Annotated in this window: 52 protein-coding genes (2 of these 52 running past the window's edge); 30 read left to right on the forward strand and 22 right to left on the reverse strand. The window is 65.5% G+C overall.

Annotated elements, in window-relative coordinates:
• From rseP to fabZ, 4 genes are all read left to right on the forward strand, one after another.
• Window positions 1–259: the 3' end of an RIP metalloprotease RseP gene (gene rseP, locus FJQ54_RS16335; protein ID WP_140929473.1), read on the forward strand. The gene continues 884 nt to the left of window position 1, outside the view; the window shows 259 of its 1,143 coding nt (coding positions 885–1,143); the start codon falls outside the window, past its left edge; the stop codon is at window positions 257–259.
• Window positions 260–384: 125 nt separating this feature from the next.
• Entirely contained in the window at window positions 385–2,874 is a 2,490-nt protein-coding gene (bamA, locus tag FJQ54_RS16340; RefSeq protein WP_235890522.1) for an outer membrane protein assembly factor BamA, read from the forward strand.
• A complete protein-coding gene (locus tag FJQ54_RS16345) occupies window positions 2,874–3,455 on the forward strand; it encodes an OmpH family outer membrane protein (RefSeq protein ID WP_140929475.1) in 582 nt (193 codons plus the stop codon). Before bamA ends, FJQ54_RS16345 begins: the two co-directional genes overlap by 1 nt.
• A gap of 16 nt (window positions 3,456–3,471) precedes the next feature.
• The gene (gene fabZ, locus FJQ54_RS16350) at window positions 3,472–3,912 is read left to right on the forward strand and encodes a 3-hydroxyacyl-ACP dehydratase FabZ (RefSeq protein ID WP_140929476.1); all 441 of its coding nucleotides are present in this window, start codon (window positions 3,472–3,474) and stop codon (window positions 3,910–3,912) included.
• A gap of 633 nt (window positions 3,913–4,545) precedes the next feature.
• Here fabZ and FJQ54_RS16355 read toward each other — a convergent pair.
• Genes FJQ54_RS16355 through FJQ54_RS16365 form a run of 3 tightly spaced genes read right to left on the reverse strand, consistent with a single transcriptional unit; the run spans window position 4,546 to window position 9,258 of the window.
• Window positions 4,546–5,871 (reverse strand): serine hydrolase domain-containing protein, encoded by a 1,326-nt coding sequence (locus FJQ54_RS16355; protein ID WP_140929477.1) that lies wholly within the window; start codon window positions 5,869–5,871, stop codon window positions 4,546–4,548.
• A complete protein-coding gene (locus tag FJQ54_RS16360; protein ID WP_235890505.1) occupies window positions 5,832–8,243 on the reverse strand; it encodes a patatin-like protein in 2,412 nt (803 codons plus the stop codon). The genes FJQ54_RS16355 and FJQ54_RS16360 overlap by 40 nt, the downstream gene beginning before the upstream one ends.
• A 13-nt stretch (window positions 8,244–8,256) precedes the next feature.
• Window positions 8,257–9,258 carry a 2-hydroxyacid dehydrogenase gene (locus FJQ54_RS16365; RefSeq protein ID WP_140929478.1) on the reverse strand — a complete coding sequence of 334 codons (1,002 nt, stop codon included), beginning with the start codon at window positions 9,256–9,258 and terminating at the stop codon, window positions 8,257–8,259.
• A 66-nt stretch (window positions 9,259–9,324) separates the two neighbouring features.
• Here FJQ54_RS16365 and FJQ54_RS16370 point away from each other — a divergent pair, with 66 nt between their 5' ends.
• Window positions 9,325–9,855: an SH3 domain-containing protein gene (locus tag FJQ54_RS16370; protein ID WP_140929479.1), complete on the forward strand. Its 531-nt coding sequence runs from the start codon at window positions 9,325–9,327 to the stop codon at window positions 9,853–9,855.
• A 16-nt stretch (window positions 9,856–9,871) separates the two neighbouring features.
• Entirely contained in the window at window positions 9,872–10,447 is a 576-nt protein-coding gene (locus FJQ54_RS16375) for a GGDEF domain-containing protein (RefSeq protein WP_235890506.1), read from the forward strand.
• A gap of 7 nt (window positions 10,448–10,454) precedes the next feature.
• On the opposite strand, the gene FJQ54_RS16380 is transcribed toward FJQ54_RS16375, so the two are convergent.
• The 3 genes from FJQ54_RS16380 to rpmE all read right to left on the reverse strand — a co-directional run bounded on the left by FJQ54_RS16380 (window position 10,455) and on the right by rpmE (window position 12,737).
• Complete coding sequence (locus FJQ54_RS16380; protein ID WP_140929481.1) at window positions 10,455–11,888, reverse strand: NAD(P)H-hydrate dehydratase; 1,434 nt, start codon at window positions 11,886–11,888, stop codon at window positions 10,455–10,457.
• 5 nt (window positions 11,889–11,893) lie between these two features.
• The gene (locus tag FJQ54_RS16385; RefSeq protein WP_140929482.1) at window positions 11,894–12,385 is read right to left on the reverse strand and encodes a DUF3598 domain-containing protein; all 492 of its coding nucleotides are present in this window, start codon (window positions 12,383–12,385) and stop codon (window positions 11,894–11,896) included.
• A gap of 121 nt (window positions 12,386–12,506) precedes the next feature.
• Window positions 12,507–12,737, reverse strand: a complete 231-nt coding sequence (gene rpmE, locus FJQ54_RS16390) for a 50S ribosomal protein L31 (protein ID WP_140929483.1) — start codon at window positions 12,735–12,737, stop codon at window positions 12,507–12,509.
• A 114-nt stretch (window positions 12,738–12,851) separates the two neighbouring features.
• On the opposite strand from rpmE, the gene FJQ54_RS16395 reads away from it, so the two are divergent.
• From FJQ54_RS16395 to FJQ54_RS17985, 7 genes are all read left to right on the forward strand, one after another.
• The gene (locus tag FJQ54_RS16395) at window positions 12,852–13,754 is read left to right on the forward strand and encodes a hypothetical protein (RefSeq protein ID WP_140929484.1); all 903 of its coding nucleotides are present in this window, start codon (window positions 12,852–12,854) and stop codon (window positions 13,752–13,754) included.
• A gap of 61 nt (window positions 13,755–13,815) precedes the next feature.
• Entirely contained in the window at window positions 13,816–14,682 is an 867-nt protein-coding gene (locus FJQ54_RS16400; RefSeq protein WP_140929485.1) for a hypothetical protein, read from the forward strand.
• Between the two features lie 56 nt (window positions 14,683–14,738).
• Window positions 14,739–16,319 (forward strand): carboxyl transferase domain-containing protein, encoded by a 1,581-nt coding sequence (locus FJQ54_RS16405; RefSeq protein WP_140929486.1) that lies wholly within the window; start codon window positions 14,739–14,741, stop codon window positions 16,317–16,319.
• Between the two features lie 2 nt (window positions 16,320–16,321).
• Complete coding sequence (locus tag FJQ54_RS16410; protein WP_140929487.1) at window positions 16,322–17,095, forward strand: enoyl-CoA hydratase-related protein; 774 nt, start codon at window positions 16,322–16,324, stop codon at window positions 17,093–17,095.
• Window positions 17,092–19,008 (forward strand): acetyl-CoA carboxylase biotin carboxylase subunit, encoded by a 1,917-nt coding sequence (locus FJQ54_RS16415; RefSeq protein ID WP_140929488.1) that lies wholly within the window; start codon window positions 17,092–17,094, stop codon window positions 19,006–19,008. Before FJQ54_RS16410 ends, FJQ54_RS16415 begins: the two co-directional genes overlap by 4 nt.
• 19 nt (window positions 19,009–19,027) lie before the next feature.
• Window positions 19,028–19,549: an NTP transferase domain-containing protein gene (locus tag FJQ54_RS16420; protein WP_140929489.1), complete on the forward strand. Its 522-nt coding sequence runs from the start codon at window positions 19,028–19,030 to the stop codon at window positions 19,547–19,549.
• 93 nt (window positions 19,550–19,642) lie between these two features.
• Window positions 19,643–19,771 carry a hypothetical protein gene (locus tag FJQ54_RS17985; protein WP_268920594.1) on the forward strand — a complete coding sequence of 43 codons (129 nt, stop codon included), beginning with the start codon at window positions 19,643–19,645 and terminating at the stop codon, window positions 19,769–19,771.
• A 384-nt stretch (window positions 19,772–20,155) separates the two neighbouring features.
• Here FJQ54_RS17985 and queG read toward each other — a convergent pair whose 3' ends face one another.
• Complete coding sequence (gene queG / locus FJQ54_RS16425; protein ID WP_140929490.1) at window positions 20,156–21,208, reverse strand: tRNA epoxyqueuosine(34) reductase QueG; 1,053 nt, start codon at window positions 21,206–21,208, stop codon at window positions 20,156–20,158.
• Complete coding sequence (locus FJQ54_RS16430) at window positions 21,189–21,854, reverse strand: glutathione S-transferase family protein (RefSeq protein ID WP_140929491.1); 666 nt, start codon at window positions 21,852–21,854, stop codon at window positions 21,189–21,191. Before FJQ54_RS16430 ends, queG begins: the two co-directional genes overlap by 20 nt.
• Before the next feature lie 137 nt (window positions 21,855–21,991).
• Here FJQ54_RS16430 and FJQ54_RS16435 point away from each other — a divergent pair, with 137 nt between their 5' ends.
• From FJQ54_RS16435 to FJQ54_RS16445, 3 genes are all read left to right on the forward strand, one after another.
• A complete protein-coding gene (locus tag FJQ54_RS16435) occupies window positions 21,992–23,203 on the forward strand; it encodes an acyl-CoA dehydrogenase family protein (RefSeq protein WP_140929492.1) in 1,212 nt (403 codons plus the stop codon).
• Between the two features lie 57 nt (window positions 23,204–23,260).
• Window positions 23,261–24,385 (forward strand): acyl-CoA dehydrogenase family protein, encoded by a 1,125-nt coding sequence (locus FJQ54_RS16440; protein WP_140929493.1) that lies wholly within the window; start codon window positions 23,261–23,263, stop codon window positions 24,383–24,385.
• Window positions 24,386–24,460: 75 nt separating this feature from the next.
• Complete coding sequence (locus FJQ54_RS16445; RefSeq protein WP_140929494.1) at window positions 24,461–24,844, forward strand: hypothetical protein; 384 nt, start codon at window positions 24,461–24,463, stop codon at window positions 24,842–24,844.
• A gap of 509 nt (window positions 24,845–25,353) precedes the next feature.
• On the opposite strand, the gene FJQ54_RS17885 is transcribed toward FJQ54_RS16445, so the two are convergent.
• Complete coding sequence (locus tag FJQ54_RS17885) at window positions 25,354–26,214, reverse strand: nuclear transport factor 2 family protein (protein WP_235890507.1); 861 nt, start codon at window positions 26,212–26,214, stop codon at window positions 25,354–25,356.
• The gene (locus tag FJQ54_RS16460; protein ID WP_140929495.1) at window positions 26,204–28,030 is read right to left on the reverse strand and encodes a DUF885 domain-containing protein; all 1,827 of its coding nucleotides are present in this window, start codon (window positions 28,028–28,030) and stop codon (window positions 26,204–26,206) included. Before FJQ54_RS16460 ends, FJQ54_RS17885 begins: the two co-directional genes overlap by 11 nt.
• 88 nt (window positions 28,031–28,118) lie before the next feature.
• Here FJQ54_RS16460 and FJQ54_RS16465 point away from each other — a divergent pair, with 88 nt between their 5' ends.
• The 7 genes from FJQ54_RS16465 (at window position 28,119) to FJQ54_RS16495 (ending at window position 37,241) form a co-directional block, all read left to right on the forward strand.
• The gene (locus FJQ54_RS16465) at window positions 28,119–28,961 is read left to right on the forward strand and encodes a DUF6600 domain-containing protein (RefSeq protein ID WP_140929496.1); all 843 of its coding nucleotides are present in this window, start codon (window positions 28,119–28,121) and stop codon (window positions 28,959–28,961) included.
• Window positions 28,962–29,009: 48 nt separating this feature from the next.
• Complete coding sequence (locus tag FJQ54_RS16470; protein ID WP_140929497.1) at window positions 29,010–30,536, forward strand: circularly permuted type 2 ATP-grasp protein; 1,527 nt, start codon at window positions 29,010–29,012, stop codon at window positions 30,534–30,536.
• On the forward strand, window positions 30,536–31,477 hold the full coding sequence (locus tag FJQ54_RS16475) for an alpha-E domain-containing protein (protein ID WP_140929498.1): 942 nt from the start codon (window positions 30,536–30,538) through the stop codon (window positions 31,475–31,477). The genes FJQ54_RS16470 and FJQ54_RS16475 overlap by 1 nt, the downstream gene beginning before the upstream one ends.
• Window positions 31,477–32,319 carry a transglutaminase family protein gene (locus FJQ54_RS16480; RefSeq protein ID WP_140929499.1) on the forward strand — a complete coding sequence of 281 codons (843 nt, stop codon included), beginning with the start codon at window positions 31,477–31,479 and terminating at the stop codon, window positions 32,317–32,319. Before FJQ54_RS16475 ends, FJQ54_RS16480 begins: the two co-directional genes overlap by 1 nt.
• A gap of 32 nt (window positions 32,320–32,351) precedes the next feature.
• Entirely contained in the window at window positions 32,352–33,128 is a 777-nt protein-coding gene (locus FJQ54_RS16485; protein WP_140929500.1) for a peptidase, read from the forward strand.
• Window positions 33,129–33,478: 350 nt separating this feature from the next.
• The gene (locus tag FJQ54_RS16490; protein WP_140929501.1) at window positions 33,479–36,766 is read left to right on the forward strand and encodes a TonB-dependent receptor domain-containing protein; all 3,288 of its coding nucleotides are present in this window, start codon (window positions 33,479–33,481) and stop codon (window positions 36,764–36,766) included.
• A gap of 31 nt (window positions 36,767–36,797) precedes the next feature.
• Complete coding sequence (locus tag FJQ54_RS16495; protein WP_140929502.1) at window positions 36,798–37,241, forward strand: hypothetical protein; 444 nt, start codon at window positions 36,798–36,800, stop codon at window positions 37,239–37,241.
• A 66-nt stretch (window positions 37,242–37,307) separates the two neighbouring features.
• Here the strand turns inward: FJQ54_RS16495 and FJQ54_RS16500 are convergent, their stop codons facing one another.
• The 10 genes from FJQ54_RS16500 to FJQ54_RS16545 all read right to left on the reverse strand — a co-directional run bounded on the left by FJQ54_RS16500 (window position 37,308) and on the right by FJQ54_RS16545 (window position 47,015).
• Window positions 37,308–37,709 (reverse strand): DUF1398 domain-containing protein, encoded by a 402-nt coding sequence (locus FJQ54_RS16500; RefSeq protein ID WP_140929503.1) that lies wholly within the window; start codon window positions 37,707–37,709, stop codon window positions 37,308–37,310.
• A gap of 41 nt (window positions 37,710–37,750) precedes the next feature.
• On the reverse strand, window positions 37,751–38,203 hold the full coding sequence (locus FJQ54_RS16505; protein WP_140929504.1) for a MarR family winged helix-turn-helix transcriptional regulator: 453 nt from the start codon (window positions 38,201–38,203) through the stop codon (window positions 37,751–37,753).
• Between the two features lie 231 nt (window positions 38,204–38,434).
• Entirely contained in the window at window positions 38,435–39,112 is a 678-nt protein-coding gene (gene mtgA, locus FJQ54_RS16510; RefSeq protein WP_140929505.1) for a monofunctional biosynthetic peptidoglycan transglycosylase, read from the reverse strand.
• Window positions 39,097–39,828, reverse strand: a complete 732-nt coding sequence (locus FJQ54_RS16515) for an N-formylglutamate amidohydrolase (RefSeq protein WP_140929506.1) — start codon at window positions 39,826–39,828, stop codon at window positions 39,097–39,099. The genes mtgA and FJQ54_RS16515 overlap by 16 nt, the downstream gene beginning before the upstream one ends.
• Entirely contained in the window at window positions 39,825–40,610 is a 786-nt protein-coding gene (locus FJQ54_RS16520; protein WP_235890508.1) for an enoyl-CoA hydratase/isomerase family protein, read from the reverse strand. The genes FJQ54_RS16515 and FJQ54_RS16520 overlap by 4 nt, the downstream gene beginning before the upstream one ends.
• A gap of 156 nt (window positions 40,611–40,766) precedes the next feature.
• Window positions 40,767–41,072 (reverse strand): hypothetical protein, encoded by a 306-nt coding sequence (locus tag FJQ54_RS16525; protein WP_140929507.1) that lies wholly within the window; start codon window positions 41,070–41,072, stop codon window positions 40,767–40,769.
• A 382-nt stretch (window positions 41,073–41,454) separates the two neighbouring features.
• A complete protein-coding gene (locus tag FJQ54_RS16530; RefSeq protein ID WP_140929508.1) occupies window positions 41,455–41,979 on the reverse strand; it encodes a type III secretion system chaperone family protein in 525 nt (174 codons plus the stop codon).
• Between the two features lie 157 nt (window positions 41,980–42,136).
• On the reverse strand, window positions 42,137–42,439 hold the full coding sequence (locus FJQ54_RS16535) for an accessory factor UbiK family protein (RefSeq protein ID WP_140929509.1): 303 nt from the start codon (window positions 42,437–42,439) through the stop codon (window positions 42,137–42,139).
• Between the two features lie 320 nt (window positions 42,440–42,759).
• Complete coding sequence (locus FJQ54_RS16540) at window positions 42,760–45,876, reverse strand: efflux RND transporter permease subunit (protein ID WP_140929510.1); 3,117 nt, start codon at window positions 45,874–45,876, stop codon at window positions 42,760–42,762.
• Window positions 45,873–47,015 carry an efflux RND transporter periplasmic adaptor subunit gene (locus FJQ54_RS16545; protein WP_181160199.1) on the reverse strand — a complete coding sequence of 381 codons (1,143 nt, stop codon included), beginning with the start codon at window positions 47,013–47,015 and terminating at the stop codon, window positions 45,873–45,875. The genes FJQ54_RS16540 and FJQ54_RS16545 overlap by 4 nt, the downstream gene beginning before the upstream one ends.
• 271 nt (window positions 47,016–47,286) lie before the next feature.
• Between FJQ54_RS16545 and clpS the strand changes: the two genes are divergently transcribed.
• The 5 genes from clpS (at window position 47,287) to pheT (ending at window position 52,227) form a co-directional block, all read left to right on the forward strand.
• Window positions 47,287–47,652, forward strand: coding sequence for an ATP-dependent Clp protease adapter ClpS (gene clpS / locus FJQ54_RS16550; RefSeq protein WP_408006044.1), 366 nt, complete (start codon window positions 47,287–47,289; stop codon window positions 47,650–47,652).
• A 426-nt stretch (window positions 47,653–48,078) separates the two neighbouring features.
• Window positions 48,079–48,282, forward strand: a complete 204-nt coding sequence (gene rpmI, locus FJQ54_RS16555; RefSeq protein ID WP_140929513.1) for a 50S ribosomal protein L35 — start codon at window positions 48,079–48,081, stop codon at window positions 48,280–48,282.
• A 14-nt stretch (window positions 48,283–48,296) separates the two neighbouring features.
• Window positions 48,297–48,656, forward strand: coding sequence for a 50S ribosomal protein L20 (gene rplT, locus FJQ54_RS16560; protein WP_140929514.1), 360 nt, complete (start codon window positions 48,297–48,299; stop codon window positions 48,654–48,656).
• Window positions 48,657–48,796: 140 nt separating this feature from the next.
• Complete coding sequence (pheS, locus tag FJQ54_RS16565) at window positions 48,797–49,870, forward strand: phenylalanine--tRNA ligase subunit alpha (protein WP_140929515.1); 1,074 nt, start codon at window positions 48,797–48,799, stop codon at window positions 49,868–49,870.
• On the forward strand, window positions 49,867–52,227 hold the full coding sequence (gene pheT / locus FJQ54_RS16570) for a phenylalanine--tRNA ligase subunit beta (protein WP_140929516.1): 2,361 nt from the start codon (window positions 49,867–49,869) through the stop codon (window positions 52,225–52,227). Before pheS ends, pheT begins: the two co-directional genes overlap by 4 nt.
• A gap of 212 nt (window positions 52,228–52,439) precedes the next feature.
• On the opposite strand, the gene FJQ54_RS16575 is transcribed toward pheT, so the two are convergent.
• The gene (locus tag FJQ54_RS16575) at window positions 52,440–53,132 is read right to left on the reverse strand and encodes an OmpA family protein (RefSeq protein WP_235890509.1); all 693 of its coding nucleotides are present in this window, start codon (window positions 53,130–53,132) and stop codon (window positions 52,440–52,442) included.
• 218 nt (window positions 53,133–53,350) lie between these two features.
• Here FJQ54_RS16575 and FJQ54_RS16580 point away from each other — a divergent pair, with 218 nt between their 5' ends.
• Entirely contained in the window at window positions 53,351–54,649 is a 1,299-nt protein-coding gene (locus tag FJQ54_RS16580) for a hemolysin family protein (RefSeq protein ID WP_140929517.1), read from the forward strand.
• A 24-nt stretch (window positions 54,650–54,673) separates the two neighbouring features.
• Window positions 54,674–55,060 (forward strand): hypothetical protein, encoded by a 387-nt coding sequence (locus FJQ54_RS16585; RefSeq protein WP_140929518.1) that lies wholly within the window; start codon window positions 54,674–54,676, stop codon window positions 55,058–55,060.
• 646 nt (window positions 55,061–55,706) lie between these two features.
• On the opposite strand, the gene FJQ54_RS16590 is transcribed toward FJQ54_RS16585, so the two are convergent.
• On the reverse strand, window positions 55,707–56,304 hold the 3' portion of the coding sequence (locus FJQ54_RS16590) for a phosphotransferase family protein (RefSeq protein WP_140929519.1). Its footprint extends 485 nt past the window's final position; the window shows 598 of its 1,083 coding nt (coding positions 486–1,083); its start codon lies beyond the right edge, outside the window — the gene reads right to left on this strand; its stop codon occupies window positions 55,707–55,709.

Consider the following 56,304-nt stretch of genomic DNA (forward strand, 5'->3'; position numbering starts at 1 on the left):
TCCGGCGCTGATCAGCTTCATTGCGCTGATCTCGATAAACCTCGGGTTCATGAACCTGCTGCCAATCCCGATGCTGGACGGCGGGCATCTGTTCCTCTACGCGATTGAGGGTGTCCGGCGTCGGCCGCTTCATCCCAAGGTACAGGAATGGGCGTTCATGTCGGGATTTGCGCTGCTGATGTCGCTGATGCTTGTGCTTACACTCAACGACCTTCGTGCGGTCGGCGTGTGGGACCGTATCACCGGCATTGTCGGCTGATCAGGCAGGAAACCAGGGACCAGGTGACAATCAATCCGGTGGCAGCGGGCGTTGGCCTGGCCAAGTTAACCAATATCAGCCGTTCCGCGAGAGTGCCGTTCCTGCTGCTGGGAACGGCGCTTGCGATGCCGTCTGTGGCGCTTGCGCAGGCGGCACCTGCGGCTTCGGCGGCAACTGACCCATCGGCAACTGCCCCTGCGGCGGCTGCGCCCGAAGTTCGGCGAATCCGTTCGGTGAATATCGTCGGCAACGAACGTCTGGAGCCTGACACGGTGCGCTCTTACGTGGAGTTGCGCCCCGGCGAGACCTATGACCGGGTGCTGCTGGACCGGGCGCTGAAAGACCTGTTCGCCACCGAATTGTTCGCCGACGTGCAGATTCGCGACGATGGCGACGGCAACCTCACCATCGACGTGCGCGAGAACCCCGTGATCAACCGGGTGATCATCGAGGGCGCGAAGCGGGTGAAGGAAGACAAGATTCGCGAGGAGATCAAGGTGGCCCCCCGCCAGATCTTCACGCGCAGCCGGGCGCGGGCCGATGTGGCGCGCATTCTGGAGCTGTACCGCCGGGGCGGCCGCTTCGCCGCCAAGGTGGAGCCGAAGATCGTCCAGCTGGAACAGAATCGGGTAGATCTGATCTTCGAGATTTCCGAAGGCGCGAAATCCAAGGTCCGGCAGATCAACATCATCGGCAACGAAAAATTCTCCGACAAGGAGCTTCGCGGCGAGATGGTGACGCAGCAGGCGCGGCCGCTGCGCCTGTTCACCTCCAACGACACCTATGATCCGGACCGGCTGGCCTATGACCAGCAGAAGCTCAGGCAATTCTACCTGACGCAGGGCTATGCGGATTTCCGCGTGGTGTCGTCTGTGGCGGAACTGACACCCGACCGGCGCGACTTCATCGTGACCTATGTGGTTGAAGAAGGCGATCGCTACAAGTTCGGCAAGGTCGATCTGGAAAGCCAGATTCGCGACGTGAAGGCGGAGGATTTCAAGCGCCTGATCCCGATGAAGGAAGGCGACTGGTACAACGCGAAGATGGTGGAAGACACCATCGACGGCCTGACCGAATCGGTTGGTCTGCTGGGCTACGCCTTCGCCGATGTCCGCCCGAACTTCGATCGGGACAAGGACAAGCGGGAGATGGGGATCAGCTTCGTGATCAACGAAGCGCCCCGTGTCTATGTCGAGAGCGTGACGATCAACGGCAACACCCGGACGCGCGACGAAGTGATCCGCCGCGAGTTCCGTCTGGCCGAGGGCGATGCCTTCAACTCGGTGAAGGTGAAGCGCTCGCGCGACCGGATTCAGAGCCTGGGCTTCTTCCAGGAGAAGCTGGAAGTGAAGCAGGCGCCGGGCACCGCGCCCGACAAGGTGGCGCTGCAGGTGGACGTGGAAGAGCGGCCGACCGGGTCGCTGCAGCTGTCCGCCGGTTTCTCGTCCATCGAGCGGTTCATCTTCAGCTTCTCCATCGAGGAGCGGAACTTCCGCGGCCGGGCGCAGCAGCTGCGGCTGAGTTCCAGCATCTCCAGCTATTCGAAGTCCATTGAGCTGGGCTTTACCGAGCCTTATCTGTTCGATCGCAACCTGGCGCTGGGCTTTGACCTGTTCCGCCGCGATTACAACAGCTTCACTTATGATACCAACGGTGATCGTTCGACCACCTACGAACAGACGACCACCGGCTTCCAGATTCGCGCTGGCACGGCGATCACCGAATATTGGTCTGCGCAGATGCGCTATGGCCTTTCGCTGGACGAAGTCAGCCTGGATCAGAGCATCTATTACACCGATGGCGAATGCGACCCGCTGAAGGCCGGGCGTTACCTGTGTGAAGCCGTGGGGCGGAATACCACTTCGTCCATCGGTTACAGCCTCGTGCTGGACACGCTGGACAACCGCATGCGCCCCTCTCGGGGGCAGCGCTTCATCCTGAGCCAGGATTTCGCCGGGCTGGGCGGTTCGGTGAACTATCTGCGCACGCGGGTGAACTATGATCAATATTGGCGCCTGCCCGCGAACTTCATCCTGAACATCGGTGGCGAAGCGGGCAACATCTTCGGCTGGGGCGGCAAGGACGTCCGGCTGGTGGATCGCTTCTACCTTGGCGAACCGCGCTTCCGGGGCTTTGGCATCCGCGGTGTCGGCCCGCGCATCCTGCGCAAGGGTTATGACAAGCAAACCGATACGGTGAATTCGGATCCGGATACCTGGTACAGCGATGCCATCGGCGGCCAGAGCTATTATCTGGGCCGGATCGAGGTGGAAGTGCCGCTGGGATCGGGCGGACGTGAACTTGGCCTGCGGCCGTCCATCTTCATGGACGTCGGTGCGCTGTGGGATGTGAAATATCCCGAATTGTACAGCAAGGCCGACAATACGGTCACCTGCACAACGCCGACAGACGGCACCACCCCGATCTGCGTGACGTCGCCCGGCTTCATCGAAGAAGCCTATGGCAACAGCGCAAGTCCACGTGTCTCCATCGGTGTGGGCGTTTCTTGGAATTCGCCATTCGGTCCGTTCCGCTTCGATCTTGCGAAAGCGATCAAGAAGGTCGAAGGCGACGAAACCCAGATCTTCCAGTTCAATGTAGGAACCCAATTCTGATGACGATGCTTTTCAAGACCGTGACTGCGGCGCTTCTGCTTGGCGCAGCCGCCGTGCCCGCCGTTGCCCAGCAACTGGCCCCGCCGGTGATCGTGATCGTGGACATGGACCGCGTGGTGAACGAAAGCGCCGCCGGCAAGCAGGCCGGAACCGACCTGCAGGCGAAGGCGCAGCAACTGGCCACCCGCCGCACCACGCTGGCCGGTCAGCTGCAAACCGAAGCGCAGGCGATCGGTCAGGGCCAGCAGGCCAAGACGCTGGTCGGCCCGGCGCTGGATCAGCGCGTGAAGGCCTTCCAGGACAAGGAAGCTGCCGCCAACGCCGAACTGCAGCGCGGGCAGGAAGATCTGGGCCGCTCACGGCAATATGTGATTCAGCAGATTTCCACGGCGGCTGACCCGATCATCACGCAGGTGATGCGTGAACGGGGTGCGTCCATCGCGCTGCAAAAGGGGGCGACCCTGCAGCACACGGCTTCGCTGGAAGTGACGAACGACGTGATCGGCCGGCTGAACACCAGCCTGCCCAAGGTTTCGATCACGCCGCCCGCCGCCCCGGCTGCCGCCGCGCCGCGCAACTGATCCGGGGCCTGACGCCTTGGATATCACAGGGATTCTCGCCCGGCTTCCGCACCGCTTCCCCATGCTGTTGGTGGATCGCGTGGAGGAACTGGTGAAGGATGAAAAGATCGTCGCCGTGAAGGCGGTGACGATCAACGAACCCTTCTTTCAGGGGCATTTCCCCGCCCGGCCCATCATGCCGGGCGTGCTGATCGTGGAGGCGATGGCGCAGGCCGCCGGCGTTCTCGCGATCGAAAGCCTCGGGCTGCAAGGCTCGGGCAAACTCGTCTATTTCATGGCCATCGAAGATGCGAAGTTCCGCAAGCCGGTGGAACCCGGCTGCCTGCTGAAGCTGGAGGTGGAGTTCCTCCACCGCCGGGCGACGGTGTGCAAATTCGCGGGGCGCGCGCTGATCGACGGCACGCTGATGGCCGAAGCGCGCTTCACGGCGATGATCGCGGACGCGCCTGCCGCCTGACGTTGCGGTTTCGGCGTTGAGCGTTGAGATGAGGGGGCTTTGCCCCCTCATACTCCCCCAACAGGGAAATGATTTCCCTGTACCCTCTGACTTTGCGTTGCGCCAAAACTCCGACGCCGTTTGAGTGATGAGATTCGATTGCCTGTGGCGCTACGGAAGCTCTCTCTCCCCGTTGGGGAGAGAGGGGGCGACGCTGGGTATGACCCACAACATCTCCCCACCCACAACCGTCACCCCAAACTTGATCTGGGGTCCAGCTTTCCACCCGCAACGTTGGAGAAGAACAGCTGGCCCCCGGATCAAGTCGGGAGTGACGCGTGGGTGGGAGGAGATGGGTTATAACCTGCGGCGCTTCTGTTGCGCTCGTTGCGATGCCAATGGATCAGGCCAACCGGTGACACCCCCTCTCCAACTCTCCCCCTTGCAGGGGGAGAGAGTCTTCGTAGCGCCGCAGGCAATCGAAGCTGATCACTCAAACGGCGTTTCAGTTGGGCCGCTTCGCCAATTTTGAGGGTGCAGGGAAATCATTTCCCTGCTGGGTGCAGGGCAAAGCCCTGCCCGCCGACGGCAAAAACCCCTACCAGCCGGGGAGGAAAAACCCCAACCTCCGGAGGGGCGCAACCCACCCCCCGCCTACCCCACGCCCCCGGTATCCGCCCCCAGCGCCTTGTTCAGCCGCTCTTCCTTTGGGCCGTTTTCGTTGCCCAGCGATTGCAGCATCAGCACCACGGCTTGTTGCCGGATCGGGTCCACGTGGCAGAGCGTGCTGGCTGCGCCGCCCCATCCCCATGTGCCGACGGGGTATTTGCCCGGTTCGCGGGCGGTGGTTTCGAACAGCATGGATCGGCCGCCTGCGCCGAAGCCTTGTGTGGTGTCGAAAAAGACGCCGGGCTCCATCAGGTTGGACATGGCGAGCCGGGCCACGCCGGGTGGCAGCAATTGTCGGCCGCCGAACTGGCCGAGGTTCAGCATCATCTGCATGAAGCGGGCGAAATCGCTGGCCGAGGAGATCAGCCCCGCGCCGCCGGAGAGCATCACCGGCTTCCGGTCCCAGTCGGTCTTGCCGGGGCCGTCGATCAGCGTGGGCTTGGGCAGCAGTTCCCATTTGGCGTTGCGCCATGTGTAGAGCCCGGCCAGCCGCTTTTGTTGCGCTGGCGTCACCCAGAAGCCGGTGTCGCGCATGCCCAGTGGCTCGAACAATTGCTCGGCGAAGATGCCGTCCAGCGTCTTGCCGGTCAGCCGTTCCAGCAGACCGCCTGCGACGTCCAGCCCGATGGAATAGAAATAGTTGGTGCCCGGATCGGAGAGCAGCGGGATGGTGGCGAGGCGCGCCATATATTCGGTGAGGGCGGGCACGGGCGCTTCCGTGGCAGAGGACAGCGCGCCGTTGGACATGGGCTGCAGGCCCTGCCGCCGATATTCCTTATCCAGCGGGGTCGCGCCGTTGAAGGCGTAGCTGAAACCGGCGGTGTGGGTGATGAGGTGGCGCACCCGCATCACCGTTTTCGCAGGGCGGCTGTCCAGCCCCTTGGCCGGGTCCAGCAGCACGCGCATCTCGCGGAATTCGGGCATGATATCGGCCACGGGGGTGTCGATGGAGAGTTTGCCTGCCGCTACCTGCTGCATCACGGCGATGCCGGTGACGAGCTTCGTCATGGAAAACACGCGCCACAGCGATTGCGCTGGCGAAACCGGCGCGCCGCCGTCGAACTCGGTGCGCCCGGCCGTCATCCAAACGGGCGCGAAGGCCCCCGGCTTGATCACACCCACCACCGCGCCGGGCACAAGGCCCTCGGCGACATAGGCGTTGATCAGCGCCTGCAGCGCCGGATAGGGCGCGGCGCGCCCTGCCACTGGCCCGGCGGCTGCCGCCACGGCGGCCGCGCCGAATCCTGCCAGCAACCGACGCCTGTCCAGCGTCAGCCCGGCTCCCGCCCCTGCGGCTCCCCCGTTCCCCATCGCTCCAGCTTCTCCTCCAGCTCCTCGAACAGCGGTTGCACCGTCTTCAACCGGGGCTTTTCCGCCTTCAGGATCGCCTCGAACAGCAAGCGCTTCCAGCGCATCCCGTCAAGTGATGCTTCCGGGACAGCGCTGGACACGATATCCACCAGCCGCTCCGCCGCGTGCAGGCGGCCCCACAGATAGTCATTTTCCCGGTAGGCCCGGCTGAAAAAGGCGGCGAAGGCGTTCAGCTGCCAGCCCTTCAGGCAGGCGCGCGCGCCGCCGCTGCGCAGCGATGTGGCGTCGTCGGGGGAGATGCGGTCCACCTTCAGCTCCTCGAAGCTGTCGGCGGTTTCCTCCTGCGCCAGCGGCAGGATGGCAATGTCGTAGAAGGGGAAGCCCAGCCATGCGCGCACCAGCCTGCGGCGGCTTTCGCGGTCGAAGCCGGGATCGGTGACTGCGCTGACGAGCACCCGGTCTGCGTCTGCATCCAGCGTGCGCAGGTCCAGCATGGCGGCCAGCGTGTCGATGGCCTGTTCGGCGGCGTGTTCGCGCGCAGCGCTGCTGCTGGCCTCCGTCACTGCACGAGCGGCTGCCGCCAGCGCGGGCAGATCATCCGCATCCACGGTGGCCCGCCGCGCCACGAAGGGGGCCGTCACCACATAGAGCGCCGCCTTCAGCGCTTCAGCGCTGGCGCGTTCGGCCGGGTCGCCGCTGGCGGCGATCTCGTCTGACAGGCGACGGACGAAGAAGCGCAGCCGCCGCACCCGGAAGCCGACATCCAGCTGCCGCAGCAGCTGCACATAGCCGCTGCTATCCGCGCCGCGGCGGATGGCGTCGTCATGATCGAACGCGCCGCGCGCGGCAGCCGCCGCTTCCAGTGCGGCGCGCAGCCGGGCGGCGTCTGCCGGGCCGAGTTCGGCGGCGTGGGCCAAAAGACTCGCGGCTTCGTCCAGCACGGTGCGCACCTTCAGCTGCGCATAGGCGGCAAAGGCAAAGCCCGCTTCCCGCGCGGCCAGCGAGTTGATGCGCGACCGCGCGCGGGCCAGCCGCGCCGGGCTGATCTTCATCAGGAAGAAGCGCGGCCCCACCGCGCGGGCGATGGCCTCGTTCACCGCCGGGGTCATCGCGTCTGTCACGGCCTTCAGGCGGCGGATGCGCGCGGACACGGCGCTGATCTGTTCAAGGCTGTCGCGGATGGGCTGTTCGCGCGGGATGTCGGCCAGCGCGCGCAATATGGTGGTGAAAAAGCCCGGATCGCGCCGCGCCAGCGCGTCGGTCGCGCCGCCCAGCCCCGGCTTTGGATCGATATAGACGAAGCGCCGGTCCACCTCGCGGTGGGCGGGACGCATGCGCAGCGCGGCGATGGCCGGGCCGAAGGGGGCGTTGTTCAGCACGCTGCCGTCGATCAGCGCGATCTCCTCCACCGGCCGGTCGCTCCACAGCTGGCTTTCCAGAAAGCTCGCCCGTTCCGGCCAGTCCTCGCCGCGTGCGGCCATGCGCCGGTCCACCTCGGCCACCTTTGCGGGGGGGAAGGCACCGGGGAAGCTGGACGTCGCGCGCGCCGCCAGCAGCAGCTCCGCCCGTGGCGCGACGGGGCCGCGCGGGGCCAGCTGCACCTCCCGCGTGGCACCGTGGCGGCGGGTGACGGCGGGCGAGGAGAAGCTGAACAGCCGCCGATGCTCCTGCTCGGTCACGGTGTGCGGCGAATGGATGGCGAGTTCCGCCTGCACGCCCCAATAATCCGTGACCGTGACATAGAGATCCAGCGGCAGCGTGGGCGGCACCAGCGGGCGGGTGGCGGGCCCGGCGGCCATTTTGTCCATCGCCCGGTCCAGCATCTCCGTCATCACGTCGCCGGAAAAGGGCGGCTTGAACCAGCGGCTGCGCACGAAGCGGGCCAGTTTCAGCGCCACTTCGGCGCGCACTTCGGGCACGTCCACCGAGGCGAGGCTGGCGGACATGCGCCCGGCATACCAGGCGACGGGTTCCTTGTAGAAGGCGGCCATGCGTTCGCGCACACCGCTGCCCCAGCGCGCCTCCGGGTCCAGCAACCGGTCCACATCGGCTTCGTCCAGCCACATGTCGGTCAAGGGCTCCAGCGTGTGCCCCAGCGCCAGCGCGTTCGCCAGCATCACCGCGTTGATCCCGCCTGCGGACGCGCCGGTGAGAATATCGACGATCACCGCCAGATCGGCGTGCGGCTTCAGTTCATCCAGCAGCGCCTGCCAGACCGGCTCGCTGTCTCCGGCCATGGCCTCACCCTGCTTGCGCGCTTCGCTGGCGCGCAGCAGCTTCCACAATTCCTTGGTGACGCCGTGCATATAGACGGCAAGGCTCACCCCGCCGTAACAGACGATCGCGAGGCGCAGTTCCTTCTCGCGGATCATGGGCGCGCCGTCGTCAGAAGTCGGCCAGAACCTGATCGGGCGGCCGGTGCCCGTCTGCGAAGACGCGGATGTTGGTGATCACTTTCTCGCCCATCGCCTGCCGCCCTTCGAAGGTGGCCGAACCCAGATGCGGCAGCAGCACCACATTGGGCAGCCCCGCCAGTGCCGGGTGGAGGGCTGGCTCCTCCTCGTAAACGTCCAGCCCCGCGCCTGCGATCCGCCCGGCCGCCAGCGCTTCGGCCAGCGCCGCTTCATCCACCAGCGCCCCGCGCGCGGCGTTGATCAGATAGGCGTGCGGCTGCATCAGCTTCAGCCGCGCCGCGTTCATCAGGTGCCGGGTTTCGGCGGTTTCCGGGCAGTTCAGGCTGACGATATCCACCCGCTCCAGCATGGCTTCCACGCTGGGCCACCATGTCGCTTCCAGCGCCGTTTCCACCACCTTGGGCAGCCGGTGCCGGTTGTGATAATGGATGGAGAGGCCAAAGGCCCGCGCCCGCGCCGCGACCGCCTGCCCGATCCGCCCCATCCCCACGATGCCCAGCCGCTTGCCGGTGATGCGGTGGCCCAGCAGACCGGTGGGCGTCCAGCCGGTCCATTGCCCGGCGCGCAGCAGCTTTTCCCCTTCGGACAAGCGGCGCGGCACAGAGAGAATCAGCGACATCACCAGATCGGCGGTGTCGTCCGTGAGCACGCCGGGCGTGTTCGTCACGGCGATTCCCTTCGCCCGCGCGGCGGAGAGGTCGATATGATCCACCCCGGTTCCGAAATTGGCGATCAGCTTCAGCCCCTCGCCCGCGCCTTCGATCAGGGTGGAGTCGATCTCGTCCGTCACCGTGGGCACGAACACGTCGGTGTCGGCCATCAGAGCGGCCAGTTGCTCGCGGCTCAGCGCGGTGTCGGCGAAATTCAGCTCCACGTCGAACAGTTCGGCCATCCGCGTTTCAACAGCCTGCGGCAGCCGCCGCGACACCGTGACCCGAAGCCTGCGATCATATTTCTGGAAGCGGGATGTCATGCTTGCCTGCATGGCCCGGCAGGCCGGGTCTTGCAAGGCTGGCCGCCGCTTGGCAGGGGAATCGTCATGCGCATCCTTCTGCCCGCCCTGATCCTTCTGGCAGCCCCGGCGGCAGCTCAGACAGCCGCCGCGCCCGCCACGGAGGCGGCCACGCCCACCAACAAGGATGCGCTGAAATACCGATCCGGCCTGCCGGTGCCGCGCTTCGCCTCGTTGCGGGCGGGGCGCGCCTATATGCGGGCCGGGCCGGGCAAGGAATATCCCGTGACATGGGTGTTCGTGCAGCCGGGCACGCCGCTGGAAGTCGTCAGCGAATGGAATGTCTGGCGCAAGGTGAAGGATGCAGACGGCACAGAAGGCTGGATGGACCGCGCCATGCTTTCCACCGATCGCAGCATCCAGATCACGAAACAGACGCGCGAACTGCGCGCCCGGCCGGACCTGTCCGCCCCCATCGTGCTGCGCGCCGAACCCGGCGTGGTGATGCGGGTGACGATGTGTGCAGATCGCTGGTGCCGGGTGGAGGGGCAGGGCCGCTCCGGCTATCTGCTGCGCGAACATGGCTTCGGCGTTTATCCGAACGAACCAATCGGCTGACCGGGGGGCGGGGGGAGTGACAGGTCTGCTCGCGCTGGCGTGGCTGTTGCCGCCCATCACCTTGCTGCTGGTGCTGATGCTGCTGAGCATCATCTTCGCGCAGCGCCGCCGTATCCGCCAGCTGCTGGCCGACTCGCGCCATGATCCGCTCACGGGCCTGCCCAATCGGCGCGGGCTTGCGCCGGGCTGGCACGCGCTGGAAGGCCCGCGCGCGCTGATCCTGATCGATCTGGTCGGCTTCAAGGCCGTGAATGACAGCCACGGCCACCTCGTGGGGGACAAGCTGCTGAAGCAGGTGGCCGAACGGCTGGCCGCCGCCGTGCCCGCCCCCGGCCTTCTCGCCCGCTGGGGCGGTGACGAATTCGCAGCCGCCATTCCGGCCGACAGCGCCGCTGCCGTGCGCGCGGCCATCGCAGAGGCGAGCGCCCGGCCCTATGTGCTGATCACCGGGGTGCACCCCGTGCTCGCCACCATCGGCGCGCGCACCGGCCTTGGCACGGGGAAAGACGATTTGGACGAGGCCATCGCGGCGGCGGCCAACAGCCTGCACGAGGCGAAGGCGGGCGAAGAGGATAGCGCAGCGGAGGGCTGAACGGCTTTCAGATCAGCGCGGCCAGCACCTCGCGCAGCACCGGGCCGCACAGGTCTTCAGAGATCAGGCCCGGCCCCAGCCTCCCGCCCGCCTCGCCATGCAGGAAACAGGCGGCGGCAGCCGCTTCGAAGCCCGGTATCCCCTGTGCCAGCATGCCCGTCGCAATCCCCGCCAGCACATCGCCTGATCCGGCGGTGGCCAGCCAGCCCGGCGCGTTGGCGGTGATGGCGGCCCGGCCGTCCGGCGCGGCGATCACCCCGTCCGCGCCTTTCAGGATCACCACCGCCCCACTAAGCGCCGCCGCCGCCTGCGCCCGCGCCAGCTTGCTGCCGGAAAGCCCCGGGAACAGCCGGGCGAATTCGCCTTCATGCGGGGTCAGCAGCACTGGCCTGTCATGGCGGCGGATCAGCCGGGCGAGATGCTCGGCCTCGCCCGCGAACGCCGTCAGCGCGTCGGCATCCAGCAGCAGCGGCTTGCCCGATTGCAGCGCCGCGCCCGCCACGCAGCGCGCCTGCGGCCCCGCGCCCGGCCCCACGCACAGCGCCTTCACCTTCGGGCTGGCGGCCAGCCGCCCGAACCCCTGCGCATCACCTTCGGCCAGCATCACCGCCGTCACATGCGCCGCTTGCACCAGCAGCGCCTCGCGGTCCCCCACCAGCGTCACCGCCCCGGCCCCGGCGCGCAGCGCGGCGGTGGCCGCCAGCCGCGAAGCCCCGGTCGCCAGCACCGGGCCAGACCAGACCAGCACGCCGCCGCGCGCATATTTGTGGGTATCCGCATCCGGCACCGGCAGCCGCCACAACCCCGGCCCGTTCAGCGCCAGCGGCGTGCCCTGAGCGGGCGGCAGGCCGATATCGGCGATCTGCAACCGGCCGGTGTGCAGCCGCCCCGGCAGCAACAGATGCCCCGGCTTGGCAGTGTGAAACGTCATCGTCTCCACCGCGTTGATCGCCACGCCCGGCACCGCCCCGGTATCGGCATCCACGCCGGAGGGAATATCCACCGCCAGAATCGGTGCGCCGGACGCATTGGCCGCCAGCACCAGCCGCTCTGCCTCGCCCTCCAACGGCCGGGCCAGCCCGATTCCGAACAGCGCGTCCACGATCAGATCGAACCGGGCCGGATCGGCGGGCCCGGTGGCCCCGCACCATTCGCCTGCCGCCCGCGCAGCATCGCCTGCGCCGGGCGCGGCCAGCGCCGTCACCTGCACGGCGAACCCGGCGTCCGCCAGCAGCCGCGCGGCGACATAGCCATCGCCGCCATTGTTGCCCGGCCCCGCCAGCACCAGCACCCGCCCGCCGGGGGGCAGCCGCGTGGCGGCGGCCCGCGCCACTTCGCCTGCCGCGCGCTGCATCAGCGCGAAGCTGTCCCCGCCGTTCGCGAACCACGCCGCCTCCGCCGCGCGAATCGCTGCGGCGGAAAGGATCGGCTGCGCCCGCATCGCGCTCAGGCCGCCTTTTTCGCCTGCACCCGCTGCCAGTCGCGGGAGACCAGCTTTTCCTCGATGGCGGTGCGCGCCACCAGTTCGCCGTCGCGAATCCACTGCCATGTCCGCGCGCGCTTCTTGCCGCAATCGGAAATCTGGATCATTTCATAGACATACAGCTCAGGATCGTTCGCGCGGTGCCAGTAAAGCACCAGCGTGCGGCCGTTGTCGTCCATGGGCAGTTCTGTCGCCCAGCCCTTGATCAGCTCATTGTCCCACCAGAGCCGCCCTTCGCGAAAGGTGGCGGGCAGGTCCACCCGCTGGTTGCGGCCGTCTGACCAGTCATAGATGTTGGTCTGCACATAGGGAAAATCGCCGCCCTCGGGGAAGCAGCACAGCACCCGGCTCTTATGCTCGTCCACCAGTTTGCCCGCGCTGTCATAATGGCGATAATTGCCGTCCCACACGCCTTCGTGCCGCGCCAGCCCCGCCAGTTGTTCCTTCAGAACCATGCCCACTGATCCTCCTGTCGGGCCATGCTGTTCACCTGCGCGCGCGCAAGTGCAAGGGGCACATATGAAAACGGCCGCACGGATCGCTCCGCACGGCCGTTTTTCAGCAAAGCCGGATGGCTTACTTGGTCAGGCTGGTCAGCCCGCCGAAGCGCTTGTTGAACTTGGCAACGCGGCCGCCGTCCTGCAGCTTCGCGGCGCCGCCGGTCCAGGCCGGGTGGCTCTTCGGATCGATATCCAGCGCCAGCGTGTCGCCTTCCTTGCCCCAGGTGGAGCGGGTTTCGAACACGGTGCCGTCGGTCATCTGCACCTTGATGGTGTGATAATCGGGGTGAATGCCAGCCTTGGCCATGAAGAAAATCCTTTGGTGAAGCGGCTGGTTCCGACCAGCCATGAAGGGGCGGCCGATAGCGCTTCTGTCGCCTTCATGCAATCGCCGGGCATCTTTACCGCCTAAGGTTGGCCCATGCCCAATCAGAAAGACATATCCGTCAACAAAAAGGGCGGTTCGATCCTGCCGGGCGTCGCCGCCGCCGCTGCGGCCGCTGCAGCGGCGCTTGCGGCGTGGCAGCTTGTGCGGCGGCAGCTGAAAAGAAGCCCGATCGTCGTCGCGGAGCAGGGCGGCCCCTATCGCCTGTTGCAACCGAAGAACCGGCCCGTGCCCGGCGCCAACCCCTTCACCATCGTGGCTTCGCTGCCAAGGCCGCATGCGTCGTTGCCGCAATGGACGCTGGAGCGCATCCTGATCGCCCCCTACAGCCGCCGGTTCGCGGTGGAGGAACGCGAGCTGGTCGCCGGCGAAATCTATGAGACGGACTGGGCTGTCTCGTTGATCGACATGAACGGGGCCATGCTGTTTTTTGCCACCGACGACAGCTATCCGACCACGCTCTATTCCGGCACGGACCCGGACGGGCCGATTCCGTTGCAACAGGCGCAGGCGCGCGCCGATGCGGAGTGGAACAAGGAGCGGGTGCATACCCCCGGCCTGCCGCGCACGATCCTGTCCGGGCGGTTCGCCGACGTTTCCAGCGCAGGCACATTCCGGGTGGCAGGCTGGCTTGCCAATGGCAATCTGGTGGTGGCGGGGCGCACCCCCGTGCGGGTCGCCTTCCCGGATGGCTCCCCATATGACAGCGACGATATCGGGGACTGGTGGGGCATCGTCGCGCCATCCGGATCGGGCTGGGCCTATGTCGAAAAGGGTGCGGGGCCGGTGCCGCCCCGCCATTCGCTGGTGACGATGCCGGCCAAAAGCCTGAATGTCTCGCTCTCGCCCGATGGGCTGCTGCTGCTGAACAGGCGGCCTGTGCCGGGCTATGCGCCGATGGCGGCGGTGGACGGGCCCTATCCGCCACGGCTGGGTTAAAGCCGGAAATTTCGTCGCTTCCATGCAATCGCCCCGCGTTCGGCGGCCCTACCCTGCCGCCATGCCTGATCGCTCCCTCCTCGCCACCGCGCGCCTTACTGGGGCCGCCCTTGCCGCCGCCAGCGTGGTGGTCCTGTGGTTGTGGCGGGGGCAGACGGTGGGCAACCCCATTGTCTGTGCCGAGCATGACGGCCCCTTTCACGTGCTGAAATTCCTGCGCCTGAGCCGCCTGCTCGGCCCCCGGCTGGCCAGTATTCGCACCATCGAGCGTCCGCACGCCCTGCTGCCGCAATGGATCATGGAGCGAATCCTGATCTCGCCGGACAGTGCACGGTTCGCGGTGGAGGAAGTCGAGCTGATCGCCGGATCGCAAGGTGTGGACATGACCGTGACGCTCTATGACATGGACGGGCGGGAGCTGTTTTTCAGCACCGACAATTTCTTTCCCTCCACCGTCTATCTGGGCACCGATCCGGCCGCGCCGCTTTCGCTGCGGCTGGAGCAGGAAGTGTGGGATGGCTTCTGGGAGGAGGAGAAGCTGACGAACCCCGCTGCCCCGCGCCCGGTGATCACCGGGCGCTTCTCGGATGACGATGGGGTCGGCTCCATCCGCGTCGCGGGCTGGCTGGCCAATGGCGACATGGCGCTGATGGGGCGGGCACCGTTGCGGTTCAGTTTCCCCAATGGGTCGTCCCCGGTGAGTCCGGACTTTGAGGATTGGTGGGGGATCGTCAGCCCGGTGGCCGGGGGCCTTTGGGCCTATTCCGCCAAGGGTGCGGGCGCGCTGCCGCATGCGCTGGTTTCCATGCCGCCGAAGCAGCACAACGTCGCGCTGGCGGGCGGACAAATTATGATCAACGGCCATGCGGAAGGCGGTTTCGCGCCGATAATTGCGCTGGACGGGCCTTATCTGCCCGCGAACGCATGAAACCGGCCGGGAAAAAGGGTGCATTCGCGCCGATGATCGCCTAACCGCCTTCGCTTATGGGAGTGATCGGAACCACTGTGCCCGCTGGCGCGGAAAGCGATGCGAATCGTGCTGCCATGGCCGAACTGGTGCGCGAATTGCGCGTGCGTGCTGCAACCATGGCCCTTGGCGGGCCGGAAAGCGCGCGGCAACGCCATGTCGCGCGGGGCAAGCTGCTGCCGCGCGAACGGGTGGAGCGGTTGCTGGACCCCGGCACGGCGTTCCTCGAAATCGGCCAGTTCGCTGCGCAGGATGTCTATGGAGAGGATGTGCCCGCTGCCGGCGTGATCGCGGGGGTTGGGCAGGTTTCCGGGCGGCTGGCGATGATCGTGGCGAACGATGCCACGGTGAAGGGCGGCAGCTATTATCCCCTCACGGTGAAGAAGCATTTGCGCGCGCAGGAGATTGCCGCGCAGAACCGGCTGCCCTGCATCTATCTCGTCGATTCGGGCGGCGCGAACCTGCCCCGGCAGGATGAGGTGTTTCCGGACCGCGAGCATTTCGGCCGCATCTTCTACAATCAGGCGAACATGTCGGCCGCTGGCATCGCCCAGATCGCCGCCGTGATGGGCAGCTGCACGGCGGGCGGGGCCTATGTGCCCGCGATGGCCGATCAATCCATCATCGTGCGCCAACAGGGCACCATCTTCCTTGGCGGCCCGCCGCTGGTGAAGGCGGCGACCGGCGAGGATGTAACAGCCGAGGAACTGGGCGGCGGCGATGTGCATGCGCGGCTGTCTGGCGTGGTGGACCATCTGGCGCAGGATGATGCGCATGCGCTGCATCTGGTGCGCCGGGCGCTGGCCACCGTGCCGCCGGGCGAAACGCCCGCGCGCCAGCCCGCCGAGCCGCCGAAGTTCGCCGCCGAAGACCTGCACGCGCTGGCCCCGGCCGACACGCGGCACCCGGTGGACGTGCATGAGATCATCGCCCGGCTGGTGGACGGCAGCCGCTTCGACGAGTTCAAGCCGCTCTATGGCGCAACGCTGGTGACAGGCTTTGCCCATGTGGAGGGGCTGGCGGTGGGCATCATCGCCAACAACGGCATCCTGTTTTCGGAATCCGCGCAGAAGGGCGCGCACTTCATCGAGCTGTGCTGCCAGCGGAAAATCCCGCTGCTGTTTTTGCAGAACATCTCCGGCTTCATGGTCGGCAAGGCTTATGAGAATGAGGGCATCGCCAAGCATGGCGCCAAGCTGGTGACAGCGGTGGCGACGGCCGGGGTGCCGAAGATCACCATCGTGATCGGCGGAAGTTTTGGCGCGGGCAATTACGGCATGTGCGGCCGGGCCTATTCCCCGCGCTTCCTGTGGATGTGGCCCAACGCCCGCATCAGCGTGATGGGCGGCGAACAGGCGGCCTCGGTTCTGGCCACGGTGAAATCCGGCGGCTTCGCCAGCAAGAAGGACGAGGAAGCCTTCAAGGCCCCCATCCGCGAGCAATATGAGCGGCAGGGCAACCCCTATTACGCCAGCGCCCGCCTGTGGGACGACGGCATCATCGCCCCGGAGGACACCCGCGCGGTGATCGCGCTGAGCCTTGCAGCCGCGCTGAACGCGCCCGTACCCGACACCCGCTTCGGCCTGTTCAGGATGTGACGATGCTGGAGATCGCAACCGACAGTCGCGGCCTTGCCCGCGTGACGCTGAACCGGCCTGAGAAGCACAACGCTTTTGATGCGGCGACCATCCTTGAACTTACCCGCGCCTTTGCCGCGCTGGGCGGGGATGCGGGCGTGCGCGCGGTGCTGCTGGCGGGCAATGGCCCCAGCTTTTCCGCCGGGGCGGATGCGCGCTGGATGCGGGAGCAGGCTGCGGCTTCGCAGGACGAGAATCACGCGGACGCCATGCGGCTGTCTGACATGCTGGCGACCATCAATGAATGCCCGAAGCCGGTGATCGCCATCGTGCATGGCAATGCGTTCGGCGGCGGGGTGGGGCTGGCGGCTTGCGCCGACATGGTGGTGGCGAAGCCGGATGCGCAGTTCCGCCTCTCTGAAGTGCGGCTGGGGCTGACGCCTTCCACCATCTCGCCCTTCGTGCTGGCGAAGATCGGCAGCGCGCAGGCGCGGCGCTGGTTCCTCACCGCCGAAAGCTTCGGCGCGGAGCAGGCGCTGGCGATGGGGCTGGTGCATGCCATCAGCGAGGATGCGGAGGCCGTCGCCGAAGGCTGGTTTCAGGCCCTGCTGCTGGGCGCGCCGGGGGCCATATCCGACGCCAAGGCGCTGATCCGCGACGTGGCAGGCGCGACGATCAGCTACTCGCTGCGGGCGGACACCGCCGAGCGGATCGCCGCCCGCCGTGCCGGGGACGAAGGCCGCGAGGGCCTCTCCGCCTTTCTGGACAAGCGCAAACCCGGATGGGTGAAACCATGAAAAAACTGCTGATCGCCAACCGGGGCGAGATCGCCTGCCGCATCATCCGCACCGCGCGGCGGATGGGGATCGCCACGGTCGCCGTCTATTCCGAAGCCGATGCGCATGCCCCGCATGTGGCGGCGGCTGACGAAGCCGTGCTGATCGGCCCGGCCCCGGCGCGCGAATCCTATTTGCTGCCGGAGAAGATTCTGGAGGCCGCGCGCGCCACCGGCGCAGATGCCATCCACCCCGGCTATGGCTTCCTCAGCGAGAATGCCGATTTCGCCGAAGCCGTGCGCAAGGCCGGGCTGATCTTCGTCGGCCCCTCCGATCAGGCGATCCGGGTGATGGGCCTGAAAGACAGCGCGAAAACCAAGATGAAAACGGCGGGCGTGCCGGTGACGCCCGGTTACATGGGCGATGACCAGTCCCTGCCACGGCTTGAACGCATGGCGGAGATGATCGGCTATCCGCTGCTGATTAAGGCGGTGGCGGGCGGCGGCGGCAAGGGTATGCGCCCGGTGCACGCCAAGGCCGAATTCACCGAAGCGCTGCTGGCCGCCAAGCGCGAGGCCGCCGCCAGCTTCGGCCATGACGGGGTGATGCTGGAAAAGCTGATCGCCACGCCCCGCCATGTGGAAGTGCAGATTTTCGGAGACAGCCACGGCAACATCGTCCATTTGTTCGAGCGCGACTGTTCGCTGCAACGCCGCCACCAGAAGGTGATCGAGGAGGCTCCCGCGCCGGGCCTGTCAGGCGAATTGCGCCATGTGCTGGGCATCGCCGCCGTGACGGCGGGCCATGCCATCGGCTATGAAAATGCCGGAACCGTGGAGTTCATTCTGGACATGGACGACCGCGACGAGGCGGGCGATCCGAAATTCTACTTCATGGAAATGAACACCCGGCTGCAGGTGGAGCATCCTGTAACGGAGGCGATCACGGGGCAGGACTTGGTGGAATGGCAGATTCGCATCGCGCGCGGGGAAATGCTGCCGCTGATGCAGGACGCCATCGAATGCCATGGCCATGCGGTGGAAGCGCGGCTGTATGCGGAAAACCCGGATCGCGGCTTCCTGCCCTCCACCGGCACGCTGTCCCGTCTTGCCTTCGGCGAAGGCGCGCGCATCGACACCGGCGTGGAACAGGGCGGCGAGGTGACGGTGCATTATGACCCGATGATCGCCAAGGTCATCACCCACGCCCCCACGCGCGACGAGGCGCTGGCGAAGCTGGTGGCCGCGCTGGACCGGACGGTGGTGGAAGGCGTAACGACCAATCGCGGCTTCCTCGCCCGGCTGGCCGCGCATCCGGCGTTCGTGGGCGGCGAGATCGACACCGGCTTCATCGCGAGGCACGAGGTCAGCCTGTTCGAATCCGCGCCGCCGCCGCCATCGGTGCTGGCGGCCGCCGCCGCGCAATGGGCGGCGGCCACCCCGGCGCAAGGCCCGTTCGCCCACCGCTTCCGGCTGAACCTGCCGCCTGTCAGCCCGGCGGCCTTCTGGGAAGCGGACGGCACGGAACATCGCTTTGAAATCGCCCCGGACGGCGTGCGCTTCGAAGGCGCGGCGCAGGCCCCCGGCCGCGACACCGCCATCATCGCCATCGAAGGCGGGGTGGAGGCGCGTCGTCGCGGCCAGAGCTGGCGCTTCCTGTCTGAAAACCCCGGCTGGGCGGGCCACAGCGCCGCAGGCCCGGCGGACGGGCAGATTCTGGCCCCCATGCCCGGCAAGCTGATCGGCCTGTTCGTGAAACCCGGAGACAAGGTGCAGGCCGGCGACCGGCTGGCGGTGCTGGAAGCGATGAAGATGGAGCATCGGCTGACGGCCCCGTTCGACGGCACGGTGGAGGCTGTGAGCAGCGAGGCAGGCGCGCAGGTGGCGGACGGCATGCTGCTGGTGACGCTGGCCCGCGCGGGCGAGCCGGGCTGAGCGGACCCACCGGACGGCGATGACCTCGCCTGCGCGCATCCTCGGCGCGATTCTTGGCGGCGGCGCATCCAGCCGCTTCGGCAGCGACAAGGCGCTGGCGCTGCACGAAGGCCGCCCGCTGATCGGCCATGTCGCCGCCGCGCTGGCCGCGCAGACGCAGGCGCTGGTGATCTGCGGCCGGGCGTGGGGTGGCTATGCGGACCTCGCCGACCAGCCCGCGCCGCGGCTGGGGCCGATCGGCGGCATTTGCGCCGCGATGCAGTATGGCGCGGCCAACGGCTTCAGCCATGTGCTGATCGCGCCGTGCGATTTGCTGGGAATCCCCGCCGACACCGCCGCCTGCCTGCTGCCCGGCCCGGCCGTGGCAGAGGGGCAATGGCTGCTGGGGCTGTGGCCAACTGGCCTTTGTCAGGCGTTAACGGCAGCGATACTGTCAGAAGGTGCGATACCCGTGAGGCGCTGGATTCAACTGTCTGGCGCGGTTTCGGTTGCTGTCGGCGGGCTTCGCAACGTCAATCGGCCGGGCGATTTGCCGATTTAATCGGTTTTGGCCGCTTATCCGTCGCTTTTCTACAAGCGGTTGTCATCGAATCGCGCTAATGTTGCACTGCAACAGGGGCAAAGGAATCGGGACATGCTGGATGCTATTGACGCACTTGCTGCCTTGATCATGACGCCGAGTGGAATCGCGTCCATCGGTCTCGCAACCGCAGCAGTGATCTTCGTACGCCGCGCCGGGAACAAGCCGAAGCGGACGGATTGAGCAAGGGCCCGCGCCGGGCGGCGGCGGGCGGTATTGCACGGGGGTGAGGTGCCGTTTTGGGGCCTTTCCTCGGGCTTTTTACGCGCCGCCCCGGACTTGATCCGGGGGCTGGCTTTCGCCTCCCGCGTTGCTGAAGACCAACTGGGCCCCGGATCAGGTCCGGGGGGACGGTGTGCTGGCGGAGATGTTGGTGGCTCAGGCCCAGCGGTGACACCCCCTCTCCAGCTCTCCCCCTTGCAGGGGGAGAGAGTCGCGGTGCGCCGCAGGCAATCGAATCTGATCACACGAACGACGGTGGAGTTGGGCCGCTTCGCCAATTTTGAGGGTGCAGGGAAATCATTTCCCTGCCGGGGGAGTTTGAGGGGGCGGCGCCCCCTCAATCCGTCACTCGCCGCCCACGCCTGACAGCCGGGCCAGTGCCCATTGCGCCGCGTCGGCGACGCCGGGGTCCGGGTCGTTCAGCAGGGCGGAGACGGGTGTGCGCAAATCCGCCAGCCCGCTGTTGCCTGCCGCATACAGGCAGTTTCGCACGAAGCGGTTGCGGCCGATGCGCTTGATGGGGGAGCCCGCGAAGATGCTGCGGAAGCTGGGGTCGTCCAGTGCGAGCAGGTCTGCGAGGTAGGGGGCGGTGAGTTCGGCGCGCGGGGCGAAGGCCGGGTCTGCCGGGAATTGGGCGTGGCTGTTCCATGGGCAGGCGTTCAGGCAATCGTCGCAGCCGTAGATGCGGTTGCCGAGCTGGGCGCGGAATTCGGGTGGGATCGGGCCTTTATGCTCGATGGTGAGGTAGGAGATGCAGCGGCGGGCGTCGACGCGGTAGGGGGCGGTGATGGCCTGCGTGGGGCAGGCGGTGATGCAGGCGGTGCAGCTGCCGCAGCTGGCGCTGGTGCCGGGTTCCCTGAAGGGCGGCAGGTCTGCTGTGGTGTAGATCGCGCCGAGGAACAGCCAGTTGCCCGCCTTGCGGCTGAGCAGGTTGGAATGTTTGCCTTGCCAGCCGAGACCGGCGGCTTCGGCCAGCGGCTTTTCCATGACGGGGGCGGTATCGACGAACACCTTCACCTGTTCCCCGCTGCGCTCCGCGAGGAAGCGGGCGAGCGCCTTCAGTTTGGATTTGACGACATCGTGGTAATCCCGGCCCAGCGCATAGACGGAGATGGTGGCGAGCTCCGGGTGGCTGAGGTTGCGGGCCGGATCGAGCGCGGGGGTGTAGGGCAGGCCCAGCGCAATGACGGAGCGGACGTCTGGCCAGAGTCCTGCGGGGTGGGCGCGTTCGTCTGCGCGGGATTCCATCCACAGCATGTCGCCGTGGCGGCCTTCGGCCAGCCATTGCCGCAGCCGCTCGCCGGTTTCCGGGGCGGCATCGGCGGGTGCGATTCCGAAGGCTGCGAAGCCCAGCGCCTGAGCCTCGGCCCGCAGGACCTCAGAAATCGAGCTTGTCATAATCCGGCGGGGGGCGGATGCCTTCCATCCGGTCTGCCAGCAGCGCCCGGAACGAGGGGCGGGATTTCAGCGCCGAATACCAGACCTTCGCCTGCCCATGGCCGCGCCAGTCGATCCCGCCGAGATAATCGGCGACGGAAATCTGCGCGGCGGCGTGCACATCGGCGATACCGAAGGTGGGGCCTGCCAGCCAGCGGTTTTCATCCAGCAGATCATCGACATATTGCAAATGCAGTTCGGCCGCGCGGTTGGCGTTGCGGATGCCGATTCCATCCGGCATTTCGCGGCTGACGAGGCGCTTGTACATGCGTTCGGCCAGCAGCGGCGCGGTGACTTCGGAATAGAAGCGCTGGGCGAACCAGCCCGCCAGCCGCCGGGCCTCTGCCCGTTCGGAGGCGCTTGCGCCCACCAGCGGCGGGCGTTCCACCGTTTCATCGAAATATTCGATGATGGCGTGGCTGTCGCACAGCACCATCTGGCCGTTTTCCAGCACCGGGGTCTGGATGGCGGGGTTCAGGCGGGAGAGGGTTTCGCTGCGTTCCCACGGGTAGGCGGCCACCAGCTCGGCGGTGACGCCCTTTTCGGCCATGGCGAAGCGCACGGCACGGCTGAAAGGGCAAAGGGGGAATTGGTGGAGGCGCCACATTTGAATCCCCTATTAGCGCATGGATTCGCGCGCGCCAGCGGCTTGACGTTTTTGAGGGGCGATTGCGCCATTCTGCCAGCTTGGAAAGCGGCACTGCCGATGCTAGCGCCTTCGATCCAGCGAAGGGAGCATCAGAGATGGATCTTGCGTTCAGCCCGGAAGAGATCGCGTTTCGCGACGAAGTGCGGGCCTTCATTGCCGAAAACTACCCGGCCGAATTGCGCGGCAAACAGGATGAAGGCGAGGAACTGGGCAAGGCGGAATTCCTCGCCTGGCACAAGATCCTTGCGAAGAAGGGCGGATGGTCTGCCCCCGCATGGCCGACCCAATATGGTGGCCCCGGCTGGACGGCGACGCAGCGCTATATCTTCTCGGAAGAAAGCGCCCGGGCCGAGACGATTCCGCCGCTGCCCTTTGGCATCAACATGGTCGGCCCGGTGATCTACACCTTCGGCACGCCCGAGCAGAAGGCGCAGCATCTGCCGGGCATTCTGGCTGGCGACGTGTGGTGGTGCCAGGGCTATTCCGAGCCGGGCGCCGGGTCTGACCTCGCCTCGCTGCGCACCAAGGCGGAGCGCATCACCGAGGACGGCAAGGATTATTATATAGTCAACGGGCAGAAGACGTGGACGACGCTGGCCCAGCATGCCGACTGGGGCTTCTTCCTTGTGCGCACCGACGCCACGGCGAAGCAGCAGGAGGGCATTTCCTTCCTGCTGATCGACATGAAATCGCCGGGCATCACCGTGAAGCCGATCATCACGCTGGGCGGCGAGCATGAAGTGAACGAAGTGTGGCTCGACAATGTGAAAGTGCCTGTCGAGAACCGCGTTTACGAAGAGAATAAGGGCTGGACCTGCGCCAAGTTCCTGCTGGCGCATGAACGCACCGGGATCGCGGGCGTGGCCCGTTCCAAGCGCGGGATCGAGAAGCTGAAAGCCATCGCCAAAGCCGAGCAGGACGGCAGCGGCCAATCGCTGCTGGCCAACCCCTTCTTCCGCCGCAAGGTGGCCGAACTGGAAACCGATCTGACGGCGCTGGAGTTCACCGAACTGCGCACGCTGGCGGGCGAAGCCTCCGGCAAGGGGCCGGGGCCGGAATCCTCTTTGCTGAAGGTGAAGGGCACGGAAATCCAGCAGCGGATCACAGAACTGGTGCTGGAAGCGGCGGGCAATTACGCCGCGCCTTACTTCCGCGAATTCCCCGAAGGCTCGAACGAATATCCGATCGGGCCGGAGTTCGCGCACCGATCCGCGCCGACCTATTTCAACATGCGCAAGACCTCGATCTATGGCGGATCGAACGAAATCCAGCGCAACATTATCGCGAAGATGGTGCTGGGCCTTTAAGGCCCGGCGCTTTCATTCACGGCACTTATCCGGCCCCGGATTCTTTGGGAGGGTATCTTGGACTTTAATTTCACCGAGACGCAGGGAATGCTGCGCGACACGCTGCACCGTTACCTTGCAGACACCTATGATTTCGACAAGCGCGCGGCGATGCTGAAGCGCGACGGCGGGCGCGATCCGGGCGTGTGGACTGCGCTGGCGACCGAACTGGGGATTTTGGGCGCGGCGCTGCCGGAAGCCTATGGCGGCTTCGGCGGCGGGCCCATCGACACCATGGTGCTGATGGAGGAATTCGGCCGGGCGCTCTCCGTGGAGCCTTATGTGCCGACCGTGGTGCTGGGCGCGGGCGCGCTGGTGGAAACCGGCGGGGCCGTGGCCGAAGCGCTGGTGCCGGGCATCATCGGCGGCGAGGTGATCATCGGCGCTGGTTTCTACGAGCCGCAGGGGCGCTACAACCTCGCGGACATCAAGACGACCGCGAAGAAGGACGGCGCGGGCTGGGTGCTGAACGGGCACAAGGCCGTGGTGGTCGCCGCGCCCTTCGCCACCCATCTGCTGGTCAGCGCGCGCACCGGCGGCAGCCAGCGCGAGGCGGGCGGGGTCTCCCTGTTCCTGATCGACGCCAGCACCAAGGGCCTCGTGCGGCGCGATTACCCCTGCGTGGACGGCACGCTGGCGAGCGAGCTGTATTTCGAAAACGCCAGCGTTCCAGCCGACGCCCTGCTGGGCGCGGAAGGCGGCGCGCTGCCGCTGATCAACAAGCTGGCCGATCATGCCGCCGTGGCGCAATGCGCCGAAGCGACCGGCGCGATGAAGAAGCTGCACGAGCTGACGCTGGATTATGCCAAGCAGCGCAAGCAGTTCGGCAAGGCCATCGGTGATTTTCAAGTGATCCAGCACCGGCTTGTGGACATGTTTATGGAAGCCGAACAGGCGCAATCCATGACGCTGATGGGCACGCTGCGGCTGGACGACCCGAACCGCGAAAAATGGGTGAGCCAGGCCAAGGCCAAGATCAACAAGGGCGCCCGCGCGCTGGGCCAATGGGCGGTGCAAACCCACGGCGGCATCGGCATCACCACCGAACTGGCAGCCGGGCACTATTTCAAGCGGCTGACCATCGTCGAAACCCAGTTCGGCGATCTGGATTACCATCTGGGGCGGCTGGAGGCGTTGATTTGAATCCCGACTCCTCCTCCATTCGGGGAAGGAGGGATCTCGTTGTAAACCAGTGCGTAATTGGGGAAGCGTTCCGCCATGGGTATCTCAGTGAGAATGGTTGTTTTGGCGCTTGCGGCAGGATTGGTCGGCAAGTCTGCTTTTGCTCAAACGGACGGTCATATGTGCTGGATTTCCGATGTTCAGCGTGACCGGGTCGGTGTCCGGATAGAGTTTGGCGAAGGCGGCCCAATGTTTGTGAATCGTGGCGGAGAAAACTGGTTTCCGGATCGCGAAAAAAATGGCCGGAGTTTGATCGCAAAGATCGGTGAAACGCTATACGCAAGCAACTCGCATCATGATAGTTGCAGAATTGAAGTCGTGGAGAAAGACGGTAAAATTGGCGTGGAGGCCAAAGCTTCTCTTAGTTTGCCGGGGCTTCCATCTCGCCAGGAATTCGAGTTCATTCCTGCTAATAATTAGTATTCGCCACTTGTGCAGATGTTGTTATTTTGCTGGTCGCCATTTGGCCTTTCCCTTCGGGCTATATTTGATGGCTGAGGTCGCCTGAGAACTCAGAGAGGCAGAACGGAGGGGATTGCGCACGTGAGCAGGGGGGGGCTCCCGCCCGTCCGTAAACACGGCGTCACTCCGTACTTGATCCGGGGTTCCGCTGTTCTTCTCTGATGTTGCGGGTGGAAGCTGGACCCCGGATCAAGTCCGGGGTGACGGTTGTGGGGGTTGGGATGTTGGTTGGATTGGCCAACCGGTGACACCCCCTCTCCAACTCTCCCCCTTGCAGGGGGAGAGGGCTGCGTAGCGCCGCAGGCAATCGAATCTGATTACCCGCACCGCGCTGGAGTTGGGGCGCTGCGCTAATTTTGAGGGTGCAGGGAAATCATTTCCCTGCTGGGGGAGTTTGAGGGGGCAAAGCCCCCTCAACAGCAACGTCCGGGTGACCGCCTCCCCTCAATGTGCGGGCAGCCGTCCCCTCAGCGTGGCGGGCAGACCTGCTCGATCGACGACACATGGTTCAGCGCGATCACCCAGCGGCCGTTGCGTTTGCGCATCAGCCTTGTGTTGATGCCGGTTTGCGGGTTGCCGGGGCGGTTCAGTTGGTAGTTGCTGATCAGCTGGGCGGCGTCTGGGGCGAGCAGTTCGATTTTGATGTTGCTGAAGGTCAGAACGCCGCGGGTGTCGGCGGAGGTGCCATAGTCGCGGATGTAATGGTCCAGCGTGCCTTGCCAATCTTTTTGGAACTGGCCGCGGGAGACGAAGATGACGTCCGGGTTGGCGAACCCGGCCATGTAGCCGTTGAAGTCGCCCCGGTTCCATGCGGCTTCCATGTCGCGGATTACCTGTGTGATTGCGGCTTTTTCGGCGTCTGCGTTGCTGTCGCGCGGGTCCGGGGTTTCGGCCTGCACATGGTTCAGGGTGATCACCCAGCGGCCGTCGCGCTTGCGGACGACGCCGGAGAACAGGCCGCCGTCTGTGCGGCCGTCGTCCCATTTCAGATCGAAGCGGGCGATCAGTTGCGCGGCTTCGGGGGAGAGCATCTGGATGTCGAATTGGGAAAAGATGAGGTGGCCGCGTTTGGCCGGGTCTCCGCCATAATATTTCAGATAATGCTGCAGCGTGGCGTCCCAGCCGGGCTGGCGTTTTCCGCGCGAGATATAGGCGATGTCCGGGTTGGCGAAGCCCGCCATATAGCCGCGGAAATCGCCCTTGTTCCACGCCTCCGCCATGCCGTTCAGCATGGCGGAGATGGCGGCGATTTCGTCGCCGCCGGCGCGGGCGGCCAGAGGCAGCGCGGCGAGCGGCAGCGCCAATAGCGTGCGGCGGTCAGCCGGCATCGGCGGCCTTCGCGGGTTTCGCCTTTTCGGCGGCGATCCATGCGCGGACTTCGGATTCCAGCACCGGCAGCGGCACCGCGCCGAGGCCGAGGATGGTGTCGTGGAAGCCGCGCTGGTCGAACTTCTGGCCGAGTTCGGCCTCCGCCTCTTTGCGCAGGTTGCGGATGGTGATTTCACCCAGCTTATAGGCCAGCGCCTGCCCCGGCCAGCTGATGTAGCGGTCGACCTCGTTGGTGATTTCGAGGTCTGACAGGGCGACATGATCCTTGAAATAGGCCAGCGCCTTGTCGCGGCTCCAGCCATATTCGTGCATGCCGGTGTCGATCACGAGGCGGACGGCGCGCCACATTTCGTAGGTCTGGCGGCCGAATTCTTCATAGGGCGTTTCATAAATGCCCATCTGCTGGCCCAGCCATTCGGTGTAGAGGCCCCAGCCTTCGCCATAGCCGGAGAAATAGAGATCCTTGCGGAAATCGGGCCGGGCTTCGCCTTCGCGCGCAAGGGCGGCCTGGAAGCTGTGGCCCGGCGTGCATTCGTGCACGGCGAGCGCGGGCAGGGTGTAGAGTGGGCGCTGATCCAGCCGGTAGGTGTTGAACAGGCAGTTATCCAGCCCGCCGCGCCCGCTGGTGTAGATGGGGGCGATGTCGGCCGGCACGGCGACGATGCCGTGGCGATAGCGGGGCAGCTTGCCGATGGTTTCATTCAGCCGCCCGTTCGCCTTCATCACCGTGTAAGAGGCGGCTGCCAGCAGTTCCTTCGGCGTTTTCGCATAGAATTGCGGATCGGTGCGCATGAAGGTGAAGAATTCCGGCAGCGTGCCCTTGAAGCCGGAGGCTTTCATCGTGGCTTCCATATCGGCCTTGATGCGCGCGACTTCCTTCAGGCCGATCTCGTGGATCTGCTTCGCGGTGAGATCGGTGGTGGTATATTCCCTGATCTGCGAGGCGTAGAAGGCGCGGCCGTTGGGCATGTCCGACGCGCCGATGGTGGGCCGGGCGCGCACCATATAATCCTCGCGGATGAACTTCAGCAGCTTGGTGTAGGCGGGCACGGCTGCGCTATTGATGGCGGCGAGCGCGTCTGCGCGCAGTTGCGCCTGTGTTTCCGCCGGGATGCTGTCGGGCATCTTCACGAAGGGGGCGTAGAGCGCGTTCGCGTCCCCGGCGGCGGTGTAGGGGACGATGGTTTCGTCGCGGCCGACCAGCGTCATCTTCGGGTTGGAGAAGCCGCGCGCGAGGCCCGCCTTCATGTTCACCGTCTGCTCGTCGAAATAGCGCGGGATGTCGCGGATGCGGTCGATATAGTTGCGATATTGTTCTTCGCTGGAGAAGCGGGTGCCCGCGTAGGGGGCGAGCGTCCAGAAGAATGTGTCTGTGTTGAAAGGGATTTCATAGAGCTTCCAGCGAACCTCGTTCGACTGGTTTTCGATCATGGTGCGGAACACCTGCGCGTTGATCTGCTCGGCGTGGGAGAGTTGATCGAAGGGGATCGCATCCAGCTGCTTCAGCACATTGTCCCAATAGGCGAGGCGGGCGGCCTGCGATTTCGCGTCAACGCGGGGCAGCCGATCGCCGCCATTGCCACGGCCGGGGCCGCGCTCCTGTTCCTTCAGCCGCCACTGATATTCGGCATCGTAGAGCGCCTTCAGCCGGGCGTCTGCGGAGGAGGGGGCTGCTGCTGTAGCAGTCTGCGCGGCGGCGGGCAGCAGCGGCGTGCCCAGCAGCGCCAGCGCGGTTGCCAGCGCAAACCGGGTGCGCAAGGATGCCGACGACCGAGTCAGCGACTGTTCAACCGCGATGCCCAATATTGCCTCCATGAAATCTCTGCTTGTTGCGACCGGATTGGGGCTTTCGCTTGCCGCCTGCAGCACGACAGGCTGGTCGGAAGCCCCGCCAGAATCCTCAATGTACGACGGTGCCACTTATCAGGGGCAGCCGCCGGTAGACTGGTGGGGCCGGAACCCGGCCTCCGTCAACGTCTTCTTTGCACCGCTGTCAGACTATGGAACATGGGGGCAGCATCCCCGCTATGGCCGGGTGTTCTTTCCCGCCGTTGGGGCGGGCTGGCAGCCCTATCGCGACGGTTATTGGCGACAGGACGGCCGCTATGGCCGGATGTGGATGTCGCAAGAGCCGTGGGGTTGGGCGACCTATCATTATGGCCGCTGGGGGCGGGACAGCCGACTCGGCTGGTTCTGGGTGCCGGATACCCAGTTCGGCCCCGGCTGGGTCGATTGGCGCGGCGGCGGCGGCTATGCCAGCTGGTCTCCGTTGCCGCCCTATGGCTGGAGCCGCTGGGGCTATGGCTGGGGCAATGACTGGTGGGTGACGGCGCCGGGAGCGTGGCTGTATCGGCCGGGGATGCATCATTATGTTCGGCCCGGCAGGCCCGGTTACGGACAGCCCGGTTATGGGCAACCCGGAAGGCCGGATGACGGGCCGGGGCGTCCGCGCCCGGGTGGTGGTGATCAAGTGGATGGCGAAACGCCGCGTCCGCCGGTGCCGCCCAATGCGCATCCGCGATCCAACCCGGATGCGGTGCGGGGCAATCCCGGCCGCCATCCGCGCAGTTCGGGCGAGCAACCGCAGGCTGTGCAGTCGCGCCCGCAACAGCAATCGCAATCCCGGCCGCAACAGGTGCAGCCGAGCCAGCAGCAGGCGCAGCCGCGTCAGCAGGCGTCGCAGCCCCGCGCGCCCTCCAGCCCGCCGCGTGGCCGCGACGTTCAGCCGCGCACAGCCGACAACTGACGCTTTCGCGCATTTTCCGGGTTGCAAGCCCCTTGTGCGGCGCACAAGATGTGCGTGTTGCAAGGGGATCATGTGACGTTACGCGCTTTTGATGAGACTTATGGTTTTGGCCCCTATCCTTCCGGGGACGGTGCCGGGCCTTTGTTCGGGGATGGTGGCCATGGCCCCGAAGTGCGGGCGGCTTATGCCGATGTGGATCGCTGGCTGCGCGCCTCTCCGCCGGAGTTGCTGGAAACGCGGCGGCGGCAGGCCGAGCTGTTCTTCCGCCGCATCGGTATCACCTTCGCCGTGTACGGAGACCCGGACGCCAGCGAGCGGCTGATCCCGTTCGATATCGTGCCGCGGGTGATTTCCGGCGGCGAATGGGGGCGGCTGGAAGAAGGGCTGAAGCAGCGCGTGCAGGCGCTGAACATGTTCCTCGCCGATGTCTATGGCCCGCGCGAATGCCTGAAGGCCGGAATCGTGCCGGAAGAGCTGGTGCTGCTGAACCCGCAATATTGCCTGCCGCAAGTGGGCCGCCGCCCGGCGAAGGATGTGTGGGTGCAGATCGCCGGGATCGATCTTGTGCGCACCGGGCCGGACGAATTCTTCGTGCTGGAGGATAATGCGCGGACGCCGTCCGGCGTGTCTTACATGCTGGAAAACCGCGAAGTGATGCTGCGGCTGGTGCCGGAGCTGATCCATTCGGTTTCGATGTCGGGCGGGTTGCGGCCGGTGGAGACTTACCCGGAAACGCTGCTGGAAACGCTGACCTCGGTTGCGCCCAACAATTGCAGCAGCGAACCCTGCCTCGCGCTGCTGACGCCGGGCATCCACAACAGCGCTTATTATGAGCACAGCTTCCTCGCCGACAAGCTGGGGGTGGAGCTGGTGGAAGGCTCTGACCTGTTCGTGCATTCGGACGTGCTCTACATGCGCACCACCGAGGGGCCGAAGCGGGTGGACGTGCTGTATCGGCGGGTGGACGATGACTATATTGATCCGCTGCAGTTCCGGCCGGACAGCGTGCTGGGCGTGCCGGGGCTGGTGAAGGCGGTGCATGCGGGCAACCTCACGCTGGCCAACGCGCTGGGCACCGGCATTTCCGACGACAAGGCGATCTACAGCTATATGCCGGACATCGTGCGCTTCTTCACCGGGCGTGATCCCATCCTGCATAATGTGCCGACATGGCGCTGCCGGGAGCCGGATGCGTTGAGCTATGTGCTGGACAATATCGCCGAGCTGGTGGTGAAGGAAACCGATGGCTCCGGCGGTTACGGGATGCTGGTGGGGCCGCACGCCACCGCCGCGCAGCGCGAGGCGTTCGCCGCCAAGGTGAAGGCCAATCCGCAGCATTATATCGCCCAGCCGACGCTGGCGCTTTCCACCTGCCCCACGCTGACGGCGTCTGGCGTGGCCCCGCGCCATGTGGATTTGCGGCCCTTCGTGCTGACGGGGGCGAACGGCAGCCAGATCGTGCCCGGTGGGCTGACGCGGGTGGCGTTGAAGGAAGGCTCTCTGGTGGTGAACTCCAGCCAGGGCGGCGGCACCAAGGACACATGGGTGGTCGATATTCCGGAAGGGGACGCCTGATGCTTTCCCGTTCCGCATCGAACCTTTACTGGATGGGGCGCTATCTGGAGCGCGCCGATTTCCTCTGCCGGCTGATCGACGCGACGGTGCGGCTGGCGTCTCTGCCCGCCTCCCACGGCGGGGCAGGGCCTGCGTGGGAAAGCGCGATCAAGTCGGCTGCCGTGGCGGACGCCTTCGAGGCCAAGGGCCTGCCGGTGGACGAAGCCAATGTGGGGCATTTCCTCACGCTGGACCCGGACAATGACAGTAGCATCCGCCGCTGCCTTGAAGCCGCGCGCAGCAACGGCCGGGCGGTGCGCACCTCGCTCACGCTGGAGACGTGGGAGGCGGTGAACGACGCATGGCACGAAGTGCAGCGCTTTGGCAGCGGCGTGCCGGACAGTTCCACGCTGGTGCGGCTGGTGGACAGCATCAAGAATTCGCTGCTGATGTTCGATGGCGCGGCGCACCGCACACAGCTCAGGGAATCCACCTATTGGTTCCTGCGGCTGGGCACCACGGTGGAGCGGGCGGACAACACCGCCCGGCTGCTGGACGTGAAATACCATCTGCTGCTGCCGCGCGAGGAGCCGGTGGGTGGCAGCCTCGATTATTTCCAGTGGACGACCTTGCTGCGCACGGTCTCTGCACTGACAGCCTATCGCTGGGTGTATCGCGAGAGCGTGAAGCCATGGCTGGTGGCGGACCTGCTGGTGTTCAACCGGGCGATGCCGCGTTCGCTGATCGCCTGCCTTGAAGATGCGGTGTGGTTGCTGGATCAGCTGGCGGCGACACGCGGGCGGCGGGGGCCAGCGAACAGGATCGCCTCGGCCTCTCTGCGCGCGCTGGCGGGCACCGATATCGAGCGGCTGTTCCAATCCGGCCTGCACGAATTCCTTGAGGAGTTCATCGGCGAGAACAACCGGCTGGGCAACGCCATCGCCGAACAATATCTGTTCTGATGCAGATCCTTGTCGATCATATCACGCGCTATAGCTACTCCGAACCGGCGGTGGGGGTGGTGCAGCTGTTGAAGCTGACGCCGCGCAACAGCGAGTGCCAGCAGGTGGTGAGCTGGCGGATCGATGTGGACGCCGACGGCAGCCTTGTTCCCGGCACCGATGCCTATGGGAATTTCGTGCACACTTTCTATGCAGACCGGCCGGTGGAGAGCCTGACGCTGCATGTGACGGGGCATGTGATCACCACGGATCAATCCGGCGTGCTGCTGGGGCTGGACGAGCCGCTGCCGCCGCTGCTGTATCGTCGGCCCACGCCGCTGACGGCGATCACCGCGCCGATTGCGCATTTCGCGGAAGGCTTCCGCCGCGACGAGCCGCTGGCGACGCTGCACGCGCTGATGCTGGGCGTGCATGAGCGGATCGAGTTCGCCACCGGCGTGACGGAGCCGCAGACCGACGCCGATGCCGTGCTGCAAATGGGGCGCGGCGTGTGCCAGGATCTGTCGCAGCTGTTCATCGCTTCTGCCCGGCATCTGGGGATTCCGGCACGTTATGTGTCTGGCCATTATGCCGCACCCGATCACCCGGAGCAGGAGGCCGCGCACGGCTGGGCGGAAGGCCATGTGGAGGGGCTGGGCTGGGTGAGCTTCGATCCCACCCATTGCGTATCCGGCACGCCGGGGCATGTGCGGGTGGCGGTGGGGCTGGATTCCTGCGAGGCCGCGCCCGTTCGCGGATCGCGGCGCGGCGGCGGAATCGAATCGCTTGCGGTGGGCGTGCATGGGCGGCAAGCGGGAGCCGAGCGGAAGAAGCAGTCGGCCTTCGGCCAGACACAGGCCTGAAGGCCACCGCTCGATAAGGGGTTCGGGTTCAGATGACTTATTGTGTCGGCCTGCTGGTGAAGGAAGGGCTGGTGATGATGGCCGATACCCGCACCAATGCGGGGATCGACAATATCTCCACCTACCGCAAGCTCCGCGTGTTCGGGGAAGACGGCAAGCGCATCATCTCCATCGCCTCGGCAGGCTCGCTCAGCACCACGCAGGCGCTGGTGAACCGGCTGCACGAGGGCGTGAAGATGCCCGGCAACGACGAGCCGGAGTTTCTGGAAACGGCCCCCACCATGTTCCGCGTGGCGCAGATCGTGGGCGAGGCGATGGTGGGCGCGAAGAAGGATATCGAGGCGGTGGTGCAGCAGCAGGAGGGCGTCGAGATCGGCGTGACCTTGCTGGTGGGCGGCTCCATCGACGGGCGGGCACCGCGGCTGTTCCTGATCTATGGCGAGGGCAATTTCATCGAATGCGGGCTGGACACGCCCTATTTTCAGGTGGGCGAGCTGAAATATGGCAAGCCGGTTCTGGACCGGATGCTGGATTATCGCACCCCCCTGCGCAAGGCGATCAAGATCGCGCTGGTCAGCATGAATTCCACCATGCGTTCCAATCTGGGGGTGGGGCTGCCCATCGACATGCTGGTGGTGCGGCCGGGCCATTCCACCGCCGCCGTGACGCGGATCGAAGAGAATGACCCCTATTACCATGATCTGGGGGCCAGCTGGGCGGCGGCGCTGAAAGATGCGCTGAACAATATTCCGGACCCTGCCTATCCGCTGCCGGGGGAAGATAGCGGCCCTGTGGCCGCGAAGTCTTAGGGTCCTGACCCTAATTTGGCGATTGCCTCCCATCGCTTGCCTGTCCTCCTTCCCGTTCCTCTCCTCCCGCTCAGGCTGAGCTTGTCGAAGCCCCGGACGTAAAAGCGCAATGGCTGAGCCCGTGGTGGGCATGCTCCATGGGCTTCGACAAGCTCAGCCTGAGCGGGTGGAGGGAGGCGACGGTAAAGGCTGAAAGGCCGATGGCGTTGCAAAAAGTATAATCGCCCATAGTTTTCACCGGACTGGCGCATTTGTGATGATTTCGCTGCACTGTGCTTTGCGAATTCCTTGCCCTGATGTTAACCTCTTATGGTTAACGACGAAAACACCTGATCAGGTTGGGGGCAACCATGCGCATGTTTCGGCCGTCTGCAGCATTTCTGAGCGTTTCCATTTTCGCCATTTCCGCACCGGCGCTGGCGCAGGAGCAGGTCGCGGCGGACAGCGCCGATACGGCGGATATCGAGACCATCGTGGTGACGGGAACGCGGCTGGCGCGCGACCCGAACTCGATCGCGCCGCTGCCCGTGAGCACCATTGGCGCAGACGAACTGCGGCTGGCGGGGAACAGCGACACCACTGCGACGCTCAGGCAGATTCCGGCGCTGCTGTCCTCCGGATCGGTGGCGGATTCGATCGATCGCGGCAGCGGTGGCGTGGGGCAGGCGACGCTGGACCTGCGCCAGCTGGGGGCCGAACGCACGCTGGTGCTGGTGGATGGCCGCCGCCATGTCTCGGGCGTGCCCGGCGCACAGATCGTGGACGTGTCCACCATCCCCTCTGCGTTGATCGAGCGGGTGGACGTGCTGACCGGCGGGGCCTCCGCCGTTTACGGCGCGGACGCCGTGACCGGCGTGGTGAACTATGTGCTGAAGCGGGATTTCGAAGGGCTGGAGCTGGACGCGCAGACCGGAATTTCCACCTATGGCGACGGCGCGCAATATCGGATCAGCGGCAGCTGGGGGAAGAATTTCGCCGACGGGCGCGGCAACATCACGATTTCGGCGGGCTATACCAAGGAAAGCGAGGTGTTGCTGGGGGATCGCTCGTTCACCGCGAACAATGGCCGCTCGAACAGCAACACCACCTATGCCAACCCGCTGAAGCGATTTCAGAAAGGCGAGATCGACGCGGCGACCATGCCGAACTTCGCCGCCTTCTATACGCTGGACAATGGCTATTACCCCTATGGCTTCCGTATCCCGACGGCCGCGGAAGCGGCGGAGCAGTTCCCCGGCGGGCTGACCGCGGCTGAGCGGGCGCTGGTGGAGCGGGCGGCGGCGGCCCCCACCTTCGCCATCGCCCCCGATCCGCGCTTTGCCATCTCGTCTGGCGAAGGGCTGCTGTGGCGCGCCGACTTCGGCTATTTCAACACCGATCTGAACGGCAATGGCAGGCCGGACTGCGAAGACAGCTATATTGGCTCGTTCGCGTTCGGCTTCGGCGGTGCCTGCTATGTGACGACGCCGGGTGGCGGGGTGAAGGTGTTTCAGGATGGCACCATCGCCACAGGCTCCAACCAGTTCGGCGGCGATGGCGCGGTGGAGCGCACCAACCAATCCTCGCTCACGCCGGGATCGCAGCGCCTGTTCGTGAACATGAAGGGGCAGTTCGAAGTCTCCACCGCGTTCGAGCTGTTCTGGGACGCGAAATATGCCCGCAACGAGGGGAAATCCCGCAGCAACTACAACAGCTTCTATGACAGCCTGCTGATCACGCCGGACAATCCCTATATCCCGGCCGCGCTTCAGGGCGAGGCGGACGAGGCTGGCGGCCTGCTGGTGAGCCGGGATTTTCTGGACCTGGGGCCGGGCATCACCACAGCGAAGCGCGACACCTACCGGATCGTCGGCGGCGCACGCGGCGAGATCGCGCCGGGTCTGAAATATGATTTCGGCTTGAACTGGGGACGGACGGATTCCGCCGTCACTTACTCCAACTCGGTGCTGGTGGACCGGCTGTTCGCCGCTCTGGACGCGGTGAAGCTGCCGGACGGGCGGATCATCTGCCGCTCCGACATTGATCCGACCATCGACCCGAACAAGGGCTCGCTCTATTTTCCGGTGATCGAGAACGGCTTTTTCACCTTCTCCCCCGGAGACGGCAAGTGCAAGCCCGCCAACATCATGGCTGGCAGCGCCTCCATCAGCCAGGAGGCGGTGAACTTCATCACCACGCCCACCACCGACAGATATCGGATGGAGCAGATGGTGGCGACGCTGGCCTTCACCGGCGATACCGCCAGCTTCTTCGAACTGCCCGGCGGCGGCGTGCTCTATGCCTTCGGCGCGGAGTATCGCAAGGAGATCAGCCGCACCCGCTTCGATCCGCTGACGCTGGGTTACCTGCCCGCCGGGGCCGCTGCCGGGCCGGAAGGGACGTTCATCGGCGACATTTCCGGCAACCAGAGCCTTGTGTTCGACGCACAGAGCCGCTTCTTCAATGCGGGCGGATCGTTCGACGTGAAGGAAGTGTTCGGCGAAATCTCCCTGCCGATCCTGAAGGAGCGGCGCTTTTTCGAGGAGCTGACGCTCGGCGCGGCCGGGCGCTATGCCGATTATTCCACCGTGGGCGGGCAGTTCACCTGGAATTTGAACGGAACATGGGCACCGGTCCGCGACCTGCGCTTCCGCGCCTCTTATGCGAAGGCGATCCGCGCTCCGAACATTTCCGAACTGTTCGATCCGCAGCAGGGCGCGACCTTCCGGCCTTCGGACCCGTGCGACGCCACGGTGATCGCCGATCTGGTGGCGGGCGGGGCGGCCAATGCGCAGAACCGGGTGGCCAATTGCCGCTCTGCGCTGTCTGCACTGGGGGTGTCCGATCCGGACGGGTTTCTGGACCCGCTCTCTGCCCGGTTCAACGGAACCACCGGTGGCAACCCCGATCTGAAGGCGGAAAAGGCGACCACATGGACGGTGGGCGGGGTGATCCAGCCGCGCTTCCTGCCGGGGCTGACCATTTCCGCCGACTATTATTCGATCGAAATTCGCGATGCGATCGCGGCCGTCAGCGCGCAGGATATCGTGAACAGCTGCTATGATCTGGAGACCTATCCGAACCAGTTCTGCGAGCTGTTCAGCCGCAACGGAGACGCGAATTCTTCGACGTTCGGCGGGCTGAACTTCCTGCGGCAGACGCAGATCAACTTCGGGCGGCTGGAAACCTCCGGGGTGGATTTCAACCTCGCCTATCGCTTCGGCTTTGGCGATCATGATGTCCGCCTGCAACTGGCGGGCAACTGGACGGAGAAGCTGGACCGTTACTTTGACCCTGTGAACAGCAGCCTTGTGAACCCCGGCCTGAGGGAATTGGGCGCGCCGGAATGGTCCGGCGTTGGCTCCCTCACTTGGGCGTGGAAGGCTGTCTCGCTCACATGGCGCAGCCAGTATATCGGCGAGCAGGCGGTCTCCAGCGCGGTGCAGATCGAGCGGGTGGATATCGAGTTCGGCAAGGACGGAATGGCACCCGATTACTGGGTGCATGATCTGGCCTTCAACTTCGACGTGACGCACCAGTTCAGCATGTATGGCGGGGTGAACAATTTGACGAACGCAAAGCCGTTCCGGGCCAGCCTTGCCTATCCCGTAAGCGGGGTGGGGCGCTTCTTCTTCCTGGGGGCGCGGGCGAAGTTCTGATCTGCTATAAGGACTGTGGGAGGAACCGATCATGACTGATACGCTGCCTGTGGGCCGTGCGCCGATGCATCTGTGGATCGTGGGCGGGCTGGGCCTGTTGTGGAACGGCTTTGGGGCGTTCGACTATGTGATGTCGAAGCTGCGCGGGGCCGATTACTTCCGGGAGATGGGGATGACGGAGGCGCAGATCGCTTATGCGCAAAGCTATCCGATGTGGATGAACATCGTCTGGGCGGTGGGCGTGTGGGGCGGGCTGCTGGGGACGGTGCTGCTGCTGTTACGGCGGCGGGCGGCGGCCCCGGTGTTCGCGCTTTCGCTGGCGGCGTTCCTGCTGAGCCTTGTCTATACCTATCTGCTGTCCAACGGCCGCGGGGTGATGGGCGAGGGGGCTTATATGCAGCTGGTGGTGCTGGCGGGCTGCCTGTTCTTCGTATGGTATTCACGGGCCATGGCAAGAAAGGGCGTGTTGAGATAGCGGTTTGGCGGCCTGCATTTTGGCTGGGTTTGTGTAGAGTATTTCATATCGTCTCCCCGGATTTCTTCATTGCGGGAACAGTTCAATATGGGTTTCGGCGGTCCGTCCATAATAGACGACCCGGCGGCCGGGGAAGGAGACCAGATAGCCCGCGCAGCCCGCCGCCTTCGCCTTTTCGCAGAAGACGGCATAGCTGTAGTCGGGAGCATTGGCCTGCGCCCAGCGCACCAGTGCCGCGACACCATCGCTATCGAATGCCGCCGCGACCGGACCGGCGGAAAGAGGCATGACAAGTTCAACATGGTCGCCATCCGGCAGATAATAGACTTGAGTGTTACAGCGATAATCGACCGCATATCCCTCAAATCCGGCCTCCACGAGCTTGCAGACGATCTCGGGGAAGCTCAAATCACCATCATGGGCGGCGTCGAGGCAGATTCTGGCAATGGCAATCCGTTCCGCGTCCATGCGCAGTTCCTTTCTTCGGGGATGATCGGGATTGAATAGGGTCAGTCGACGGGCATGGCAGACAGCCCATGCTTGTTGATCAGTGCATATAACAAGACACGCAGGCTTTGATGCGCTTCACCGCTCAGCACGGCGAAGAAGGCGGCGTCATTTTCGTCTGCCAGCCGGGCAAGCACCGGAACTTTCTCCGCGCCGGCCGTCGACAACGACAGGCTATGCCCGCGCTTATCATCGGGATTGCCATTGCGTTTGATCAATCCCTTTTCGAGCAACCGCGCTGCCAGCTTGCTGATCGCGCCCTTTGTCATGCCCATTCGATCGGCCAGCGCTGAAGGCGCTATGGCGTCGCTTCCATAGAGCGAGCGGAGCATGACCCATTCCGAGACGGTCACATCCTCACTTGCGACCTTGCGCGCAAATTCCTGCGAGACCGCGTTCGACACCATCCGCAACAGATAGCCTGTATGGGCATTGAGGTCGGAGACACCGGCCATAGCCACCTCGATTCATTGATCAGGGAATTAGTTGAGAGAAGTTTCCTAGTCAACATGTGCGCGCTCGTGTGAATGGAAGGCAGGCAATAGGGCCTGGACTCATAAGTCCCGGCCTTGTGCGAAGCGTATAGCCCCCACCCCAACCCCTCCCCTGCAGGGGAGGGGCTTCATATGTTGGGGGTGCAGGGGAATCATTCCCCTGCCCGCCGGAGGCCCTCTGTCTTCAGGCCCTTACTTCCACACGCAGGCGTCCAGCCCCTCGTTGGCGACGACGCGGGTGCGGCCGGCTATTCGGTTGGCGTAGCGTTTTGTGTAGCGGCCCGGCGAAGCTGCGTCTCGTTTGATGGGTTGGGGGAGGATGGCGGCGAGGCGGGCGGCTTCGGTGCGGGTGAGTTTGCTGGCGGGCTTGTTGAAATAGTGGATGGAGGCGGCTTGCACGCCGAACACGCCCCGGCCGAATTCGGCGATGTTGAGATAGACTTCCATAATGCGGGGTTTGCCCCAGATGAATTCGATGAGGACGGTGAACCAGGCCTCCAGCCCTTTGCGGACCCATGTTCGGCCGGACCAGAGGAAGGCGTTTTTCGCGGTTTGCTGGCTGATGGTGGAGCCGCCGCGCAGTTTCTTGCCTTGTTCGTTCGCCTGCATCGCCTTTTCGATGGCTTGCACATCGAAGCCGTTGTGTTCGCAGAAGCGGGCGTCTTCGGCGGCGATGACGGCGCGGGGGATGTGGCGCGACATCTCGTTCAGGCCGACCCATTCGCGGTAGACCTTCACATCGTTGAAATGATCGCGGATCATCAGGCTGGTGGTGGGCGGGTCGATCCAGCGATAGGCGGTGACCCAGACGAGGCTGAACAGGATCAGCCCGGCCAGCAGTTTCAGGGTGAACTTCAGGATGCTGAGCACAGGCCCTCCTGCGTGGCGCGGATGGTGCGGGCGACGATGGCGGACCAGCGGGCGACGCCGGGGGCATTGGCGATCAGATCCTGCCGGATTTCGAAGCCGAGATAGGGCAGGCCGATGGCTTCGGCGTGGCGGTCCATCGTGTAGTTCAGGATCTGCCCGGAATAGGGTTCGTTGGCACCGATGGGGCCGCCGAGATCGGGTTCGGCTTCCAGCGCGGCGAGGGCATATTCGGTGGCGCGGTAATCCTGATTCCACAGAATGGCGATGGGCCAAGGGCGCGGGGCGGGGGCCGAGGCGAGCGCGGGGGTGAAGCTGTGGATGGACACGAGCAGTTGCGGCGGGCGCAGCTGAATCTGCCGGGCGAGGCCATCGTGGAAGGCGTGGTGCAGCGCTAGGCGGGCGGCGGTGTCCGTGGCGGAGAGGTTGGCGTTGCCGGAGATGGGGATGCCGTCGCTGTGTTGTGGGATGGCCTGTTCCGGCGGGCGGTTGCAATCGACCACGAGGCGGGAGACCGAGGCGAGCCATGCGCGGCAGGCGAGCGTGGCGGCGACCGTGCGGGAGACGGCTTCGGCACCGATATCCCATGCGACATGCTGGCTGAGCGCTTCTGCCGGAACGCCGAGATCGAGGCCGGCGGGGACGGCGTTGGAGGCGTGATCGCAGACGAGGAGGATTCGCGGATCGTCTCCGTCGATGAGGCGGGGGGTGCTGCTCATCGGGCGAAATCGGGTTTGCGGCGGGCGAGGAAGGCGGAAACGCCTTCGGCGAAATCGGGGCCGGTGAAGGCCTGATCGAACAGGGCAGTGCTGGCGGCGTCGTCGTCCGCGGTGCCTTCGAGGATGCGCTGCACGGTGGCGCGGGTGGCCTTTTGCGTGAAGGGGGAGACGGCGATCATCTCTGCGGCCAGCGCTTCGGCGGCGGATTCGACGTTTTCCGCCAGTTCCTCGACGAGGCCGATCCGCTGCGCTTCTTCAGCGGAGATGAGGCGGCCGGTGTAGAGCAGGCGCTTGGCCTGACCGGGGCCGACGAGATCGACCAGCAGGCGGGTATCGTGCAGGGGGTAGACGAGGCCGAGCTTCGCAGGCGTGATGCCGAAGCGGGCGCGCGGCGAGGCGATGCGGATATCGGCCGCCAGCGCGAGGCCGCAGCCGCCGCCGACGCTGTCTCCATCCACCAGCGCGATGACGGGGAGCGGCGCGCGGGCGAGCGCGAGCTGGGTGGCGCGGATGGCGGCCTGATTGCGGGCGCGCCATTCAGGCGAGGCGGTTTCGCGGGCGAACTCGCCGATATCCGCGCCGGCGCAGAAGATGCCCGGCGTGGCCGAGCCGAGCAGGATGAGGCGGACGCCCGGCGTGGCGACGGCCTGCTCGACGAGGCGGGGGAGGCTTTCCCACATCGCCTGATCCATGGCGTTGCGCTTGTCTGGCCGATTCAGCCGGAGGCGGGCGACGGGGCCTTCGATGGTGAGGCTGATGTGGGGGGAGAGCGGATGTGCCATGCCGGGCCTGTTGTGGCAGCAGGCGGGGGCGGCCTCAAGAGGGAGAGGCGCGGGCCGGATACAGGAAAGGCGGCGAGTCCGTTGTCGGAATCGCCGCCTTCTGGATGACGGGCCGCAGGGAGGGGGGGGAGGGAGCGGCCCGCCTTTGGGAGCTTGTTATTGAACGGTCGCGTTCGCCTGGTTCGTCATCACCACGGCCAGTTCGGTGCCCAGCGACTTGGCGGCCAGGTTGAACTTCTTCGCGGCTTCCGAACGGTTGCGGGCGTCGCACAGGGCTTCACCCAGAGCGATGTTGCGTTCCGCCTTGCGGGCGGCTTCCGGTTGAGCCGAAGCGGCGAGCGTGCGCAGCTTCACCGGGGCGACCGCGCAGGTGTCTGCATCGCTGGCGAGAACCGGAGCGGCCAGAACAGAGAGGCTGGCGGCGGAAATTGCGGCGGCGACGGTCAGCTTGATGGCACGCATGGCTTCATCCTTCCACAGCTTGCGGCAGGGAGCGGCGTTTTGCGCTTCTGCCGGTGCCCTCTTGTCCCGACCCGGCTTGTCCGGGCTTGAACCGAGCGGCACTCAATTCGATGAAGCGAGGATTAAAGTTTCACTCAGTTCGCGTCAATATGGAAATTGAGTGACACGCAGTTTTTTGCAGCATTTTTTGTTGCACTGCAACATCACATGGGCGATGAAAGGTTAATATTCCAGCAAATCAAATGCTTTACATGGGCCTATCATTTTTGCCATGCAGCGAGAAAGGCGCTGTTATGCAGTTTGCGTATGGCTGATCTCGCCCCAGAAAGACCGGTGCGGACCGCTTATGTGGCGCTATGTGAGCGCGACTCGAAAGCGGCTGTCAGGCTTCGCCTTCGGTCTCCACCATGGCGGCGGCGAGCGCTTCGCGCGGGCCTTTTCCGCCCCACAGCACGAACTGGAACACCGGATAATAGCGTTCGCATTCGTCGATCGCGGCATCCACCAGCGCGTGCGCCTGCGGCATGCTGAGCGCGGCGTCGTCCGGGCCGTCCAGCAGCACGGCGTGGCGGAACAGCAGCGCGCCATCGGCCGACCATTGTTCGAAATGGCCGATCCACAGCTGCTCGTTCACCAGCGCCAGCGTTTCGAACAGGTTGGCGCGGGTTTCCGCATCGGTGCGCGACGCGCCCGCGTTGATTCCGGTGAGCGCGATGAACTGAAGCACCCGGTCTTCCTCGCGCCAGAGCGCGCGGAGTTCATAATCCGACCAGCTGCCCTTCACGGTGGTGACGATCTCTTCGTCTCCGTCGCGTTCGAAGGCCCAATTGTGGCTGGAGAAATAATGTTCCAGCGTGTCGATGGGGGGCTGCGGATCGGCTCCCATGTCGAATTGCAGGCTGGTCATGCTGTGATCCTCGATTGTTCCGGCCCTAGCAGTAGAGCCGCCCCCGCTTCCGCAGCACCAGATATTGCGCCATGGCCGCAGCTTGGCAAGCGCCGCCGTTCGCCGGCGCGGCAAATGATGTGGATAGCTTGGGTGCGCGTGGCGCAGGCGGGCTGTTTCAGCTGATGTCGATCTTCTGCGCCTTGGCGCGCGGGGTGCGGGCTGGCTGGGCGGCCGTGGGGGTGCTGGTGCGCAGCGATTCGATCTCGGCCTTCAGCGCCTCGATCTCTGCGCGGGCTTCGGAGGCCAGCGTTTTCACCGCTTCGAATTCCTCGCGGCTGACCATGTCCATGCCGCCCATCATCTCGCGGAACTTTTCGCGCATGCGGGTTTCGGCTTCGCGGCCCGCACCCGCCATGGTGCCTGCCATCGACGACATCATCCGGGACAAATCCTCGAAGAAGGGGTTCTGGTTCTGCATGTCGTCGTCTCCGGCCGCCGGGCGGGGCGGCAAATCTGCCTGTTGGATAGGCCGCCTACATAGGGGCTTGCGGCGGCCTGCGCCAGTATCGGCCTGTTCCGGACGATCATACTCTTTGCAAACACGTCGGCTTTTCGGCCTTTGCCGCCAGCCCCTCGCTCCGCTCAGGCTGAGCTTGTCGAAGCCCATGGAGCATGCCCAACCCGACTCAGCCGCTGTGCTTTCGCGTCCGGGGCTTCGACAAGCTCATCTGAGCGGGGGAGAGAGGCAATTGGACAGAGGACAGGCGGCGATGCCGGTTCGCAAGGGAGCCAAACGGCCTATTCCGCCGGTTGCGCGCCGCCTGCCTTCAGGCCTTTTTCCAGTTCGCGGGTGATGAATTCGGGCGACTTGGTGCGCCGTGCCAGCGCCGCGTAGAACACCGGGATCACGAACAGGGTGAGCAGGGTGGCGAGGCTGACGCCCCAGACGATGACCACGCCGATGGCCTGCCGCGAGCCTGCGCCTGCGCCGCGCGCGATCATGAGCGGCACGGCCCCGGCGACGGTGGCGATGCTCGTCATCAGCACGGGGCGCAGCCGTCGTTCGGCGGCTTCCAGGATGGCGGCGCGGAATTCCGCGCCATCATCCCGCAGCTGGTTGGCGAACTCGACGATGAGGATGCCGTTCTTGGCGGCCAGCCCCACCAGCATGACGATGCCCACCTGCGAATAGAGGTTCAGCGTGCCGCCCATGATCCACAGCCCGAACAGGCCGCCGCCCACCGCGAGCGGGACCGTCAGGATGATGACGCCGGGGTGAATCCAGCTTTCGAACTGCGCCGCCAGCACAAGGAACACCAGCACGATGGTCAGCGCCAGCACCACCCACAGCGAGGACCCTGTCTGCCGAAGCTGCTGGCTTTCCGCCTTGAAGCCGACGGCGGTGACGGCGGGCTGTTGCAGCGCCACCGCTTCCAGATAATCCAGCGCTTCGCCCAGCGTGGTGCCGGGGCCGACATTGCCCTGAATGGTGATGGCGCGCTGCTTGTTGAAGCGGCCGAGCTCGCCCGCCTGCGCGGCTTCGCGCAGCTTCACCACGTTGGAGAGCGGGATGAGATCGCGCGTGGTGGTGGAGCGGACATAGATGTTGGCGAGATTGTCGGGCGTGGCGCGGTCTGCGTCTTCGGCTTGCAGCACCACATAATATTCTTCGCCGCGATCGATGAAGGTGGTGACGCGGCGGCTGCCCATCATCGTTTCCAGCGTGGCACCGATATCGGCGATCTGCACGCCCAGATCACCTGCGCGCGTGGTGTCGATGTCGACGATCAGCTGCGGCCGGGTTTCCTTGTAATCGCTGTCCAGATCGACGATTCCGGGGTTGCCTTCGGCGGCCTTGAAGATGGCGTCGCGCGCTTTCGCCAGTTCCTCGAAGCTGTTGCCCGCGATCACCAGTTGCAGCGGCCGGCCGCGGCCGCGGCTGAGCGTGTTGCCGGACGACGCGTTGCCGCGAATGCGCGGATCGGCTGCGAACATCTTCTGGAATTCATCCATCACGCTTTGCGTGGTAACCTCGCGATCCTCCCAGGGCACGAGGAACACTGTCATCCCGCCCGAGGCGAAATCTTCCGTGGCCCCGAAGCCGCCCGGCGCACGCACGATCACCCGGCGGATTGGCTGGCCATCGCCCACCTTGGGCAGGACCTTGTCCTGAAGATCGACCATATAGGATTTCATGCGCTCATAGCCGGTGCCTTCGGCGGCCTGCACATTGGCGAAGAAATAGCCGACATCCTCGTTCGGGGCGAGTTCGGACTTCAGCGTGGAGCCGAGGAACAGGCAGAGCGCGACGAAGCCGAAGGCGACGCCGCCCACCAGAAACGGGCGATCCAGCACCTTGTCCAGCACGCCCATATAACGGCGCTGCACCCGATCGAACTGGCGATCGAACCATTGGGTGAAGCGGTTGTGCCCGGTTTCCCGCCGCAGCATCTTCGAGCAGAGCATGGGCGTGAGCGAGAGGGCGACGAAGCCGGAAAAGGCCATGGCCCCGATCATCGCGCCCGCCAGTTCGCGGAACAGCAGGCCGGTGTTCCCGGCGATGAAATAGAGCGGGACGAACACCGCGCAGACGACGACCGTGGTGGCGACCACGGCAAAGCCCACCTGCCGCGCGCCCTGATAGGCCGCGACCAGCGGCGGCTCGCCCCGTTCGATGCGGTAATAGATGTTTTCCAGCACCACGATCGCATCATCCACCACAAGGCCGATGGCGAGCACGAAGGCGAGCAGCGTGAGCAGGTTCAGCGAATAGCCCAGCACATAGAGCACGGCGAAGGTGGCGATGAGGCAGATGGGCACGGTGAGCGCGGGGATCAGCGTGGCGCGGAACGAGCCGAGGAAGATGAAGATGACGGCGACGACGAGGATCGCGGCTTCGGCCAGAGTTTGCCAGACATTGTTGATGGCGCGTTCGATGAACAGCGAACTGTCGAAGCTGACGGCGAGTTCCATGCCGGCTGGCAGGATCGTCTTCACCTTTTCGATTTCGGCCTTCACATCATCCGCCACCTGCAGCGTGTTCGCGCCGGATTGGCGGACGATGCCCAGCCCCACAGCCTGTTTGCCGTTGGAGCGGAAGAAATTGTAGCGATTCTCCGGCTCCAGCGCGACGCGGGCGACATCGCCCAGCCGCACCAGATAGCCATCCGGCCCGCGCCCGACGATGAGGTTGGCGAACTCGGCCGGGGAGGTGAACTGACGGGTGATCCTGACCGTGAGGTTGGAGGCATTGCCTTCGATGCGGCCGGCGGGAAGCTCCACATTCTGGCGGCGCAGCGCGGCCTCGACATCGGAGGTGGTGAGGCCATAGGCGACGAGTTGCGAGCGCGACAGCCAGACGCGCATGGCCTGCCGCGCCTCCCCGCCGATCTGCACCCGGCTGACGCCGTTCACAGAGGCGAAGCGATCCACCAGAACGCGGTCGGCGTAGTCCGTCAGCTGCATCTGCGTCCAGTCCGGCTGGATCACGTTCAGCCAGAGCACGGGCTGGGCGTCCACATCCACCTTGCTGATCTGCGGCGGGTCTGCGGCTTCGGGCAGCTGGTTCAGCACGCCGGCCACGCGATCACGCACATCGTTTGCGGCGGCGTCGATATCGCGGGAGGCGGAGAATTCGATGGTGATGTCAGACCGGCCATCGCGTGAGCGGCTGGAGACGGTGTCGATGCCTTCGATGCCCGAGATCCGGTCTTCGATCACCTGAGTGATCTGGTTTTCCACCACCTGCGCGTTCGCGCCGCGATAGGTGGTATCGATGGAAACGACGGGGGGTTCGATGGCGGGCAGATCGCGCACGGGCAGGCGCAGGAACGAAACCGCCCCCACCAGCACCAGCAGCAACGACATCACCGCCGCGAACACCGGGCGGCGGACGGAGATGTCGGACAGGATCATGGCGCGGGGGTTTCCTGTGCGGCGGGCCTGGCGGCTTCAGCCGTGCGCTCCACGGGCTTCACCGGGCCGGGGCCACGAATCTTCACCGTGCCTTCTGCCACCACCCGGTCTCCGGCTTTCAGGCCTTCCACCACTTCCACCCGGCCGTCGCGGCGGGCTGCCGCCTTCACGGGCACGCGCGCGGCGCTGTTTTCCGCATCGACGCGCCAGACATAGGCACCGCTGCCTTCGCCAATGATGGCGAGTTCGGGCACTGTCAGCGAATTGCGCGGGGCGGATTTGATCTCCACCGTCATCAGCATGCCGGGGCGCAGGCGCAGATCCGGGTTGGGCAGCACGGCGCGCGCGGTGGCGGCGCGGGTGACGGGATCCACCACCGGATCGATGGAGGCGATGCGGCCGCGGAAGTCCTCGCCGGGGAAGGCGGCGGCGCGGGCGGAAATCTCCAGCCCCGGCTTCAGCGCGGTCAGATAGGTTTCCGGCACGGTGAAATCGAGCTTGATGCGGCTGTGATCGACGATGGTGGCAATGGTGGTGCCCGCGTTCACGACAGTGCCCGGCGAAATGCGGCGGAGTGAGAGATAGCCGGGGAAGGGTGCGCGGATCACCCGATCGGCGATCTGCGAACTGGCCTGCGCCGATTGCGCGCGGGCGACGTCCACGGCGGCCTGTTGTTCATCGATACGGGCCTTGGTGGCGAAGCCCTGGCCTTGCAGTTGCTTCAGCCGGGCGAGTTGCAATTCCGCCTCGCGCTGGCGGGCCTGGCTTTCCTTCAGATTGGCACCCTGTTCCGAGCGGACCAGTTCCGCAATCACCGCGCCGCGCGGCACGAACTGGCCGTCTGCGAAGTTCAGCCGTTCGATCCGTTCGGTGACGGTGGAGTTGAGATCGGCCTGTTCATTAGCGCGCGCGGTGCCGACGGCCTCGATGGAATCGACCATGGGCGTGAACGCGACGGTTTCGACGATGACGGCGGGCGGCCCGCCGGGGCCTTTGGACGCACCGCCCTTATCGCCCTTTTCCGCCTGTGCGCCGGTTTTTCCGCCGCCGGTTTTGCCACTGATCGAGTCGACGAGCGAGCAGCCGGCCAGCGCGAGGGCGGCGGCGGGCAGCAGCATGAACGAGACTTTGCGGATCAAGGCGCGCGGCTCCTGGTGATGAAAGCGATTCTGTCCTGATAAGACCAAATCGCGACGGGAGATGGATGCTGGATGAACGCGTTGCAACTTATTATGCAGCGGGCGGAAAGAATTTCGCAAACCATGTGGAGGTGCCGGAAAATTTGCGGCAAAGCGGCGACGCAGGGCCGGACCTTTGACCGCCGGGGTCGCATCCTTTATTTCAGCGCCCATATAGGCTGCGGTTGCGGGGCCGTGAAGGCTTGCTTGAGGAACGACGGGTTTCATGAAGATGGACTGGCTGAGCGGCCCGCCGGGGGCGGAGGATGGCGGCAATGACGAGGGCGGGGGCTATGGGGGCGGCACCGGCACCGGTGTCGTCACGCGCACCCGCACGGAGACGCAGAAGCCGTCTTTGTACAAGGTTCTGATGCTGAACGACGATTACACGCCCATGGAATTCGTGGTGCATGTGCTGCAACGCTTTTTCAAGATGAGCATCGAGGATGCGACGCGGGTGATGCTGCATGTGCATCAGCGTGGCGTGGGGATCTGCGGCATCTTCACCTATGAAGTGGCCGAGACGAAGGTGACGCAGGTGATGGATTTCGCCAAGCAGCATCAGCATCCGCTGCAATGCACGCTGGAAAAGGCCTGAAGCCTTTTCCAGCGTGCATTGCGGTTTTTTGTTTTGCCCCTGCGGGCGCCGCCCATCCGGGCGGCTTGCTTCCTCGCATTAGCTCGGGCGGCCGGTCGGCGTTCAGCCAGAGGCTGACCTTCGGTTCGCGGCGCTGCGCGCCGGGGTGGATCAACCCCGCCTCCGAGTGGTCAGCCCCGGCGCGCAGCGCCGCAAGGCCGACCGGCCGCCGCGCCTAATGGCGCGAAAGCCAAACGGAGCGGATGCGGAGCGCCCGGCGTCTGAGGGGCTAAAACAAAAACCCCATGCTTGCCAAAGCATGCGAAAATCTATAACGCCCCGCGCTTCAATCGCGAGATCACATGCCGACCTGCCCGGCGAACATGGGCTGCCGTGGCTGGTCTTGAACTCGCCCCAATCCCTGCGAAGGGAACGAAAGGAGCCGAAATGCCCAAGCTGAAGACCAAGAGCGGTGTGAAGAAGCGCTTCAAATTCACCGCGACCGGCAAGATCAAGCATGGTGTGGCCGGCAAGCGCCACCGCCTGATCAGCCACAACGGGAAATATATTCGCCAGAACCGTGGCACCAGCGTGCTGTCCGAAGCCGATACGGCTCGGGTGGTCGCTTGGGCCCCCTATGGCCTGAAGTAAGGAGCGCATCAGCTATGGCACGTGTGAAGAGGGGCGTTACCGCCCGTGCGCGTCACAAGCGCGTTCTTGAACAGGCGAAGGGCTATTATGGCCGCCGCAAGAACACCATCCGCATTGCGCGTCAGGCCGTCGAAAAGGCCGGCCAATACGCCTATCGCGACCGCAAGGTTAAGAAGCGGAGCTTCCGCGCCCTGTGGATTCAACGCATCAACGCCGCCACCCGCGAACAGGGTGTGACCTATTCGGCGTTCATGCACGCGCTGTCGAATTCCGGCCTTCAGCTTGATCGCAAGGTGCTTGCCGATCTCGCCATGAACGAGCCCGCGGCGTTCAAGGCCGTGTTTGATCAGGTGATGGCGGGCGCCACGGCCTGATCTCGCGACCTTTGCGAGTATCGCATTGAAGGGGCGCGGGAAGGCTTTGGCCTTCCCGCGCCCCTTTTGTTTGGGCCCTTTTGTTTTCCTGCGCGGGCGGCTAACCCGCCCGCCGACTTCCAAGAATATAGGAACAACCGTTGAGCACCGACGCGCTGCAGAGCGAACTTCTCGCCCGGATCTACGCTGCCGACACGCTGGACGCGCTGGAAGCCGTGCGCCTGGCCGCGCTGGGCAAGGCGGGGCAGATCACCCAGCTGATGAAAAGCCTTGGCGGATTGCAGCCGGAGGAGCGACTGGCGGTTGCGCCCGCCTATCAGGCGCTGCGCGAAACGGTTTCGGCTGCGCTGGAGGCGCGAAAGGCCGATCTGGGCAGGGCGGCGCTGACGGCGCGGCTGGAGGCCGAGCGGATCGACATGTCGTTGCCGCCCGCGCCGCCTCTGGCGGGCAGCGTGCATCCGATTTCGCAGGTGATGGACGAGCTTTCGGAGATTTTCGCGGACCTTGGCTTCGCGGTGGCCGAAGGGCCGGAGATCGAGAGCGACTGGCACAATTTCACCGCGCTGAACATTCCGCCCGAGCATCCGGCGCGGGCGATGCACGATACCTTCTATGCGACGCCCGCCGAGGGTGGTGAGAGGATGGTGCTGCGCACCCACACCTCCCCGGTGCAGATCCGCACGATGATGGCTGAAAAGCCGCCCATTCGCATCATCGCGCCGGGGCGTGTCTATCGGTCTGATTCGGATGCCACCCACACGCCGATGTTCCATCAGGTGGAGGGGCTGGTGATCGACCGGGGCATTCACCTTGGCCATCTGAAATGGACGCTGGAGACCTTCGTGAAGGCCTTCTTCGAAGTGGATGATGTGACGCTCAGGCTCCGGCCCAGTTACTTCCCCTTCACCGAGCCGGGTGTTGAGGTGGACGTGGGTTGTTCGTGGGAGAATGGCACGCTGAAGATCGGCGGCACGTCTTCGTGGATGGAAATTCTCGGGGCCGGGATGGTGCATCGCCGTGTGCTGGAAAATTGCGGGCTGGACCCGGCCGAATGGCAGGGTTTCGCCTTTGGCTGCGGCATCGATCGCCTCGCCATGCTGAAATATGGGATGACGGATTTGCGCGCCTTTTTCGATGCGGATTTGCGCTGGCTGAAGCATTTCGGCTTTGCCTCTCTGGACGTGCCGACCCTGTCTGCGGGAGTGGGCGCATGAAGTTCCCGTTGAGCTGGCTGAAGCGCTATCTGGAAACGAGCGCGACCGCCGATGAACTGGCGGTGGCGATGACGCGGGTGGGGCTGGAGGTGGAAGATGTTTCCAACCCGGCCGACGCGCTGAAGCCGTTCGTAATCGCGAAGGTGCTGACGGCCGAACGGCATCCGCAGGCGGACAAGTTGCAAGTGTTGAGTGTGGACACCGGCACGGGCGCGGGCCTTCAGGTGGTGTGCGGTGCGCCCAATGCGCGGGCCGGGCTGCTGGGGGTGTTCGGGCCTCCCGGCGCACATGTGCCGGGGCTGGACGTGGTGCTGAAGGTGGCGGCCATTCGTGGCGTCGAATCCAACGGCATGATGTGTTCCACTCGCGAGCTGCTGCTGGGCGAGGACCATGACGGCATCATCGAGCTGCCTGCGGATGCGCCGGTGGGCACCTCTTATGCGCAATGGGCCGGGTTGGACGATCCCGTGTTCGATGTGGCGATCACGCCGAACCGGCAGGATTGCATGGGGGTGTATGGCATCGCCCGCGATCTGGCGGCTGCCGGGCTGGGGGCGTTGAAGCCGTTGACCGCGCCTGACCTCGCCGAGAGCGGGCCGGTGGCGGTGGCGGTGCGCACCGACGATCCCGAGGGCTGCCCGGCCTTTTATGCGCGATCCGTGTCCCGCGTGGTGAACGGCCCTTCGCCCGCATGGTTGCAGGATCTGCTGACCAAGGCGGGGCTGCGGCCGATTTCGGCGCTGGTGGATGTGACCAATTATTTCACCATCGGCCATGGACGGCCGCTGCATGTCTATGATGTGGCGAAGCTGCAAGGCGGGCTGGTGGCGCGGCGGGCGCGGGACGGCGAGGAATTGTTGGCGCTGAACGGCAAAAGCTATGCGCTGACCGGAGATATGACGGTGATCGCCGATGATGCTCATGTGCATGACATTGGCGGCATCATGGGCGGGATGGAGTCGGGCGTGTCCGAGGGCACGACGGACGTGCTGATCGAGGCGGCCTATTTCGATCCGGCGCGGATCGGCCATACCGGCCGGGCGCTGGGGCTGACGTCTGACGCACGGGCGCGGTTCGAGCGCGGGGTGGACCCGGCGTTCGTGGAACCGGGCCTTGATCTGGCAGCTGCGATGGTGCTGGCGCTGTGTGGGGGGACGGTTTCCGAAATCGCGCGCGCCGGGGACGCGCCGGTCGTGGCCAAAACGGTGCGCTTCGATCCGGCGCTGACGCAGGCGCTGGGCGGGCTGGATGTGGCGGCTGACGAGCAGAAGGCGATTCTGGAACGGCTGGGCTTTGGTGTGTCCGGCGATGCGCCGTGGGATGTGGCGGTGCCCAGCTGGCGGCGCGATGTGGATGGCGCGGCCGATCTGGTGGAAGAAGTCGTGCGGTTGCACGGGCTGGACAAGGTGCAGTCCGTGGCGCTGCCGCGCGCGGAAGGCGTAGCCACCCCCACCGCGACGCCGGGGCAGAAGTTGGAGCGGCGGCTGAAACGGCTGATGGCCGGGCGCGGGCTGGACGAGGCGATCACGTGGAGCTTCATCGCCGAGGCCGAGGCTGCGAAATTCGGCGGCTTCCACTGGCGGCTGGACAATCCGCTGTCGGCCGAACTCGCGGTGATGCGGGCTTCCTTGTTGCCGGGGCTGGTGGCGGCTGCCGAGCGCAACATGGCGCGCGGGGCCGATGGTGTGCGCTTCTTCCAATATGGCCGCCGTTATCTGAGCGACGGCGAGAAGCCGACGCTGGCGCTGCTGCTGGCGGGCGAGGCGGTGCCGCGCGGCTGGCAGACGGGCAAGGCGCGCGCCTTCGATGCGTTCGACGTGAAGGCTGAAGTGCTGGCGGTGTTGGCAGCGGCCGGTGCGCCGGTGGAGCGGTTGCAGACGGTGCAGCCCGCCAGCGCGCATTATCACCCCGGCCGCTCTGCGAAGCTGGTGCTGGGCAAGGCCGTGCTGGCCGAGTTCGGCGAACTGCACCCGCATGTGCTGGGCGATCTGCCCGGTGCGGCTGCAGCCGAAGTCTATCTGGATGCCGTGCCGGAGCGGCGGGCGAAGCGGGCGCGGCCTGCCTTCAGCCCGCCGGCGCTTCAGCCGGTGACGCGGGACTTCGCCTTCCTGTTGCCAGAAACGGCGCAGGCCGATGCGCTGCTGCGCGCGGTGAAGGGGGCGGATAAGGCGCTGATCGTGGACGCGCGGTTGTTCGATCGGTTCGCGGGGGCGGGCGTGCCGGACGGGCAGGTGAGCCTTGCGGTGACGGTGACGTTGCAGCCGGTGGAAAAGACGCTGACGGATGCGGAGATTGAGGGGGTTGGCAAGGCTGTTGTGGCTGCTGCTGCGAAGGTTGGGGGGGTGTTGCGGAGTTAGCCGCAGCCGGCTGGGCCGGCCGGCGGCTCAGCCGCCGAGTCCGGCTGTGGGATGAAGAAAAGGAAAAAAGAGCCGGGCAGAGCCGGGCCGTCGGACACGTAAAAAAGGGGCGGGGGAGAGACCCCGCCCCTTTTTCGTGCCGGCCGGGCGCTTCGGCGAGTCTGCAGGCCTTCGCCGGATTGCCTTGCAATCCGGCTCCAGGCTGCAGCCGCCTATCGCGCCTGTTGCATCTGTTCTTGGCTCACCGGCACAATCCGGATTTCAACCCGGCGGTTCTGCGCCCGGCCTTCCGGGGTGTCGTTCGAAGCCACCGGCTGGGTGAAGCCGAAGCCGCGCGGCTGCATGCGGGCGCGGGAAACGCCGAAGCTTTCGAGGCTGCCGACCACTGCTTCGGCCCGTTGTTCCGAAAGCCGCTGGTTGGCCGCCGCCGAGCCGACGTTATCGGTATGGCCGAACACGCCGATCACGGTGGACGGGTAGGCGTTCAGCACCTTCGCCACTTCCTGCAGCTGGCCGCGCATTTCCGGGCGGACGACATAGGAGTTGAAATCGAAGGTGATGGTATCCGGGAACACCAGCTTGATCTCGTCGCCCTCGCGTTCCACCTGAATTTCGGTGCCCGCCGTTGCCTGCCGCAGTTCGCGTTCCTGCTTGTCCATATAGGAACCGACGCCGCCGCCCGCGATGGAGCCGACGCCCGCGCCGATCAGCGCGCCGGTGTTGCCGCCGATCAGCCCGCCCAGCAGCGCCCCGCCGAGGCCGCCGACGAGCGCGCCCTTGCCGCCCCGGTTCAGCGTCTGCTGCCCGGTGACCGGATCCGTGGAACATCCCGAGACCAGAAGCAGCGCGGCCATCGCCCCGCCGATCATCAGTTGCGACTTCTGCCTGCGCGCCGAAATGGCCATATGCCGTCCTCCTGTGGTCTGTGTTCTGTTGCCGGTTCAGGTCGTCCGCCTGCGAAAGCAGCCGCCGCCTTGACCGTGGCTGAACCTGAATAGACCGGCAAAGTTCCGCTGACTATCCAGAAGTGAACAGTCGGCTACGGCGGCAACTTCTGCGCATGGTTGAGAAAATCCGCGCATGCTTGAGAAAATCGGCCGCAGGCGGCATAACGGCGGCAATCATGGACTTTCCCTGGACCGATGTCGCGATCATCCTTGCGCTGATCGCCCTGAATGGCTTCTTTGCCGGTGCTGAACTGGCAATCGTCTCCGCCCGCAAGCCCCGCCTCGCCGTGATGGAGCGCGCGAATGTGCGCGGTGCTGCCACGGCGCTGAAATTGCAGGAAAATCCTGGCCGATTCCTGTCCGCCGTGCAGATCGGCATCACGCTGGTGGGCGTGGCCAACGGGGCCTATTCCGGGGCGAGCCTTGCCGGGCCTGCGGCCGCATGGCTGGAATCGCTGGGGGTTCCGCCGCGCTTTTCCGACAATGCCGGGTTCGCGCTGGTGATCGTTGTCGTCACCTATCTCTCGCTCATCGTGGGGGAACTGGTGCCCAAGCAGCTGGCGCTGCGCGCGCCGGAGCGCTTCGCGGCGATGGTGGCCCCGATCATGACGATGATGACGCGGCTGACCAGCCCGTTCGTGACTCTGCTGGACGCCTCCACCGGCCTGATCTTCCGGCTTCTGCGCATCGACCGCGAGGGCGACAATGGCGTGACAGAGGAAGAGCTGCGCCATGTGGTGCAGGAAGCCGAGGTGGCGGGCGTGATCGAAGGCAAGGAACGCGAGCTGATTTCCGGTATCATGCGCCTTGCCGACCGCCCCGTGCGCGGTGTGATGACGCCTCGCCCGGAAGTTGACTGGCTGGATTTGAACGCGCCCGAAGCCGATGTGCGCGCGCGGCTGATCGCCACCCCGCACAGCCGGGTTCTGGTGGGCGACGGCTCCATCGACCGCATCGTCGGCGTGGTGCAGGCGCGTGACGCGCTGGCCGCCCTGCTGGACGGCAAGCCGCTGGGGCTGGCGGGCCTTGTGCGCAAGGCCCCGGTGGTGCCCGATGTCGCCGAAGCGACCGCCGCGCTGGCGGCGTTGCGTGACGCCGACGTGCCCATGGCCGTGGTGATCGACGAATATGGCCATTTCGAAGGGGTGGTGACGCCCGCCGATTTGCTGGCGGCCATTGCGGGCGAATTCCGATCCGACATGGACGACGAAACCGACCCGGCGCTGGTGCAGCGCGAGGACGGCAGCTGGCTGGTCTCGGGTAGCCTCGCCGCCGACGAACTGGCCGAGCGGCTGGACTTCCGGCTGGAGGAGGAACGCGATTACCAGACCGTCGCCGGGCTGGTGCTGGCGGAAATGCGCCACATCCCGACAACCGGCGAAGCGGTGGAAAGCCATGGCTGGCGCTTTGAAGTCGTCGACATGGACGGGCGGAAGATCGACAAGCTGTTCGTATCCCGCGTGAGTGCACATTAAAGCCGGACGGTAGGAGAGGTTGCGATGAAGGGACTTGTCTGGGGGCTGTTCGGGGTTCTCGCCGCGTTGTGGACGCTGTTCGCATGGTTGCTGCACGCGCTGGCCGGGGCAGGCGGCGCCGTGGTGACGAACGTGACCCGCTGGCTGCAGATCGACCTTGCCACCACCCAGTGGCTGGCCGACGGCATGGCACTGGCCGGCGGCATGGCGCAGGTGCTGGTGATCATCGTCTGGCTGATGGGCATGGGCCTGATCCTGATGTTCGCCTGGATGGGCAGCCAGGCCGTGAACAACGCCCGCGTGCTGGGCGAGGAACTGCAACGCGACCCCGCCGTGCGCGGCGGCGGCGAGGTGCTGGACGGCGAAGTGATCGAGGAACGGGTGCAGCCGGTGCGGGGGTTGGAGCGGTAGGGTTGGGCTGGCGGGCGGTTTGCCTCCGGCGGCCGGGCTCTGCCCGGACCCGGCAGGGAAATGATTTCCCTGCACCCTCAATATTTGCGTTGCGCTGAAATTCCAGCGTCGTGGACATGATCAGCTTCAATTGCCTGCGGCGCTACGCGGCTCTCTCTCCCCGTTGGGGAGAGAGGTGGAGAGAGGGGCGCAACGTTGGGCCTGACCCACCAACCTCCCCGCCCCCTCCCAGCCGCTCAGGCTGAGCTTGTCGAAGCCCCATAGAGCATGCCCGCCACCGGCTCGGTCATTGTGCTGTTACGTTAGGGGCTTCGACAAGCTCAGCCTGAGCGGAAGAGGGGCGGCCAAGCGACGTCGGTTTGCACAGGATATAATCGCCAAAGAAAAGCGGGGCCCCGGATCAAGTCCGGGGCGACGAGTGGAGAGGTGGGTGGGATACTGCCCAAAGCGCCGCAGGCACTAAACTCCAACCTCGCGCCAAGCCGATAGCCCCCACCCCAACCCCTCCCCTAAAGGAGGAGGGGCTAAGGAAAACTAAGGGGGTGCAGGGGAATCATTCCCCTGCCGGGGGAGTTTGAGGGGGCAGAGCCTCCTCAACTCTGACCTCTGAGCAGAGAAGCCGCTCCGGCTTTCGCTGGCGCGCGCGTCAGCCCTTCGCGCCCGCCTTCTGCGCCTGTTCCCATGCCAGTTTGGCCAGCGGCTCCACCGTGGCGGACATCGCCTTGGCGTGGGCGCTGGCGGCGGTTCCGCGCACCACGCGGCCGCGGATGCCGTGGACGATCGCGGCGAGGCGGAACATGTTGTAGGCGACGTAGAAGTCCATGTTGGCGTTGACCATCGCCACGTCATGCCCGGTACGGCGGCAGTACATCTCCACATACTCCTGTTCGGTGGGGATGTTCATCTCGGCGAGGTTCACGTCTGTCAGGCCGACGGTGCCGGTGGGGGGCATGCGGTACATCATCAGATGGTAGGAAAAGTCCGCTAGCGGGTGGCCGAGCGTGCTGAGTTCCCAATCGAGCACGGCGAGCACTTTCGGCTCCGTCGGGTGGAAGATCATATTGTCGCAGCGGTAATCGCCATGGACGATGGCCACTTCATCCCCGGGGGGGATGTTGGCGGGGAGCCATTCGACGAGCTTGTCCATTTCCGGCACCCGGCCTGCGGCTTCGTCATCCAGATATTGCTGTGACCAGCGGCCGATCTGGCGGGCGAAATAATTGCCGGGTTTGCCGAAATCGCCG

The organism is Sandaracinobacter neustonicus, from assembly GCF_006385875.1.
GTDB lineage: Bacteria > Pseudomonadota > Alphaproteobacteria > Sphingomonadales > Sphingomonadaceae > Sandaracinobacteroides > Sandaracinobacteroides neustonicus.

Bases quoted from the DNA above. Each gene is read 5' to 3' on its own strand.
- FJQ54_RS16355 (WP_140929477.1), bottom strand. From the start codon at position 5,871: ATGGGGAACGGGGGAGCCGCAGGGGCGGGAGCCGGGCTGACGCTGGAC.
- FJQ54_RS16480 (WP_140929499.1), top strand. From the start codon at position 31,477: ATGCAGATCCTTGTCGATCATATCACGCGCTATAGCTACTCCGAACCG.
- FJQ54_RS16535 (WP_140929509.1), bottom strand. From the start codon at position 42,439: ATGCAGAACCAGAACCCCTTCTTCGAGGATTTGTCCCGGATGATGTCG.
- bamA (WP_235890522.1), top strand. From the start codon at position 385: ATGCCGTCTGTGGCGCTTGCGCAGGCGGCACCTGCGGCTTCGGCGGCA.
- FJQ54_RS16585 (WP_140929518.1), top strand. From the start codon at position 54,674: ATGAAGGGACTTGTCTGGGGGCTGTTCGGGGTTCTCGCCGCGTTGTGG.
- FJQ54_RS16495 (WP_140929502.1), top strand. From the start codon at position 36,798: ATGACTGATACGCTGCCTGTGGGCCGTGCGCCGATGCATCTGTGGATC.
- FJQ54_RS16385 (WP_140929482.1), bottom strand. From the start codon at position 12,385: ATGGTTCTGAAGGAACAACTGGCGGGGCTGGCGCGGCACGAAGGCGTG.
- FJQ54_RS16435 (WP_140929492.1), top strand. From the start codon at position 21,992: ATGGATCTTGCGTTCAGCCCGGAAGAGATCGCGTTTCGCGACGAAGTG.
- FJQ54_RS16420 (WP_140929489.1), top strand. From the start codon at position 19,028: ATGACCTCGCCTGCGCGCATCCTCGGCGCGATTCTTGGCGGCGGCGCA.
- FJQ54_RS16475 (WP_140929498.1), top strand. From the start codon at position 30,536: ATGCTTTCCCGTTCCGCATCGAACCTTTACTGGATGGGGCGCTATCTG.
- FJQ54_RS17885 (WP_235890507.1), bottom strand. From the start codon at position 26,214: ATGCCGGCTGACCGCCGCACGCTATTGGCGCTGCCGCTCGCCGCGCTG.
- FJQ54_RS16395 (WP_140929484.1), top strand. From the start codon at position 12,852: ATGCCCAATCAGAAAGACATATCCGTCAACAAAAAGGGCGGTTCGATC.
- rpmE (WP_140929483.1), bottom strand. From the start codon at position 12,737: ATGGCCAAGGCTGGCATTCACCCCGATTATCACACCATCAAGGTGCAG.
- FJQ54_RS16540 (WP_140929510.1), bottom strand. From the start codon at position 45,876: ATGATCCTGTCCGACATCTCCGTCCGCCGCCCGGTGTTCGCGGCGGTG.
- FJQ54_RS16410 (WP_140929487.1), top strand. From the start codon at position 16,322: ATGCTGGAGATCGCAACCGACAGTCGCGGCCTTGCCCGCGTGACGCTG.
- FJQ54_RS16490 (WP_140929501.1), top strand. From the start codon at position 33,479: ATGCGCATGTTTCGGCCGTCTGCAGCATTTCTGAGCGTTTCCATTTTC.
- FJQ54_RS16370 (WP_140929479.1), top strand. From the start codon at position 9,325: ATGCGCATCCTTCTGCCCGCCCTGATCCTTCTGGCAGCCCCGGCGGCA.
- FJQ54_RS16430 (WP_140929491.1), bottom strand. From the start codon at position 21,854: ATGTGGCGCCTCCACCAATTCCCCCTTTGCCCTTTCAGCCGTGCCGTG.
- FJQ54_RS16365 (WP_140929478.1), bottom strand. From the start codon at position 9,258: ATGACATCCCGCTTCCAGAAATATGATCGCAGGCTTCGGGTCACGGTG.
- rpmI (WP_140929513.1), top strand. From the start codon at position 48,079: ATGCCCAAGCTGAAGACCAAGAGCGGTGTGAAGAAGCGCTTCAAATTC.
- FJQ54_RS16405 (WP_140929486.1), top strand. From the start codon at position 14,739: ATGGGAGTGATCGGAACCACTGTGCCCGCTGGCGCGGAAAGCGATGCG.
- FJQ54_RS16345 (WP_140929475.1), top strand. From the start codon at position 2,874: ATGACGATGCTTTTCAAGACCGTGACTGCGGCGCTTCTGCTTGGCGCA.
- FJQ54_RS16465 (WP_140929496.1), top strand. From the start codon at position 28,119: ATGTACGACGGTGCCACTTATCAGGGGCAGCCGCCGGTAGACTGGTGG.
- FJQ54_RS16580 (WP_140929517.1), top strand. From the start codon at position 53,351: ATGGACTTTCCCTGGACCGATGTCGCGATCATCCTTGCGCTGATCGCC.
- FJQ54_RS16470 (WP_140929497.1), top strand. From the start codon at position 29,010: ATGTGCGTGTTGCAAGGGGATCATGTGACGTTACGCGCTTTTGATGAG.
- FJQ54_RS16485 (WP_140929500.1), top strand. From the start codon at position 32,352: ATGACTTATTGTGTCGGCCTGCTGGTGAAGGAAGGGCTGGTGATGATG.
- FJQ54_RS16460 (WP_140929495.1), bottom strand. From the start codon at position 28,030: ATGGAGGCAATATTGGGCATCGCGGTTGAACAGTCGCTGACTCGGTCG.
- rplT (WP_140929514.1), top strand. From the start codon at position 48,297: ATGGCACGTGTGAAGAGGGGCGTTACCGCCCGTGCGCGTCACAAGCGC.
- FJQ54_RS16445 (WP_140929494.1), top strand. From the start codon at position 24,461: ATGGGTATCTCAGTGAGAATGGTTGTTTTGGCGCTTGCGGCAGGATTG.
- FJQ54_RS16380 (WP_140929481.1), bottom strand. From the start codon at position 11,888: ATGCGGGCGCAGCCGATCCTTTCCGCCGCAGCGATTCGCGCGGCGGAG.
- FJQ54_RS16400 (WP_140929485.1), top strand. From the start codon at position 13,816: ATGCCTGATCGCTCCCTCCTCGCCACCGCGCGCCTTACTGGGGCCGCC.
- FJQ54_RS16415 (WP_140929488.1), top strand. From the start codon at position 17,092: ATGAAAAAACTGCTGATCGCCAACCGGGGCGAGATCGCCTGCCGCATC.
- FJQ54_RS17985 (WP_268920594.1), top strand. From the start codon at position 19,643: ATGCTGGATGCTATTGACGCACTTGCTGCCTTGATCATGACGCCGAGT.
- FJQ54_RS16530 (WP_140929508.1), bottom strand. From the start codon at position 41,979: ATGACCAGCCTGCAATTCGACATGGGAGCCGATCCGCAGCCCCCCATC.
- FJQ54_RS16360 (WP_235890505.1), bottom strand. From the start codon at position 8,243: ATGATCCGCGAGAAGGAACTGCGCCTCGCGATCGTCTGTTACGGCGGG.
- FJQ54_RS16515 (WP_140929506.1), bottom strand. From the start codon at position 39,828: ATGAGCAGCACCCCCCGCCTCATCGACGGAGACGATCCGCGAATCCTC.
- FJQ54_RS16500 (WP_140929503.1), bottom strand. From the start codon at position 37,709: ATGGACGCGGAACGGATTGCCATTGCCAGAATCTGCCTCGACGCCGCC.
- FJQ54_RS16505 (WP_140929504.1), bottom strand. From the start codon at position 38,203: ATGGCCGGTGTCTCCGACCTCAATGCCCATACAGGCTATCTGTTGCGG.
- pheT (WP_140929516.1), top strand. From the start codon at position 49,867: ATGAAGTTCCCGTTGAGCTGGCTGAAGCGCTATCTGGAAACGAGCGCG.
- queG (WP_140929490.1), bottom strand. From the start codon at position 21,208: ATGACAAGCTCGATTTCTGAGGTCCTGCGGGCCGAGGCTCAGGCGCTG.
- FJQ54_RS16525 (WP_140929507.1), bottom strand. From the start codon at position 41,072: ATGCGTGCCATCAAGCTGACCGTCGCCGCCGCAATTTCCGCCGCCAGC.
- clpS (WP_408006044.1), top strand. From the start codon at position 47,287: ATGGACTGGCTGAGCGGCCCGCCGGGGGCGGAGGATGGCGGCAATGAC.
- FJQ54_RS16575 (WP_235890509.1), bottom strand. From the start codon at position 53,132: ATGGCCATTTCGGCGCGCAGGCAGAAGTCGCAACTGATGATCGGCGGG.
- FJQ54_RS16520 (WP_235890508.1), bottom strand. From the start codon at position 40,610: ATGGCACATCCGCTCTCCCCCCACATCAGCCTCACCATCGAAGGCCCC.